This is a genomic window from Agrobacterium sp. MA01, from assembly GCF_009650195.1.
In the GTDB taxonomy this organism is placed as follows: Bacteria; Pseudomonadota; Alphaproteobacteria; order Rhizobiales; family Rhizobiaceae; genus Allorhizobium.
This window is the reverse complement of record NZ_CP045854.1, coordinates 287899-343808: the sequence shown is the minus strand read 5'-3', so window position 1 is coordinate 343808 and position 55910 is coordinate 287899. Positions and strand designations below refer to the sequence as shown.

Genomic DNA, 55910 nt, shown 5'->3' with positions numbered 1-55910 from the left:
GAAGACGAAGATGCGATCCAGCTCCTTCTGCGTCAGCAGGCGCAGGAAACGGATTTCGGCCGTGTTGTTGGCAAAGCTCTTCATCAGCACCGCACCCACCTTGTTGATCCGCGCATCCGGAATATCGAGATAGAACTCCTTGGGAAGATTGACCTGCGTGATCAGTCCGATCACCGCGCCGCTGAGCGATATGCGCAGGACGTCGCAACGCCGCGCTGCCATGTGGGACATGCCGTTCTCGGTGTATTCGAGGCGCCCGGCATTCATCGTATCCTCCATGCGATACCGGTTCTCCCGGTCATACATGAAGGATTCCTCCTTCTTCAGGAAATGAGATCCGCCGCTTGCTGCTCTCATCGTTTCTGCCCTCGTCTTTTTGTCAATTGTTATGGGCAAAAAGCTAACAGCGACAACTTAACAGTCGGTGTTGCCGCAAGGGCCATTCCTGACCACGAAAAAGCCCTGTTATCGGTAAGGATAACAGGGCTTTAAGCAGATTGGTCAAGTTATGGTCAGCGGCGGTAGGTCTGACCATCGGCGTCGAACAGATGGAGCTTGGTCTTGTCTGCGGAAAAGCGCAGCGTCTGCCCCTTTTTCACATCGACAATGCCGGGCAGTTTGACGACGATCGGCTCTTCTTCGACCGGCCCCTTGACATAGAGAAGCGTGACTTCGCCGAGTGCCTCGACGATGTCCACATTGCCCTCGAAGAGAAATTCCGCGCCGGTTGCGATCGCAAGATCTTCCGGTCGGACGCCAAAGCTTGCGGACTTGCCCTGTTCCGATGCGGCGATCGCCACATCAACGGTGACTTCCGAGCCATCCTTCAACTTGATCCGGGTCGCCTCGCCCGTGCCGATCACGGTCACCGGCATGATGTTCATAGCCGGCGAGCCGATGAAGCGGGCGACGAAGAGGTTGGCCGGACGCTCATAGAGTTCGAGCGGCGGGCCGACCTGTTCGATCTTGCCAGCCGAGAGCACCACGATCCGGTCCGCAAGCGTCATCGCCTCGACCTGATCGTGGGTCACGTAGATCATTGTGGTGTCCGCCATCTGCTCGTTGAGCTTGGCGATCTCGATGCGGGTCGCAACACGCAGGGCCGCATCGAGGTTGGACAACGGCTCGTCGAACAGGAAGACCTTGGGGTCGCGGCAGATGGCGCGACCGATGGCAACGCGCTGGCGCTGACCACCGGACAGCGCCTTCGGCAGGCGGTCGAGATAGGAATCAAGCTGAAGAATGTTCGCCGCGGAGCGAACGCGACGGTCGATCTCTTCCTTGCTTTCCCCGGCGATGCGCATGCCGAAGGCCATGTTGTCATAGACGGTCATATGCGGGTAGAGCGCATAGGACTGGAACACCATGGCAATGCCGCGCTTGGACGGCGGCACATCGTTGACGAGCTGGCCGTCGATATAGAGTTCACCGCCGGTGATGTCCTCAAGGCCCGCAATCATGCGCAGGAGCGTGGACTTGCCGCAGCCCGAGGGGCCGACAAAGACCACGAACTCGCCTTCCTTGATCTCCAGATCGATGCCGTGCAGGACCTTCACCTGCCCGTATGCCTTGCGGATGTCCTTGAGAACGAGACCCGTCATGCTTTCCTCCCCTGTCAGGCGTGGCGCGCGAAATAGGCGCCCCAAGCCGGCAACTCTACCTTGTTATCGTTGATTGCACTGTCAAAGCCGTGGCCTTCGAGCGCGATCCATTCGCCGGATGGCATGGCAATCGACGTTTGATCGGCGCTCATGTTGAAGATGCAAAGCAGCTTCTCATTGCCGAAGGCGCGGGTGTACACCAGCTGGTCATCGCCTGCCTCGTGGAAGGTGATGTCGCCCTTGGCAAAGGCCGGATACTGTCGGCGGAAGGCCAGGAAGCGACGATAGTGCTCGAGCACGGATTCCGGCTTGCCAAACTGCGTGTTGACCGCGCGCAGGTTATGTTCAACCGGGATGGGCAGCCAGGTCTTCTGCGCCGTCGAGAAGCCCGCCTGGGGCGCATGATCGTCCCAGACCATTGGCGTGCGGCAACCGTCGCGGCCCTTGAACTCCGGCCAGAACTGAATGCCATAGGGATCCTGCAGATCCTCGAAGGCGATTTCGGCTTCCGTGAGGCCGAGTTCTTCGCCCTGGTAGATGCAGACGGAGCCGCGCTGGGTCAAGAGCAGCGCCGAGGTCATCTTCGCATAGGCGTCGCGATCGAGAACGTTTGCTCCCCAGCGGGATACGTGGCGAACGACGTCATGGTTGGAGAAGGCCCAGCAGGCCCAGCCTTCAGGGGCTGCATTTGCGAATGCATTCTGCGTGTTGCGCACGACTTCCGGCGTCAGAGGTTCCGGCGCCAGGAATTCGAAGGCATAGCACATCTGCATCTTGTCATTGCCGGAGGTGTATTCGCCAACGATTTCCAGACCACGCTGGCTGTCGCCGACTTCGCCGACGGCGGCAATCGCCGGATACTCGTCGAGCAGCGCACGGAAGCGCTTCAGGAAGGCGATGTTCTCGGGGCGGTTCTTGTCGTAGATGTGTTCCTGGAAGTTGTAAGGGTTCACGGCCGGTGCGGTCGAGGCGTTGCGGCGCTCCGGTGCAAGCGGCGGATTGTCCCGCAGTTCCTTGTCGTGGAAGTAGAAATTGATCGTGTCGAGGCGGAAGCCGTCGACGCCGCGGTCGAGCCAGAAGCGTGTGGCCGCCAGGAGCGCATCCTGCACTTCCGGATTGTGCAGGTTCATGTCCGGCTGCGAGGTCAGGAAGTTGTGCATGTAATACTGCATGCGGGTTGGATCCCACTGCCAGGCGGACCCGCCGAAGATCGACAGCCAGTTGTTCGGCGGCGTGCCATCCGGCTTCGAATCTGCCCAGACATACCAGTCAGCCTTGGGATTGACGCGGCTCGAGCGGCTCTCGACAAACCAAGGGTGCTGGTCCGACGAGTGCGACATCACGAGGTCGATCATGACCTTGATGTTGAGGCGGTGGGCTTCGGCGATCAGGCCGTCGAAATCGGTCAGGGAGCCGAACATCGGATCGACGTCGACGTAGTTCGAGACGTCGTAGCCGAAGTCCTTCATCGGCGAGGCGAAGAAAGGTGAGATCCAGATCGCATCGGCGCCGAGATCGGCGATATGCGACAGACGGGCGGTGATGCCCTTCAGGTCGCCGATGCCGTCACCGTTGGAGTCCTGATAGGAGCGTGGGTAGATCTGATAGATCACCGCGCCGCGCCACCAGTCCTTGTCGGGCGTCATGACGGGATTTGCATCTGCACTCATTTAGATATTCCTGTTGGCTTGGTCTGAAACCCGGCGTCAGCCACCCTTCACCGATCCGGCAAGGAGGCCACGCACGAGGTAGCGTTGCATGAAGAAGAAGACGAGGAGCGGCACCGCGATCGACACGAAGGCGGCAGTCGCCAGGATTTCCCAGTTGCCGCCGCGCGTGCCCAGAAGCTCGACGATCTGGTTCGTCATCACGGTCGTCTCGCCGGTCGCATCGATCAGGAAGACCTTGGCGACGAGCAGGTCGTTCCAGGTCCAGAGGAACTGGAAGATGGCGAAGGAGGCGAGCGCCGGGAACGATAGGGGAAGGATGATGCGGGTGAAGATCTGGAAATCCGTCGCACCGTCCACCTTCGCGCATTCGATGATGTCGCGCGGGAGCCCCACCATGTAATTGCGCAGGAGGTAGATCGCGAGCGGCAGGCCGAAACCCGTATGGGCGAGCCAGACACCGAGATAGCCCTTGCCGATGCCGATCGACAAATGCAGACGCAGCAGCGGGATGAGCGCGAGCTGCAACGGAACGACCAGAAGTGCTACCACGGCCGCGATCAGAAGCGCGCGTCCGGGAAATTCCATCCAGGCAAGCGCATAGGCCGCAAAGGCTGCAATCACGATCGGGATGACGGTCGCGGGAATGGTGACCGTCAGCGTGTTGAAGAAGGCTTTTGCCATGGAGTCCGTGGTCGAGCCGGAAAAGAGGACCGTCTCGTAGTTGTCGAGCGTAAACTTCGGCGGCAGCTCGGCCGTCACGAAGATGCGATCACCGCGGCTTCCGGTCAGTTCGACATCACTTTCCAGACGATAGTCGCCATTGGCCTGGACGGTCACACGTGCATTGTCTCCCATTGGCGCGGTCGCACCGGGCTCGTATTCACTGATGGCACGCGAGGATGTTCCCCAGACCGAGATCTCTGCTTCGGCCGAAGCACCGCCTTCGCTGAGCAGATTGCCCTCGATGACCCAGAGATTGCCTTCCTGCTGCTGGGTGGACGGAGCTGCGGTTCTCAGCACGAGGTTCTGCTCCTGCGAGAACAGCGAGCTCCACCAGCCGCTGGTGGAAATCTGATCCGCAGTGCGGAATGACGAGATGAAAAGGCCCGCAGTCGGCAGCAGCCAAAGGATGACCAGTGCTACGACCGAGAGATGAACGGCCCAGACGAGACCGGATTTCTTGCCTGCAATCTTTGCCATGATCCCGCCTCCCCTCAGCGCATTTCTTTTCGAGCGTTGTAGACGTTCCAGACCAGGATCGGCAGGACCAGCAGCATGATCACCATGGCGCTTGCCGAACCGATGCCCCAGTCATTGGCCCGGAAGAGCTTGTCGAACATGTAGTTGGCAAGCACCTGCGTTTCCCACTGGCCGTTGGTCATCGCAAAGACGATGTCGAAGACCTTGAGAACGACGAGCGTGATGGTGGTCCAGACGACGACCACGGTTCCCATGATCTGCGGGATCTTGATCTTGAAGAAGATCTCAAAATCGTTCGCGCCATCGATGACGGCCGCCTCGATTGTCTCTTCCGGGATGCCGCGAATGGCCGCCGACAGGATGACCATCGCGAAGCCCGTCTGGATCCAGATCAGCACGACCATCAGGAAGAAGTTGTTCCAGAACGGAATCGTCAACCAGGTCTGCGGCTCGCCATAGGGATAGGCGAAGGTCATGACGATGTAGATGGAGACAAGCGCACGATAGCAGAGCCAGGCTCCGGCGAGCGTCAGCGCAACGCGAACGACGACACCGAATTTCGAGCTTCCGCCACGATGGCCGATTCCTCCGCCGAGGGGACGCAACAGCTGGTAAATGCCATAGGCGACGAAGGCAATGAACGCGAGGAGCAGCAGTGCCGGCAGGATACGCAGGGTCAGAACCGCCCCAAATCCGCCATCGAAAGACAGCCAGATGGCGTTGAGGATACCGATCTGCTCCTCACCCGCCGGTCGTGTGTCATACACCAGCTTGAAGATGACTGACGCACCGACGAAGGAGATCGCCATAGGCATGAAGATCAGCGATTTCGCGATGCTTCCCCAGGAAATGCGGTCGGTAAGCTGTGCGGCCAGAAGGCCGAAGGCTGTCGAGACTGCCGGCACCACAATCAGCCATAGCAGATTGTTGGTGATCGCCTCCCAGAACTTCGGTTCAGCAGCCATCCGCTCATAATTGGCCAAGCCGACAAAGGCTCCCCCTAAACTGCGGTCCGACACGGATAGCCAGAGCGTGGCGATGACGGGATAGACCAGATAGAAGCCGAGGGCGACAATGGCAGGAAACAGGAACAGCCAAGGGCGGATCATATTGGCGCGGTTAATATTGCGCCCTGCGTGCTCACCCTTGGCGGGGAACAGCACCCTGTCGACAAAAATATTCGACAGGTAGAAATAACCGACACATCCACCGACACCGATGATGATCGTGATCAGAGCCTGCAACGCTGGATTCATGATGGTCTCCCCCTCCGCATGCCTTCTGATTTTTGCGAGCGCCCGGGCGGTTTAGCCCGGACGCTCGTGAGGCAGTACTGCTCTATGGCAGCTTACTTGACGCCGTCCCAGGCTGTCTGGATCGACTTTGCAACATCTTCCGCGGACTTGCCACCGACATAATCGACCATGCCGGTCCAGAAGCTTCCTGCGCCGATGGCGCCCGGCATCAGGTCAGAACCATCAAAGCGGAACGTGGTCGCCTGCAGCAGGATGTCGTTCATCTTGCGGACGGTAGGATCCGTGAAGACTTCCGGGTTCACGCCCTTGTGCGGGGTGAGGAAGCCCTTCTGGGCCATCCAGACTTCATGGGCGATCGGCGACTTCAGGAACTCGATGAAAGCGCGAGCGGCCTTGCTGTCCTTTGTGATAGTGAAGGTCGTGCCAGCGCCAAGAACCGGGCTTCCGAGGTTCTTTTCGGCATAGGCCGGGAAGTAGAAGAAGTCTGCATCTTCACCCACCGACGTGCCTTCAGGGAAGAAGGACGGGATGAACGACGCCTGGCGGTGCATGTAGCACTGCGGCGGCGAGGCAAAGAGGCCCTTCGGGCTGTCGCGGAAGTCGGTCGAAGCGACGGCGCCGGCACCACCGACGACGAACTTGTCGTTCTTGGCGAACCAGCCGAACTCATTGATGGCATTGACGACGATCGGGTCGTCGAACTTCATCTCGTTGGAAACCCACTTGTCGTAGTCTTCCGGCGACGCCGTGCGCAGCATCATGTCCTCGACCCAGTCGGTGGCCGGCCAACCGGTGGCGGCACCCGAACCGAGACCGATGCACCACGGCGTACCACCGTCAGCGACGATCTTCTCGGTCAGAGCCTTGAGCTCTTCCATGGTCTGCGGGACTTCGTAACCGGCATCTTCGAAGTTTTCAGGCGAATACCAGACGAGCGACTTCAGGTCAGTCTTGAAGGGGAAGCCGTAGAAGGCCTTGTTGCCGTCCTGGCCAGCATAGGTGCCGAGATCGACCCAGGACTGGCCAGCGGCGTAGTTATCCTTAAGCCAGGATGCGTTTTCAGCGCCGAGATCGGTCAGGAAACCACGCTTCGCCATGTCGGACGCGAGGCCCGGCTGCGGGAAGATGGCGATGTTCGGGGCGGAGCCGGCTTCCAGATCGACGGCGATCTGCTGCTCGAAGCTGTCAGAGCCGGTGTAGCGGACATCCGCGCCGGTCGCGGCTGCGAAATAGGCCAGAACGCTTTCAACGAGGACCTGGTCCGGGCCCAGCCAGGGGCCAAAAATGGTGATCTGTTCGCCGTTGAGCTGGGTCTTCTTCAGCTCCTCGAAGCTTGCCCAATTGAACTTGGCATCTTCACCGGGAGCGAACTTCAATTCCTGTGCGCCGGCCGTGCCAGCAACGAGCGCGGCAGCAGCCACGGTCATCAAAAACAGTTTCTTCATGTGATTAACCTCCCATCACATCGGACGGCCAAACGTCCTTGGTCAGCGCATTATCCTCAAAGCGCTTTGGCCCCTATTTCATCCCATTGGGTTCCATATTGAGTCAAGCGCTTTTCTGGTTCTGCCGCATTTTGGCGCAACCCCTGGCACGGCCAGCAGCATCTGCATTGATTTAAAGCATTTTTCTCTTGTCGCCGACCGGGCGTCTGCGCCATAGTCGAAGCGCTTTGACCACCTGCGGAGGCAACTGGCGGTCTTGCACGGGAGAGGAATGCCAGCAGTGAATCTCAAAGAATTGTCGCAGATGCTCGGTCTGTCGCAGACGACGATAAGCCGTGCGCTCAACGGCTATCCGGAAGTGAACGCGGAGACGCGCAGGCGCGTGCTTCAGGCGGCAAAGGAGACTGGCTACCGTCCGAATCGGGCGGCCCAGCGTCTGGCGACCGGCAAGGCCGGATCCATTGGGCTGATCATGCCGATCTCGCCCGATCATAGCTCGGACATGCACTTCGCCGAATTCCAGAGCGGGCTCGCCGAAGCCTCGATCGTCCACGACTTCCATTTCGTCATCATGCCGTCACGGGCTGAAGAAGAGGAACAGGCCATCCGCTGGCTCGTCTCAAGCGGCAGTGTTGATGGTTACTATCTCGCCTATGTGCGCGAGAAAGATCCGCGGATCGCGATGGCGAAATCCTTGTCCCTGCCCTTCATCGTGCACGGTCGATCATCCGGTCTCGGTCTCGACTACCCCTTCCTCGATGTGGACAACGAAGGCGCCTTTTATGATGCGACACGCTTCCTGCTCCAGCTCGGGCATAAGCGTATTGCCCTGCTGAATGGACAGGCGGAGCTCGACTTCGCCTGTCGGCGTCGACTTGGAACGGAGAAGGCGCTTGCTGAGAAAGGGCTCCTGCTCGATCCCCGGCACACCCGGCACAGTTTCATGGGCGACGAGCAGGGCTATCGCGGCATGAAAGAGATCCTGGGCTTGCCCGATCGTCCGACTGCGGTTCTGTGTGCCAGTACCGTGCTTGCTCTCGGCGCCGTCCGGGCGATGAACGAATTCGGGCTGAAGCTCGGGACCGACATCTCGCTTATCGCCCATGACGACGAGTTGCCGCTGCTGAAACCGGAAAACTTCTCGACGCCCCTCACCACGACCCGCTCGTCGTTGCGCGCAGCAGGAAAGCGGGTCGGCGAGCGCCTGATTGCAATGATCAACCAGAGCGAACCAGCCTTGCCCGAGCAGGAATTGTGGAAGGTGGAACTGGTGGTGCGTGCCTCGACGGGACCGGCGCCGGCCTGAGCACGGCGCCCGGCGTAAGCCGTCAGAAGCGCGGCGCCGCCATGCCTGCCCGACGATGGGCTGCAATCACTGTGTTGGCCATCAGCATGGCAATCGTCATCGGCCCGACGCCGCCCGGAACCGGCGAGATCGCCTTGGCAACCGGCTTGCATTCGGCAAAGGCGACGTCGCCGACCAGCTTGAACTTGCCCTCGCCCTTCTCCGGAGCCGCAACACGATTGATGCCGACATCGATGACGGTCGCGCCGGGCTTCAACCAGTCAGCCTTGACCATCTCGGCGCGGCCGACGGCGGCGACCAGGATGTCGGCCTGGCGGGCGAGTTCCGGCAGGTCGCGGCTGCGAGAATGGCCGATAGTGACTGTGGCATTGGCATTCAGCAGAAGTTGCGCCATCGGCTTTCCGAAGAGGTTCGACCGGCCGATCACCAGTGCATTCAGGCCGGACAGGTCGTCACCATGGATCTGGCGGACAAGGATCATGGCACCGGCCGGGGTGCAGGAGAGCAGGCCCGTCTTCAAATCACCTGTCGCAAGCTTTCCGGCATTGACGATGTGCAGGCCGTCGACATCCTTTTCCGGCAGGATCGACTGGATCACCGGCTCGCTGTCGAGATGCTTGGGAAGCGGGAGCTGGACGAGGATGCCATCGATCTCGGGGTCGGCATTGAGCGAGGCGACCAGCGTCATCAGCTCGTCCTGAGATGTCTCCTCCGGCAAGGTGTGCTGGATCGAGTTGAAACCGCACTGCTTGGCCATTCGGCTCTTCGCGCCGACATAGGCGTGACTTGCCGGGTCGTTGCCGATGATGACCACAGCCAGACCGGGCTTGCGATGGCCGGATGTCTTGAGCGTCGTCGCTGCTGAGGTTACTGCTTCAATCACCGAAGCAGCGGCTGCCTTTCCATCGATTACCGTGGTCACTGTGCACAATCCCCGTCTAGAACTCGCAGCAAGCTAGCGCCAACATGCAGGCGCCGTTTGCCTGTCGCCGTCCTATGCTGTCAAAATGCGGCACATTGCAAGTGCAGGATTTCGCGGCCCTGGTGTCAGCCGGACATCGTTGCCGGCTGACTGAGCCGGTGACGCAGCACATAGGCGAGAAAGACGGGGATGCCGAGCACATAGCGTCGCCAGAGGCGCGAAGGCTCCCGCCAAAGACGAAACAGCCATTCGGACCTGAGTTGGCGGACCCAGTCAGGCGCACGGGGGACACGTCCCGAGACGAAGTCGAGCAGTGCGCCAACGCTGATCACGACCCGCGCATGATCGCCGGTCAGATGCCTGTCGACCCATTTTTCCTGCAGCGGCGTGCCCATGGCGACGAGCAGCAGATCGATGCGGGCCTGCTCAATGCGCTTGAGGATGAATGTCGGATCGGCACGGTCGAAATATCCATCGGAGATTTCGACGAATTCATGCCAGGGTGTGTGAAGGCGAAAGTTCTTGGCGGCATCCTGCAGCACCTCGGATGTTGCTCCGAGCAGCCCTACCCTGAGCGGCTTCGTGATGAAGGTCAGGGCTGCCGGGACGAAATCGGTCCCATTCAGGTTGGCCGAGAAGCGGTCTCCGTGCAGGAACTTCGCGGCGATATCGACACCGATGCCATCCGGCAGGACCAGACACCGACCGAGAACCTCGCGGTAATCGGGGTCCCGCATCATCACATTGGCATTGTTGGCATTGAGGAAGGCGATGTGTGTGAGGCCCGTGTCCTCGGTCAGCTTTTCCTCAAGAAGGGCGAGCGCTGGCTTCCAGCCCAGGTCGTGGACGGGCATGTCGAGGATCGGGCGTACGGGGACAATCGTTTGCGGAGCCGGGCCAACGACGTCGTCAGGCTCTCTCACTGCAGAAAATGACGAAGCTGGCATGGAAGGGGTCCCAAGGATCGATACCCAGAACCTATCAGTCACCGCTAAAATTCAGGTTAAGCTCCGCGCTACAATTCTCATGAGATGATCAACGCGGCGTTCACCATAAGGCCACGCGAATGGTCAATGCCCTGAGGATGCAGCCTTTTCTTCAACCTTTTCGCCTTCGACGACCGTGGTCTTCTCCATGGGCTTGGAACCACCGTCGGCAGCCTTGCGGGCGGCGTCCTTCGAGACGTAATCGAGCTGCTCAATCAGCACCTGAGCGATCATACCCTCACCGAGCCTTGCATTCATCTCGGTCTTGATCTGCTCACGAAACGAATTGACGTCGAAGGCGGAGACGTTGCCGATGTCGACCATCTTGTTGCCAACCAGCAGCGTGAACAGCTGGTCGGTCATCAATTCGGTCGTCGGCAGGTCCTGTCCTTTGAGCTTTTCCTTGTCCATCATGAAGGAGATGCGGGTCAGGAAATATCCGGTGACATCACCACCGCCGATGACCGGAATAGTGATGGACTCACCGCGAACGAGCTCGAGTGCGGGCGTCTTTGTTTCTTCCTCGCTCGGGCCGGCAGGGGCTGTCGCCAGATAGATCGAACCGTAGACGGCCCCCAGCGTGACGATGCAGACCCAAAGGCCGATTCCGAGTATCTTGCCCATCAGAACTCGCTGAACTGGAACTGTTCCTGAGAATAGGTGCCGTCACCGTCTGCGTCGCGAACCGCGTTCTTCAGGATGTCGGCAACCGCACGAACGGCCGCGAGATGCGCCTCGACGCGACGGGCGTTCAGAGCGAGCTTTTCCTTCAGAACATGGAGCTGCTCGACATAGTTGACCGCGAATTCGCGCGGGTCCGTGTCACGGAACAGCATGGTCAATTCGTAAAGGCAGCGGCTCTTGTGGGCGTTGGAAACCTTGAAGTCGAATTCCGGATCCTTGCCGATCCGCTCGTTCTCATTGTCGATGATACGCTCAAGCCGGCTCAGTACCGTCTTCACCCGATATTCGCTTGAAACAAATTCCATGAATTCTGCCCTGTCTTTCGAAAAATCGATCAATTCTTGTTATCGGTGTCGGCGCCGGCACCCAGGGTGCGGCGCTCCAGATCGGTCACCCAGCTCATGGCGAGCCCGCGATCTGTCTCGTCCGTGGCAGCATTGACGCTATCTTGTCCGCGCACGCGCTGGAGGGCCTGGTCATACATCTGCTCGGCGATGCCGACGCCGCCGGATTCAGACAGAACCGTGCCGAGTTGCTCGGCCATCATGCTCTTCCACATCTCGCCGGCATTGCCCTTGCCGTACACTTCCTCGCTCTCGTCCGGCAGCATGCTCTGGACGAAGTTGGTGAGATAAACGGCTTCAAAATCGCGGTAGATCTTCGGAGGCTTGCCGACATCCTCGGTCGGTTGCGCCGTCGCTTCGACGCGAGCGGCGTTGGCGCTGCGGTTCAGAATGTCGACAGTCGCGCCAAAACCTGCGCCCTTCTCAGCGAGACTGGTCGCCATGAAGTTCGCCCGGTTGGCTTTCAGTTGTTCCTGAGCAGCGGCAACTTGTGCCGGATCAGCAGCACGGACAACGTCCAGCACCAGATCGCTTGCAGGAGAAATGGCCACGATGACATCCTCGATTTCGGTTCGAGGCGACTATCACTCCTGAAGCTTGCTGGAGGCTGGTGTGGCAAATTTCAGGTCGATCAGATCATAGATGGCATCGTCATCGCGCTCGCGCTCTTCGTGGTCGCGCGCATCCTTCATGTTTTCTTCCAGCCGGTCGCCCTTGGCGCGCTCGCGCATCAGCTTCATCTCCTGAACCTGCTGCAGACCGTGCAACTGCTTGTCCGTGTTGGACAGGCGATCGAAGCGGTCCGCATAGTTCTGGGCGAAAAGCCGGTGCAAGGGATCGAGCGATCCGATGGCATCCATGACCGTGTCCATCGAACGAGCGTTTTCCTCGATGCGTTGTGCGGTGATGCCCAGATCGCTTTCGGCCATCCGCTCCATGTGACGCTGTACGGCGACCAGACGCTTGAGTTTGTCGGATTTCTTTTGCGGTCCCAAGGCAGCCTCGTCAGAAATTGAAGATCATCGGGAAATTCTGGCCGAACTGCATGACCATGGCAGCGATGGTGAAATAGACCAGGAGCAGTCCACCCATCAGCAGATAAGGGGTCGAGATGTAGAAGACGGGCACCTGGGGTGCGAGCTTGTTCACCAGACCGACGGCCACGTTGAACATCAGACCGAAGATCAGAAATGGGCTCGCCAAACGCAGCATCAGAAGGAAGGTCTGCGTCAGGGTGTCGGTCAGCGTGATCAGCATTTTCTGGCTGTCCGGCATGCCGCCGATCGGCATCACCGAATAGGAATCGAACAGCGCGCGAAACACCACATGGTGGAAATCCAACATGAAGAGCATGAGAAGGCCACCGAAAGAGATCAGATTGGTCATCTGGTTGTCAGGGGTGTCTTCGAGAACGTCTGACGCGCCCGGCGTGTTGAGGCCAATCGCCATCGAGATCGCCGAGCCTGCAAATTGCAATCCGAGCACATAGAAGCGCGGAACAAGGCCGTACATCATGCCAATCAGGAGTTCCGCGACAATGACGCCGATAAGAGAGGCCCCGCCCCCGGAGACCGTGGGGTACACGGTATCGAAGAGCAAAGGCGTCATGGCCAGCGAGATGGCAAAGGCAAGGAAGAACCGCACCGTCATCGAGATACGGGCCGAAGAAAAGCCCGGCAGGGTCATGATGCAGGCGCCGATGCGACAGAAAATCGCGATCAGTACCAGCACACTCCCCTGCGGGTCAGAAATCATGAAATGGAGCCCAGAATCTTGATCTCGATGCCCTTGGCGAGTTCCACATGTGAAAGGACCGGCAAGGTGGCAAAGAGTCGTTCGATGATCATGCGCACATAGGACCGTGTTTCGGGCGACGTGACAAGGACGAAGGGCAGGCCCCGGTCCATGAATTCACGGATAACCTGACTTGCCTGTTCGGAGAACTCTTCCAGGCTGCGCGGATCGATGTCGAATTCGACGATCTCGCCCTTGGCATCGCGCTTCAGCGCCTGGTGGAAGACGAGATCCCACTTGGAGCCGAGACGCAAGACGCGCAGGACACCGTTGTCGGTGAGGTCACCGCAGAGTTGCTGGGCCATGCGGACACGCACATGCTCGACGATCTGCTCCGTCTTGCGGACATGCGGCGCGAGTTCGGCGACCGCTTCGAGAATGAGATGCAGGTTGCGGATCGAGACGCGCTCGGCGAGCAGCAGCTTCAAGACCGCCTGCAGGCCCGAATATGACATGTGCGACGAGCAGATCTCATCGGCGAGCTTCTTGTACTCGGGATCCAGGCGATCGATCAGCACCTTGACGTCCTTGTAGGACAGGAGCTGTGGCAGGTTGTTGCGGATGACTTCCGAGACATGCGTCAGCACGACCGAGACATTGTCGATCGGGTGGAAGCCTTCGCGCTTGAGTTCTTCTGTGAAGGTTTCGAGGACCGAGACCGCCGGCATGCCGAAAGCCGGTTCGCGGATCTCGTCGCCCGGTACGTTCGGCTTGCGACCAGAGCCTGTCACGACCAGAACTTCGCCGACACGCAGGTTGTTCGACGCGACCGTCGTGCCGTGGATACGGATCTGATAGGCCTTTTCCGGGATCGCGATATCGTCGGTCACCTTGATTTCCGGCACGACAAAACCGTACTGGCTGGCGAATTTCTTGCGCATTTTGCCAACGCGGAAGGCGAGTTCCTGATGGGCTCCAAGCAGTCGGGTGGAGACAAGCTTGCCAAGGGCCAGTTCGATCTCGGAGGTCTTGAGAACAGACTTGACCGAATCCTTCTCGGCTTCCTTGTTCTGGATGACCTTCTTTTCTTCCTGCTCGCGCTTGACCTGATTTTCGGCCTCGAGGCGGCGCGGGATGAGCCAGGCGCCGAAGGCCATCAGACCACCCAGAACGGTAAAAGGGATCAGGGGAAGGCCGGGAACGAGCGCAAGTGCCCCCATCATTGCGGCCGCGACAGACAAGGCGCGCGGATAGCCGCTCAGCTGATTGACCACAGCCTCGTCGGTCGAGCCGGGTGTGCCGCCGCGCGAGACCAGAAGGCCGGCGGCCAGCGAAACGATCAGTGCTGGAACCTGGGAGACGATGCCGTCACCGACGGAGAGCTTGACGAAGACGTCTGCTGCTTCACCGAGCTCCATGTCATGGCGGAAGTAGCCAATGACAATCCCGCCGACAACGTTGATGGCGGTGATGATCAGACCGGCGATCGCGTCGCCGCGGACAAACTTCGAAGCACCATCCATCGCACCGAAGAACGAGCTTTCCTGCTCCAGTTCACGGCGTCTGTGCTGTGCTTCCTTTTCGTCGATGATACCGGCCGAAAGGTCGGCGTCGATCGACATCTGCTTGCCGGGGATTGCATCAAGGGTAAAGCGGGCGCCGACTTCCGCGATACGCGTGGCGCCTTTGGTGATGACGATGAAGTTGACGGTGATCAGGATCAGGAAGACGATCAGACCGATGACGAAGTCGCCGCCCATCACGAGGTTGGAGAAGCCGGCGATCACCCCGCCGGCGGCCCCGTGGCCCTCGTGACCATGGGTTAGAATGACGCGCGTCGTCGCGATGTTGAGCGACAGACGGATCATGGTGGCGATCAGCAGGATAGTCGGGAAGGACGAGAAGTCCAGAGGGCGCTGAATCCAGAGCGCGACCATCAGGATCAGGACGGAAAGCGCAATGGAGAATGCCAGGCCGACATCGATCAGAAAGGGCGGTATGGGCAGAAAGAGGATGCACAGGATCATCACGATCCCGAACGCGAAACCGATGTCACGCCCGCTGGGGCTGGCCTTCGGGATTACGAGTGCAGGTGGTTGCGCCATGTCCATTCCATCTCTTCATGAGAAGTCACCCGGAAGACCATGCTTCCGGCAGTCTGCCTTGAAGAGATAGACGGCGAAGCTTGCGCGAGGGTGTCAGACCGCTCCGCTAGAAGCCTGACTGGATCCGCGAGAAAACGAGGTTGCTGAAGAGATTGATCTGGGCTCCGACGAAAGGCGCCGAGATGCCGATCGTGATCATGATGGCAAGGATCTTCGGCACGAATGTCAGGGTCATTTCCTGGACCTGGGTCAGCGCCTGGATCAACGCGATGACGACACCGACGATCATGCCGGCGGCCACGGCCGGCCCGGAAGCGATGATGATTGTCCAGATTGCAGCCTGGAGAATGTCGAGAGCGTCTGCCTCATTCATGAGACGGTATCCTTTCGGAGTGGCGAATCACGCCTTCCACTCCGAAAGGCCTAGCATGTCACGTGCCGCTCGTCGTGGGCTTGGTCCCGACGCGGACGCCCACGGTGATGGGGATTTCCTTGCCCTCAGCGGTCGTTGCCACCATCGTGTCGCTATAGACGCGAACCGAGGCGATGACGCCGGTGGTCTTTTCATCGGCGCTGGTGATGGTCTTGCCGATGTAGGAGGAGGCGTTGCTCAGCGCGTTGCCGGTGATCAACGTCTCGAGGTTCGAGTTCGTCTGGATCGTCTGCTCGACCTGGGAGAAGGTGGCAAGCTGCGAGATCTGCTCCGTCGCATCCATAGGATTCGTCGGATCCTGGTTCTTCATCTGGGCGATCAGGAGCTTCAAGAAGCTATCGTAATCGATCGATGCCTTCTCGGCAGCCTTGCTCGCCGTGCTGCTGGTGGCAGACGATGTCGTCGTGGCCGCAGTGGTGGCAGCTACACCGTCTACCGCCATGGCGCAATCTCCTTGCGGATCTGCTCGATGGTCGCCGGCGTCATTTCCTGGTTGTTCAGGATGCGGTCCTCAATCGGATAGAGCTGACGGATCGCCTTCAAGGCATCGAAAGCGCGACCGGAGGAGACCATGCCATCGATGCGCTTCAGCTCAGCGAGGATCTCTTCGTTCTCGAAGCAGGACAGCAGCATGATGACCGACTTGCGGAACATCGCCAGCGACTGATCCTTGCCTTCCGGATTGATCAGCATCATCTGGGCGATGAAGTAGAGCTGACGCAGCGGCGTGGTCGCCTGCTCCGGCTGCAGAACGTGGTTCTCGAGCAGGAAAGTGACATCGTTCAGGAACTCGAGGGCAACCTTGCGGTCGACGCGCAGAACCGCTCCATTGATGAAAATACGTTCGCCCGACTTGAGCGAGATGCGCAAAGTGCTCTTCATTTAAGTCCATCCCTGATGATGGTTGTCACGTCGATGATGCCCTGGAAGTTCTCGGACTCACGCTTGCGGATCCGGTCACACTCTTTCAAAATCCAGATGGCGATGGAAATCAGATTGGCGCGTACTTCGTCGCCGAGCTGGTTCTCGGGGTTTTGCAGATCTTCGATCAGCCGGATCCAGACCCGGCGGGTATAAAACAGAGCTTCGATCGCCTCGCGGGAGTAGCCCTTCTTTTCACGGGCCGCGCTCAGAAGCTGGATGCAACGGTCAAGGGCCTGCCGTTCGCGCTCCTTGGCGTCAGCGACGCCATCTTCCATAATCTCGGCATATGAGAACTGGTACATTCAGTTGCCCTTCAGGTTCATTTCACCCTTTGCTCATCAAAGGTAGTTTACAAGACTCAAGCCCTGGATCCTCGATGTCAGCGTGTATGATGCTTCCACCATGGCAAGCAGAGAGTTAACGCGAGTCGACGCTTCGTACGCATCTACTTCAATTTTGCTCGACAGGCTGGTTTCGATAATATCCACCTGAACCTTGAGCGAGGCATCCGCCTTCTCAATTCGGTTCTCGGAAAGACCAAGTTCCGAGCGCGTCGAGTTGATGCCGGTGATGGCGCGGCCCGTGTAGTCGATCGCCTTGTTGATCGCGACCGTCACTGCGGCGGCCGGCGCACCGATCGTCATGAGTTCCTTGGTCACGATGGCAGAGAGCGCGAAGTAGCGGAAACCGTCTTCATTGGCCGAGGCCGATGTCTGGACAGTTTCAGACTGCGTGATGCGGCTGGTCATCGCCTGGTCGGTCGCGTTCGACCAATCGGTGTTCCAGTCGGCTCCGGTATACATCGGCTCCAGCGTGGAGGTGATGAAATCCTCCATGCTCGGGACTGCACCACTCGGGACGATCGTCGCGACGCTCGCCGTATCGGTCGGCGCGAAGCCGAAATAGGCGGTAAAGGCGTTGTCGAAAGCCGTCTTCGCCGGCGACGTGTCCGTGTACTCGCTGAACGGCTTCACATCGGTGTTGATGCCTGCGAACAGGAATTCACCATTGGCCGACTGGTTGGCCATGCTCGTCATCGTCGAGAGGGAGTTCGATACGGTCATCACGGTGGTGTTGATCGTGTCGCTGTTCGACGACCCGGAGATGGTGATCAGCGCGTTGTTCATCTCTTCGGCGGCGGTCGCGATCTGCTTCAGCGCTTCCTGGGAGGCGGACAGTCGCTGCGTCGCGATCGAGTTATTGCTGATCATCGAGTTCAGCCGCAGGCTTTCCCGGTTCAGGTCAACGACGGTCGAGGTCTTGCTGCCCAGTTCCGCACCGATGTCGGCGTAGAAGCCGGTGCTGACTTCCTGCTGTGACTTCAAGAGCTCATTTTGCGCCTGCCGAATGGTCAGTCGCATGGATGTCTGGGTGGAAAGATTGGAGACGCTAGCTGTCGACATTGGGATTACCTCACCATATCCATGACGGCCTTCAGCATCTCATCCACCGTTGAGACGAGCTTGGCTGCGGCCTTGTAGGACTGTTCGACATCGAGCAGCATCGAGAGTTCTTCGTCGAGACTGACCGCCGTCTTGGAGGAGTAGGTCTGGAACGTGCGCTCATAGAGTGCCTGCTTGTTCTCAAACGCCGTCGAGGCGTTCGAACGCAGCTCTTCGAGCCAGCCGATCGAGTTGCTGGCGAAGGACAAAACACTTGCATCCGTCTTCAGGTCCGCATCGGCGGAGAAGCTTCTGTTCGCGGCGAGTTCGTCGACATAGCTGTTGATCAGATCGGTAAAGCCCGAAGATCCATCGACATTCTGCACATAGGCGGCGCCATTGATGCCACCGTCACGGATCAGCATGGGATCGCCGCCGGCATCCGAGCGAACGGCCGGATTGACTTGAATGAGGGCAGCCAGGCCAGGCTCGACCGTTCCCGTCAAGGGAATTGTGCCGGTCGGCCAGGTGAACAGGCCCGGCAGTTCGCCGCCGCCGCCGGTGTCGACTTCCTGGAAGGCTTCGATCAGGCCACGCGCGATTTCATCGAGCTGGGTCTGGAAGGTCGGCGCAATGACGTCGCGGATCTGCACGAGCGAAGCAAGCGAACCCTGGCCATCGGTATTGCCGCCGATACCGGCGCGAACCGCCGTTCCGTCGATGTAGATGGCATTGCCGGAGACGGTCGAATCATAGGTAAAGGTACGCACGAAGCTGACTTCGCGCGGCTCCGTCTCGAACAGCGTCGTGCCGTCATAGGTGTACAGAACCATGTCGCTGTTATCGCGCATGTTCACGGATACGCCGACGATATTGGAGATCTCCTTGAGGAGCGTGTCGCGGCGATCGAGATAGTCGTCGGCATTGCCGCCGGTCGCCGTCTGACGCACGACCGTGTCGTTGACGATCTTGAACTCGGCGAGCAGCTTGTTCAGCGACTCGACCTGCTGAAACATCTGCGCATCGGTGTCTTCGCGCAGTTTCTGCGTCGACATCGTCGTATTGTTCAGCGAGTTGACGACGTCGATTGCATCCGTCACGACCGTGGAAGCGAGTGCGTATTCGCCCGGGGCGGCGGCGAAAGCCTGCAGGCTGCTTTGCAGGTTCGCGAGATAGTTGGATGGCGACAATTCCTTGTCATTGCCACCAAGCGCATTGGAAAGCGTGGTCAGGCCGTCCAGAAGTGTCGACTGCGCACTCTGCTGCCCCGTCGACGATGCCATCTGGCGCAGCAGAGCCATCTGCTGCGACCGTTCATTCTGCACCGTCGAGAAACCGTAGACGGTCTGCGTGACCACCGCATCACGGCGCACGTAGTTCTCGTTGCCGGTGTTGGCGATGTTCGTCGAGATTACGGACGTCTGCTGGGACGTATTCCGGAAAATCGAGTTGGCCGTATTCAGTGACGATGCAAGCGACATAGGACTAACCTACTCTTTCGATTATCTCTTCAGGTTGACCAGGACTTCCATCAATTCGGAGCCGGTCTGGAATACCTTGGAGTTTGCAGTGTAGTTGCGCTGAGACTCGATCATCGCGGTGAGCTCTTCAGCGACATCCACGTTGGAGTCTTCAAGTGCGCCCGACAGGATCGTGCCGAAGCCGCTGGAGCCGGCATAGCCAAGGATGACGACACCGGAGTCGTTCGACTGGGTGTACATGTTGCCGGCCACCGGATTGAGATTGTCCGGGCTCTGGACACTGGCGAGCGCGACGCGGAAGGTCGGCACCAAATCGCCGTTGTCGTAGGCAATCGAAACGATGCCCTTGTCGTCGATTTCGTAACCCTTGACCTTCGAGGCGGCGTTGCCGTCCACCTTGCCCAGCTGGACGGAGAAATCCGAGGCGAGCTGGGTCGTATCGCCAATGCTGATCAGGATACCGGTACCAGGGTCGCCGACTTCAGCGCCGTCTACAGTGTAGGGATCAAGCGGCAGCTCGGCTGGATCGGGAGTTACGAGTTTGCCGTCCGCGTCAAAAACCAACGTTTGGGGCGCAAGGACCTGAGTGCCGTTATCCCGTTCAACCGCAGAGACCTCCCACGTATTGTCAGCGATCTTCTCATAGGTGAAATCGATCAATCGGCTTGATCCCTGACTGTCAAAGACGGTCAGAGACGTCTTCTTGATGTCAGTGGCAACACCTACCTCGGCCGAGTTCGGCAGGTTCACGTTCAGCGTGCCTGTCAGTGATCTGACTGCCGAAATCCCCGAACCGGAGAGGTCCACTGGCTCCAAGCCATCGAAACCATTGACGACAATCGTCGGATCGACCTCAGAATCATAGGGATAACCCTGCAGCGTATAGCCGGCCGTGTTCTTCAGGGTTCCGTCGTCCTGCAGAACAAAGGAACCGGCACGCGTCATATAGGGGGTGCCGTCGTCGCCCTTGACGATGAAGAAGCCGTCGCCATTGATGGCGAGGTCCGTCGTCGACGTCGTGTAGCTGAAGGTACCCTGGCTCGAAATCGAGTAGCGCACGTCCGTTTCGACACCGCCGGAATTGTAGGCGCCGTTCGTGGTCGGCAAAATCATGGATGAAAATTGCACCGAGGCCTTTTTGTAGCCGACAGTGCTGGAATTGGCGATGTTGTCAGCGACGGTGCTCAGCCGGTTCGACTGGGCATTCATGCCGGAGACACCCGTTCGCATGGTTCCGTAAAGGCTCATGTCAAAATCCTCGTTTGCTAGTCGATTTGGAGAGTATGAGGTGGGCCTTGCGTGAAGCTGTCTGGCTTGAGCGCCCAGCTTTTTCCCTCGCGTCGAGGGAAAAAAATGCGGCCGCTCAAGGGCGGCCGCAGGTAGAGATCAGCTCCAGTCGATGCAGTAGCCGAGGAAGCGTTTGGAATCGACAGGATCGAAACCCAGCTTCTTGCGCAGCTTCTTGCGAAGCTTGGAAATGTGACTTTCAACGACGTTCTCTTCGACTTCCTCGTCGAAGATCCCGTAGATCGCGTTGAAGATCTGCGTCTTCGATACGCGTCGGCCGCGGTTTGCGACCAAATATTCCAGGATGCGGCGCTCGCGGCGCGGCAAGGGGAAGACGTCGCCGGCGATCTCGGGATCACGGCCGTCGGAGAAGACCTTGATCGGACCGATCTCGGTGAAATTGGTGATTGCCCGAAGACGCCGGCGGATAGCCGCAGCGCGCGCCAGGATTTCACGGGGATGCACGGGCTTACGTACGACGTCATCGACTCCGCAATCGAAGAGCGCCAAAGTAGCCTCCAGGGATGGATGATCGCTGACCGCGATCACCGGCGCCTGGGTCCGGTCACGAATTGCCCGCGGCAATTCGAGGGTCATCTCGCCCTGGCCGAGGACGAACGCCTCAACCGCTGCAATGTCGGAATCGGCCGCCGTATTGACCCATTCCCCGAACTCCCGGGGGTCGAACCCCGTCGAGGGAATCCCCTCGCGTCCAAATAGTGATGTGTATCCGTCTTTCACGAGCTCGCGCTCATCTACCACGACGATCATTCAGCCGCCTCCGAATCAGTGTGGTGTTTCGATGCACCATGGGTACGAATCGGGGGATTCATGAACAACTAGGAGAACTTAACCATAGTAATTAACGATTGATTAACCATTTGGTGCCGATTTGAACTAGATCTAGTATGTTTTTAACTATGCGGACACAATTTTCCGGTGGAAAAGTTAACGCAAGTTTCGCACAAGGTCTTGCATGAGCTCTCGTTACCGCAGTGTCGCCACAATTCGCAAATCGGCACAATCGTGGCTGTCAAACAATCATGGGTTGCTATTCACCGCAAAATTGTCGCGCATTGGGCGTCCAGTTTCCATAGCCCGTGGCAACCAGATTGGAGATCACACGGCACACGTAACGCTTCTGGGCGGGATCATTATTAGGTCCTGCATGATAGCGCGCAACCGCCATCGTCCAGGTTTCATGACGATTGTGAAGGTTGCTGAGGAAGCGAGCGGCATATTCCACGTTGCGCCTCGGGTCAAACATCGCCTCGACTGAGGTAAAGTGCTCCCCGTGGAAGTGCTGATTGATCTGCATGCAGCCGACATCGATCAACTTAGCGCCGCCCATTCTTGCACGCTCGAAGCCGTCGAGAGCAGCATCCAGATCGTCGAAGTAATAGGCTTTGCCCTCGACGTTCATGGCATAGGGGGCAAGACTGCCCTTGCGGCCAGTCTCTGTCAGGCCGACCGAATAGAGAATGCCTTCGGGAACGCCGTATTTGGCAGCGGCCGCGCTGATGGCGCCCTCACAGGCACCGCGACTTGCCTCTACCTCAGACGTAAAGCTGATCAGGGCGAGCGCCGCGACTGCCGGAAGCGGGAACATCCGTCGTATCAGCCACACGCTCATCCGCCATCCTCACGCTATTTCCTGGCGCGTCACCGCGCTGCTGTCGTTCACCGCCCTGATTTCCGGGCTGGAATGCCTGTTGGCCGGACTGCTGGTTCTGCGATCCATTCTGTCCTGCATCTGCGCTGCGATCCGCCGACGGGGTCTGCATGGTCACCTGGACCTGGTCGACGACCAGACCCTGGGCCCGGAGTGCCTTCAGGATGTCGCTCTGATCGTTTGAGAGCTGGCGGAAGGCCGCCGGGTTGTCGACGGTCAGCTGAACACTCAGCTCTTCGCCTGACAGGCGCAGGGTCGCGGTGACACTGCCGAGCTCAATCGGTGTCATCTGGAGCTTCAACGTATGCACGACCTTACCCTGGCTGGACTGGGCTGCGGCATTGGCGAGCTCTGAGCCGGGTGCCATGGCACCGAGCCACTCATTGTCGCCCAGCATCGCTGCAGTAATGGACGCGGCATTGGATGTGGAGACTGGAGCGATATAGCGGCGGCTATCGACGACCGTGACCGTTTCAACCACTTTCTGCTCGGTCTGCTCCGGAGAAGACGCCCCCTCCCCGCGCAGAACAAGTGGCTGCCCCTTGCCGTCTGCCCGGATGAAGCGGAAATCGCGGTCGCCGTCAGAGCTGTCGTCATCCGAAGCGGCGTTATCGGCGGCGTCATGGGCCTTGGCGTCAATAAGGTTCCCGGCGAGAACCTTCTGATCGTCCTTGTCCGACTTGTCGCCCTTGGCTGGCTCCTTGCCCTTCTCGGCGGGATCAATCTTGCCACCCGCCAGAAGCTGAAGCACATCGGCGAGGTCCGCCACCGGAGTTTCGGACGGGGACGCCTCGCCTGCAGCCTGCTCGGTCGCCACTGGTTCGCCTTCACCGGTTTCCTTGCGATCCCGAACGGCCGCCATCGCCTTCGCCAGTTGCGCCTTCAGTTCCGGATCGAGGCCTTCGATCTCGACCTGAGGCTCCTTATCGCCCTGAGCATTTGCTTTGGTCTTGGCCTGCGCCTTGGCGAGAGCCCGGATCAGATCCCCCGTCGAGACGTCATCCGGAAGTGCATCGAGTTCCGCCAGCAAAGCATCATCGATGAAGGATCGTTCACTCGCCCGCGCCATCTTTGCATCTGGCTGATTTACCTCTGCCTCCGAGGCTTCCGTCTCGTCGCGTGTGCGATCCTGCTTCGACGCACCTGCCTCCTGCTCGCCGGATTTGGAGAGCACCTTGGAGAAGCTGCCGTCGTCCGCCGCCTTGTCTGCGCGGCCCGAGCCGCTTGCAGCCGCCGGGCCATCCGTCGCGGGCATTCTGGGGGCGGAAAGTGCGTCCATCATGTTACGGGCCTTCTTTCTGGAGAAGATCGTCGATTGCGTCGAGCTTAGAGCGTCCGGAATCGACGAAGCTACGCAATTCCGGGTCGATTTCGGTTTGCTCGGCAGGAAGTGTCGCGGCTGCGTCGGCGACTGGCTGCGTTGCGTCAGCCTGCGTAACTGAGGCCGGCTCCGGCTGGGCAAACGGATCCTGCAGGTCCGGATCAGCCGATGCGGATTGTGCCGGATCGTCGATGCTCACAGCTTCCGCCGAAGGCGTCTGGGAACGCTGAATGGGTTCGGGTTTGCGCAGGACTTCTTTAGCGATGGTTTCAGCCGCCTGCCTCAAGGCGCGATCCCTGGGCGACAACATGTCTTCCGGGACCTGCATCAAGGCCGCCATCGCGTCGGTGACATTCTCAGTGGGGACACGCACGAGGCTGCCATAGAGTTTCGCCAGAGCGTCGGCACCTTCCTCGGTGCCGGAAAGCAGCTTTGCCTGCTCGGCCGCCATGGTCGCCAGTTGGTTGTGGCCGGCAATGGCCGCCTCACGGGCAATCCGTAGGTAGACCTCACGGCGCCGATCCGCGTCCATGTAGCCGAGTGTGGCTTCGATGTCGGTGGGCTTCAGCACCTCGTAATGCTCCACGACGAAACGGACGAACAGATCAGCGAACTGGCTGGCATAGGGAGAATAGAGGAAGCGACGCGCATAGCCATTGGCGTAAAGCGAGGCCTTGTCGACGATCTTGGCATCGACCGCGACCGCAAGCGACCGTCGCAGGGCCGCTTCCTCGACGATGGTGCCGGGCGCCGTAAGGCGGGCCCAATCGTAGAACTTGAGCGCAGCGGCCGGATCGCGCGTCAGGGTCACATTCCCGGCGACCAGCGCCAGATAAGGGCCGATCTTGTCATTCTTGTATTCGACGGCCATGTCGCCGAGGGTCTTGCCGATGAGAGTACCCTTGCCGCTCAGATACTTGCGCAAGGCATCACTGACCCGGTTGTCGAAGTTGCCCTCGATGTCGCGGGCGACCAGGAATTCCAGGGTTGCCGGATTTCCTCCGCTCATCGCGTAAATCAGTGCTGCATCGACGTTGCGAGGATCCTGGAAAATCTTCGGGTCGGCCGTGCGCAAACGCTCGTCGATCGTGTTGAGCACGAACCGCTGCATGTCGGCTGCAGAATGGTCGCCGCGCACCACAGTATCCTGGACGAATTGCAGCGATCGCAGCATTCGATACGGCTCGATCGCCTCGTCCGTCGACTGCGCATGGCCGAACGATCCGACCGAAAAGACGGTCAGACCGGACAGCAGCAGGCGGAGGGTGAGACGGCGGATGAGCATGGTCAGCCCTGCTCCGCTTCGATCAGGATCTCGATGCGACGGTTGGCGTCTGCGAGCGGATCCTCCGGCACCTGCAGGCGCCGATCGGCAAAGCCCGAGACCTGCTCGACACGATCCTCGTCAAGACCGCCGCGGACCAGCATGAAATAGGCGCTGTGGGCGCGGGCCATGGAAAGCCGCCAGTTGTCATTTTCCGTGCCGCGGAACGGGCGGGCGTCCGTATGGCCACGGATCACGATGCGGCCCGGCTTTTCCTGCAGGATCTGACCGAGTTTCTCCATGGCGACCACCAGTTCCCGGCGTGGCACGGCCGAGCCGAGATTGAACATGGCGGCATCGCTCTGATCGCTGATCGTGACCAGCAAGCCACCTTCCGTCGGCGTGACAATGAGCCCCTCGGCCAGCTTGCCGGCTGCTCCGCCAATGGCATTTGCGATTTCCGCCTTGAGGGTGTCCGCCGCCGCAAGCTGAGCCTCGAGCTCAGCCTCGGCGGTTTCCGGCTTCTCAGCAACTCCCTCGAGCGGCTGTTCGGTCTGGCCGATCTCCGACGCGTCTGCGTCGGCCGGCTTGTCAGCGGCCATCGCTTCTGATGGCGTGGCTGCCGGATCCGGTTTCTGACCGGGCACTACAAGGGCGATCTGCTGTTCAGGCTCGGTCGAAGGTTCAGACGTGTCAGTGTCTGATGGCGGGGCGGTCTGTGCCTGCTCGGCCGGCGTCTGCGCGTCGGTCGGATCGCCCGGCGGACCGTTGGCAGTCTGAACCTGCTGCGTCCAGAAATCCGGATCGAAGGGATCGCGATAGGCCTCACCGCCCTGAGCGCCGGTAGACGGGCCAGAGTCGGCTGCGCCGCCTTCGCCCTTGGCGCTCACATTGGCCTGTTGCCCGACTTCCTGGGCGATTTCAGCCAGAACCGAATAGGGGTTTTCGAAGAAGTCGGCCTCCGAATAATTGGCTTCGTCGCCCGAGGAGGCCGTCTGGTCGTCACCGGTCGCGGCGGCGGAACCTACCTTGTCCTGATCTTCATCGACCTGGGAGCGTTCCTTCTTCTCTTGGCCCTCGCTGGTTTCGACCGGCTTCTCGAGCCCCTTTTCGGTGGGCTTTTCGTCGGCAAGCTGGATAGGATTGAAGTAACTGGCCACCGTGGCCTTGGTCTCTTCATTGGCAGCATTGACCAGCCACATGACGAGGAAGAAGGCCATCATCGCGGTCATGAAGTCGGCAAAGGCGATCTTCCAAGCTCCGCCATGCGCGCCATCGTGGTCACCCTTGCGGCGCTTGACGATGATGATCTGGCTCTTGCCGTGGTGGTGGTTCTCGTCGCTCATGCCAGCACTTTCTTCAGGCTCGCCGTAAAGGCCGAGATGCGGGTGACGAGCGCGGCATCGCCGAATTCAGCCGAGAGATCGAGGTCCGGATCCTCGACATGGCGCAGGAAACTTGTCTGCTCCGGCATTTCCGACTGCAGCTTTTCAAACAGGAGACGAGGCCCCTTGACCTCAATCGTGCCTGCCTCGCCCGCATTTATGGCTGCCTTCAAGAGTTCAGCCAGGTCTTTCACAGCCTTCTCGGCAAGGGCCTCGCCAATCGCCGGAGCGAGCGCAATCGCCGCCTGTTCGCTCACGGCCATCGAGAGCCTCTCGATCACGTCCGGCAGCTTCGTCGCGAGCAGGTCTGCAAATTCATCACGCAGTTTCTGGTCACGCTCGGCCAGCGCCTGCGCGTGGGCTATCTCGATTGCCTGCCGGTCCACCTCGAAACGCTCCGCAGCTGCCTTTTCACCGGCTTCATGACCCTCGGCATAGGCCTCGCGCTTGATGGCCTCGACGTCGACTGCCTCGGGTTCGGGAAGCGCCGGGAAGTCCATGTCGAAGGCGTCCACCGACGGCATATCGAAAGCCGGCGCCGGCGGCGCAGGCGGCGCGACCGTTGTCGAAAAGTCCTTGAGATAACGGGCCAAAGGCATGCTCATGGGCAATCGCCTCCATCGGCGACAGATTGGACACGGCTGAAGTGCAATTCCAGGAGAAGAAGATCAAACATCAGCATGTCCGTACGCGTTCTCTCATCTTCAAGGATCGTTCAAAGCTCATTCGGCACGGCTTGGCTTCTGATGCCACGTGCGCTTCCTGAAGCTAGGGGTTCAAACTTGCGCGAAGATGAATGAGGCTGGTGGCGACCTGCTTCAAAACGGCACGGAACCGCTGGATACCAGTATATCCAGCGGTTCAAGGCTTATCGCTGGAAGAGCGTCAGGAGCTTTTCTGCGCTGCTATTGGCGATCGAGAGTGCCTGGATGCCAAGCTGCTGCTGGGTCTGCAACGCCTTCAGACGCGTCGATTCCTCGTTCATGTCGGCATCGACCAGACGGCCAATGCCCTTGTCGATCACGTCCATGAGGTTCGAGACGAAGGTGTCCTGCATCTCGATACGGCTGGTGATGGCGCCGAGGGTGGCGGCGGCATCGGTCAGCTGCTGGATGACGTTGTCGACGACGGCAATCATGTCGTCGAGCGCTTCCTTGGACGTGTTGGTGTTTATCGCGATCTCGTCGCCACCGGTCGGCGCCCCCATGTCGAGGAGGTAATATTCGCGTGCACCGGTACCGGTGTTGCGCAGCACGTCGGCGTCGATTGACTTGGTGAGGAAGCCGCGAGACGCATCCTGGATATCGATCAGCACGGATTCGGCGGTGTCAAAGTCGAGGGTCGTGACCTGAACGCTGCCGTCGGCTCCGCGGACGAAGGAGGAAACGACCTGCTTGGTACCCAACTCCAGCGCATTGGTGTTGTAAAGCCAGTTTTCACCCGAGAAGGATGCGGACTGGGCAGAAGAAATCAGCTGGTTCTTCAGCTGCGTCATTTCTTCGTTGATCTTGTTCTTGTCGACGCCGGGCTCGCTCGCGGCAACCAGCTTTGCCTTGATCGTGGACATCACGTCGACGACATTGTCGAGCGCCGTGTAAGCGGTATCAACGGTTGCCGCACCGAGGCCAAGTGCGTCGGAAACTGTCGAGAGCGCAGCATTGTCGGAACGCATCGTCGTGGCGATTGACCAATAGCCGGCATTGTCGGCCGCCGTTTCGACCCGGTAACCCGACGATACGCGCCGCTGGGTCATCTCGAGATTGTTGTCGATCGAACGAAGTGTCTGCAGCGCCGCCATGGCGGCCGCATTGGTCATAATACTGGTCATGCTTGGTGCCCCTAAGCGTGTCGGACTGCGCATCCGGCGACTTGCCGGCACGACGGGAGGGCATCATGCAAAACGCGCGAACGCGCGATCCCCGTCACTGTTAACAAATCGTTAACAGCGGCAGTTAACAAACAGACCAAGGACATGGCAAGGCACAGGCTTGTCTTTTGTAGTTCAAACGAAATTGCCAAAAGTTTCGCGCAAGGCTCAAACGAAAATCCGCGCCTCTTACGAGGCGCGGATTCACACCGAGAACATCCGACACTGTCAGGGCGGGACGAAGTCGCCCCTAGCCAGAGCGCCGCTTACTGACGGAAGAGAGTCAGGATGCTTTCGGAAGAGGTGTTGGCGATCGAGAGCGACTGGATGGCGAGCTGCTGCTGGGTCTGCAGCGCCTTAAGGCGGGTCGATTCTTCGTTCATGTCGGCATCGACGAGACGACCGACACCACTGTCAATCGAGTCGGTCAGAGCCGCAACGAAGTCCTCCTGCATGCCGATGCGCATGGAGATCGAGCCCAAGGCTGCTGCGGCACTGGTCATCTGCTGCAGACCGTATTCGACAAGCGAGAGGGCTTCCTGCATGCCGGCAGTGGTCAGGCCGGTGATGTCGAGCTGATCGATGGAAACGCCCGCGATTTCAGCCGCGGCTGCACCGACCACGCCGTCATTGTCCCAGTCGACAAAGGCGTCGAAGGTATCGGATACGCTGCCAATGATACCGGAGTTGTAGTCGATCAGGCCGGTCGCGTCGCCACCGAACAGAACTGTCATGCCGTCCGCTGTCGTTGCATCGAGAGAGTAGAGAGTGGTCGACACGGAAACATTGCCGCTGGAGTCGCGAATGAAGCCTGACACAACCGTCACGTCGACGGGTGCCGTGACCGTATCGGGGCCGGTTGCGACCCAGTTCTGGCCGCTGAAGCTCGCCGATTCGGAGATCGAGCGAAGCTGCTCCTGCAGCTGGTCGATTTCTTCCTGGATCTTCGACTTATCGACGCCTTCTTCCGTGGCGGCGACGACCTTTGCCTTGATTTCCTTCATCACCTCGATGGAGCTTTCCATCGCGGCATAGGCCGTATCGATCTTGGCGGCGCCGAGACCAAGTGCGTCCTGGACGGCGGAGAGCGCCATGTTGTCCGAGCGCATCGTCGTTGCGATCGACCAATAGGCGGCGTTGTCGGAAGCTCCGCCGACACGCAGACCGGAGGATACACGCGCCTGGGTATCCTGCATCTTCGAGTCGATGGAACGGAGAGTCTGGAGTGCAGCCATCGCTGCGTTGTTCGTCAAAATGCTGGTCACGGTCGTGTCCCTTAAATGGCTAGATTTGGGGACATCCCGGTCTTTCCGGGAACGATGAAGCGGCCTAATGCCCTTAACCAGTTCTTCGTCTTGGTTAACTCATCGTTACATGAGCCCATGTAACGACCGTATGGTTAACGCATGGTTAAAGAGATCTGATAAAATCGTTAAAATGCAAAAAGCCGCCCCGGAGGGCGGCTTCTATTTTCAGACTCTTCGGTCTTAACGGAAGAGCGAAAGGATAACTTCCGAAGAAGAGTTGGCGATCGAGAGCGACTGAACGGCCAGCTGCTGCTGGGTCTGCAGTGCCTTGAGGCGGGTCGATTCTTCGTTCATGTCGGCGTCGACGAGACGACCGACGCCCGAGTCGAGCGAGTCAGACAGCTTGTTGACGAAGTCTTCCTGCAGATCGATGCGCATCGAGATCGAACCAAGGTCAGCGCCGGCGCTTGTCATGTAGGCCAGAGCTGCATCGACGAGCGTCAGGGCTTCTGCCATGGCAGCGCCGTCAAAACCGTTGATGTCCAGCGTGTAGACAGACATACCACCTACGGCGGTCGCTGCGGCGTCGGTACCGGCGGCGGTCGGGTCGAAGTCGGTGGTCGTGAAGTCGGCTGCATTCGTGCCAAGGATACCACTGGTTGTATCAACTGCACCAGTCGCGTCGCCGCCGAACAGAAGGGTCATGCTACCAGCCGTTTCGGCGTCGAGCGTGTAGGACGTGGTCTTTACGGCAACGTTGTTGGCGGCATCACGGACGAAGCCGGATACAACGGTCACCTGGGCAGCGGTCGTCGAAGTGTCAGTGCCACCAGCGATCCAGTTTTCGCCGGAGAAAGAGGCCGAGTCGGCGATCGACTTCAGCTGGCCCTGAAGCTGCGTGATTTCTTCCTGGACCTTGGCCTTGTCGACACCTTCTTCGGTCGCGGTGACCAGCTTGGCCTTGATTTCCTTCACGACATCGATGGCCGATTCCATACCGGCATAAGCGGTGTCGATCTTGGAGGCGCCGAGGCCGAGGGCGTCAGACACGGCGGAGAGCGCCATATTGTCGGACTTCATGGTGGTGGCGATCGACCAATAGGCGGCGTTGTCGGAAGCTTCGCCGACGCGCTGACCAGACGAAACGCGGGCCTGAGTGTCTTCCATGCTGCTGCCGATGGAGCGCAAGGTCTGGAGTGCCGACATGGCGGCGATATTGGTAAGAATGCTCGTCATGGTAGTGTTGCCCCTTGAATGGCTGACTAAGAAGGGACATTCCGGTCTCACCGGTAACGGCGCACAGCATCATGCCTGCTAACTGGCTGATTTTTAATAGTTAGCTCGCCGTTTCGATAGTCTTAGATAAAACCATCAAGGTTAATGAAGACCTAAACGAAACGATGTGACGGCAGATTTTTGATTTTTTTTGCAACCTTCGCGCGTACGCGCGCGTAGCAGATGATGATTAATAAAACGCAAAGGCCGCGTTCGTTTGCGAACGCGGCCTTCGTGTAGCTTCCGTTCCGGTTCAGCCTCCGGAGGGTTAAGCCTTCCCTTCGCACGCCTCTGGTCAGCCACCAAGGCATATCGGCGTCGGGATAGTCTAGCCGGCCCTTACGGGCCGGCCTGATCTTGCGATTAACGGAAGAGCGACAGGATGTTCTGCGAGTCGTTGTTCGCGATCGAGAGAGCCTGGATCGCCAGCTGCTGCTGGGTCTGCAGGGCCTTCAGGCGGGTCGACTCTTCGTTCATGTCGGCGTCGACGAGACGGCCAACGCCCTTCTCGATGGCGTCAGACAGCTTGCCTGCGAATTCGGTCTGAAGGTCAATGCGCTTCGAGACCGAGCCGAGTTCAGCGCCAGCGCTCGTCATTTTCTCAAGAGCAGCGTCGACAGATGCGAGAGCCACGTCAAGATCGTCGTTCTCGACGTCGAGGTCGGTGATCTTGATCGACTGCACCGCCGCAGCCGCGCCGCTGACCGTAACGTTGTCGGTGCTCGTCAGGATCGATTCCTGAGCGTCATCGACTTCACCCTGCGCGTCAAAACGGTAGAGCAGGTTGTTCTGATCCAGGGTGTAGGTCGTGGTCTTAACACCGACATTGCCCGATGCATCGCGGATGAAGCCCGACACGACCGTCTTGTCGCCAGCAGTTTCAACCGCCAGCCAGTTTTCGCCGTTGAAGGACGAGCTCTTGGCGATCGACACCAGCTGTTCCTTCAGCTGCGTGATCTCTTCCTGAACCTTGGCCTTGTCAACGCCTTCTTCGGTGGCGGCGACAACCTTGGTCTTGATTTCCTTCATAACGTCGATGGCGGATTCCATACCGGCATATGCGGTATCAACCTTTGCAGCACCAACGCCGAGAGCGTCGGTAACTGCGCCGAGCGCCATGTTGTCAGAGCGCATGCCCGTCGAGATCGACCAGTAGGCAGCGTTGTCGGAGGCCTTGGAAACCTTCATGCCGGTCGAGATGGAGTTCTGCGTGGCTTCCATATTGGAAGCAATGGAGCGCAGGGTGGAGAGCGCGGACATCGCGCTGGAGTTGGTCAGAATGCTGGCCATAGGATTTGTCCCTTAAAAACGAGATACAAGAGGGGACATACCGGACTAAAAGACTTACCGGTCACGGACGTTCGGCATCATGCCTTTTGGTATTTTTCGTTGCTACCAGACCCGTCGTGCGAGGTCCAAACTCGCAGCCAATCCTTGCCAACTTCTTTACAATTGAAGGCAGCTCAAGGGACGCTGATGACGTGGTAAACCGCCCGTAAGGGAGCGTGGTGAATCAACCGTAAGCGGGGATGGTTAACTTAAACGAACGACCGGACGAGACTGCCGACGAGCAGGTTCCAGCCGTCGATCAAGACGAAGAACAGGATCTTGAACGGCAGCGAGATCGAGGTGGGTGGCAGCATCATCATACCCATGGCCATGGTGATGGTTGCCACCACCATGTCGATGACGAGGAAGGGCAGGATGATCAGGAAGCCGATCTCGAAGCCGCGTCGGATTTCCGACAGCATGAAAGCCGGGATGAGGACACGGTAGTCGATCTGGCCGTCCACTATGGTTGCCTGGCCGCGCTCATTGGCAATATCGACGAAAAGCGCGAGATCCCTGTCGCGCGTGTTTGCGGTCATAAAGGCGCGAAACGGCTCGGCAATGAGGGCGACCGCCTCAGCTTCGGTGATCTGATTGTTGATGAGCGGCTGAACGCCTTCACGCCAGGAGCGGTCCATGGTCGGCGCCATGACATAGAAGGTCATGAACAGCGCCATGCTGGTGAGGATCATGTTCGACGGCGTGGTGGCAAGCCCCATGCCGGAGCGAAGAATGGAGAAGGCGATCAGGAAACGCGGGAAACTCGTGACCATGATCAGAATGCCGGGCGCGATCGACAGCACCGTCAGCAGCCCGAAGGTACGAATGATCCACGCCGCCACCGACCCATCGATCGGGGTGTTGAAGATATCCGTCGGCAACTGCTGGGCCACAGCCAGTTGCGGCGCCATCATCATGACAGCGACGAGGAGTAGAAACCGAATCATTCGATCACGAGCGTTCTGAACATCACCTTGGATACGCGGCCTTCCGAGCGCAGGTCAACTCGCTCCTGAAGGTCATCCTTGAGATATTGAAAGCCGCGCGGGCCCTCGACCTGTTGCAGTGATACGGTGCGAAGATAGGCCATGATGTCCTGGTGCACCGCTTCGGCGATCTGGACATCCGGCGGGCCGTTGAACATCAGGGCCACTTCGAGACGGATCCAGTTTTCCGACGGGTATGCGAGGTTTGTCGTGATCGGCTCAAGCGCCACGACACCATTGGCCTCGGTGGAGATCGGAGGAAGTCCCTCCTCGTCTTTCTTGGCCTCACCACCCTTTTCACCGGCCGCCGCTTCAGCGGCCTTGGCTGCGTCTTCGGCCTGCTTCACTTGGGGGGCGAGCATGTTGCCGATCACCCAGCCGCCACCGCCACCGACGGCGGTGAGGACCACGAGCGGGATGACGAGTGCCATCAGCCCGGACTTCTTCTTGGCTTGGCCTTCCTGACCTTCTTCCATGTCTCTTGCCTCCCCCGCGTCAGAACGGCGAGTAGATGTCGACGACCTGCTGGCCGATTGGCGGCTGCTGGACCTCGGTCAGACGGCCGCGACCACCATAGGAGATGCGGGCCTCTGCGATCCGGTCATAAGAGATCTCGTTGTCCGCGTTGACATCCTGCGGCCGGACGATACCGGCGACGTTCAGGATGCGAAGCTCGTGGTTCACGCGCACTTCCTGCGAACCGCTGATCAGCAGGTTGCCGTTTTCGAGCACACCCGTGACGACCGCGGCGACGAGCAGGTTCAAGCGCTCCGAGCGTTCCGTGGAGCCTTTGCCGGACGAACTGGTCGTGGAATCAGTCGACAGATCTCCGGTGGTCCCCGTCGCCGTAGAGAAGCCGAGGAAGTTGGAAATCTCAGCTCCCCAAGACAGGCCCGTATTGTTGTCACGACTGCGATCGGTCTCGTTATTGAACGACGCGCGGTCATTGATCTCAATGTTGACGGTGAGGATGTCGCCGACGTTCAGCGCACGCGCATCCTTGAATAGCGCGGACTGGCTGTCGCTCCACAGGGAATAGCCGCTTGCGGTCTGGGCCTGCTGCTTCGGGTACATCGCCATCTGCGGGGTCTGGCTGTAGCGCAGTCCGGACCCGATCGGGCTCATCGACGGTGCATTGCCGATCTCCTTGATGGTCTGGCTCTGGCAGCCGGCCAGGAGGAGAACGGCCAGCAGTGCCGGGAAACGCTTCATCATGATGGGTCCTTCGATGTATTGGGGTTGCCGGCGCTCGACATGATCGAAGCGACCTGGGCAGCCTTGGCCGGGCTCATCTCTGTCAGGATGAGACTCGACTGGCGCGGCGGCAGTTTCATGATGATGGCGGCCGCCAGCATGACGTTGGTTTCCTCAAGTTGAGGAGCTGCCGCATCCGGCGCCATTTTCCGGTAGATTTCGACGAGCTGCCCTTCGGCCTGCCTCATGAATTCGTTGCGACGGGTCAGCCAGTCCTCGTATTCCGCGCGGCGCTCTTCGAGGATGGCGATGCGGCTGTCCACGTCGGCCTGCAGCTTGTCGAGTTCCTGCTTCTGCAGGAGGTAACGCTGGTCGCGTGCTGCATCGGCGATGCCGGTGCAGAACTGGCGGATTTCGGCTTCTGTCGCACTTCCAAGCGGCTGTTGCTGGCCGACCGCGTTCTGGGCGAAGGCCGGCAAGGTGGCGATGGCCACGACCATAGCCACGTTGCGCAGCGACTTGGCAGAGGGGCGAAGACAATCGAGATGGATCATTGCAGCACGAGCTCCGCTTGCAGCGCACCGGCGGACTTGATGCCCTGCAGGATGGCAATGACGCCGTCCGGCTTGATGCCAATGCTGTTGAGGCCGCTGACGAGGGTTCTGAGATCAGGTCCATCGACGATTGCGATCTGATCGCCTTCCTGCCGGATCGAGATATCTGTCTGCGGCTGGACAGCCGTCTCACCGCGCGAGAACGCCTCTGGCTGAATGATCTGCGGGGTTTCCTGCACCTGAACGGTCAGCGTTCCATAGCTCACGGCAACGCGCGAGACACGGACATCGGCGCCGATGACGATGGTACCGGTACGCTCGTTGATGACGACACGGGCCGGCGAATCCGTTGCGACGACCAGGTTTTCGATATCGGCCATCAGGCGGGCGAGGTCGGCCGTGCGGGGTTTCTGGACAACCACTTCCTGGCTGTCGCGTGCCTCGGCGATCGGCGCGCCGTAGTTGGCAGCCGCATAGGCGTTGATCGTATCAGCGATACGAAGCGACGTGGTGAAGTCGGCGTTGCGGAGCTGCAGCACGAGATTGACGCTATCCTTGAACTTGGACGGCAGTTCGCGCTCGATGATGGCACCCGTCGGCACGCGGCCGGAGGTGGTAATGCCTTGCTGCACGGCTGCAGCATCGCCCTGGGCATTGAAGCCCGATACGACGACAGACCCCTGCGCAACGGCGTAGATCTGACCGTCAGCGCCGGTCAGCGACGTCATGACCAGCGTGCCACCGCGCAGAGACGTTGCGTCACCCAGCGAGCTCACGGTCACGTCGATGCGGCTTCCGGGGCTTGCGAAAGGCGGCAGATTGGCGGTGACCATGACGGCCGCGACGTTCTTGGCGTTCGACTGCCCGCCCTGCGTTGAAATGCCAAGGTTCTGGAGCATCGCGCGCATCGACTGGTCGGTAAACGGCGAAGAACGCAGGCTGTCGCCGGTTCCCTGCAGACCGACCACGAGGCCATAACCGATGAGCTGGTTGTCTCGTCCGGACTGGAGCGAGGCGATGTCCTTGATGCGCGAATTGGCGCTCATGGCCGGCTCGAGGGGAGCCAAGACCAGCGCCAGCGCGCAGAGCGCAATCCGCATGGGAGCAATCAATCTCATTTTGCCATCACCTGTACCGTGCCATCCGCCATGACCGTGCCAGACACGATCGAGCCGGAATCGATATTGCGCACCTTCACGACCTCGCCGACCGAGGCGTCGGTCAGCGGCGTACCGCTGGCGCTGATCAGCATGGTGCCGATCGAGAAGGTCAGACGAACGCTGCTTCCGCGCTTGACCGCAAACGCTTCGCGGAGGCCATGGACCGGAATGGTCCGACCGGGGAGCAAGGTGCGCTTGGCCACCATGCCGACCACTTCTTCCCTGGTGCGGGCATAGCCTCCGGCCAGATTCGGATTGGTTACGGGAACCACATCGACCTGCTCGGATGCAATGGTTTCGCCTGGATAGATCACCTGTTTGGGGATCACGGCCGTGTTCTGCGCCAGGGCAGTGCCGGCGCCGAGAGCCATGGCGGCGACGGCGACAGCCATCGCGCGCAAGGCATGTCCGAATTTCCGGCGAAACCTCATGTTTGCCTCCAGTTGTCTTACTTGAGGTTCTTGCTGACGATCTGAGCCATCTCGTCGGCAGTGGTGATGACCTTGGAATTCATCTCGTAGGCGCGCTGGGCCGAGATCATGTCCGTGATCTCCTTCACCGAGTCGACGTTCGAAGCTTCCAGGTAGGACTGCTTGATGTAGCCGAAGCCCGGATCTTCCGGCGCACCCACGATTGCGGCACCCGAGGCTGCGGTTTCGGCGAACAGGTTGTCACCGAGCGGCTTCAGACCGGCTTCGTTGACGAAGTTGGCGATGGTCAGCTGTCCGAGGTCGGTGTAGTCGGCATCGTTGCCGATGCGGGCCTGAACCTGGCCTGTCCGGCTGATCACCACTTCGCTGGCATCCTGCGGGATCGTGATCTGCGGCGTGACGAGGTAACCGTCGATCGTGACCAGCTGGCCCTCGGCATTCATGTTGAATGCACCGGAGCGGCTGTAGAGCGTTGCACCGTCAGGGCTTTCGATCTGGAACCAGCCGCGGCCGATGAGCGCGAGGTCCAATTCGTTACCGGTCTGCGTCAGCTGACCCTGGGTATGAATATTGCGGACGGCTGCCGTCTGCACGCCAAGACCGATGTTGGCACCTTCCGGCACGATCGCCTGGTTTGCGCGGTTCGGTACGCCCTGGGCCCGCTCCGTCTGGTAGAGAAGGTCGGAAAACTCAGCACGTGCGCGCTTGAAGCCCGTCGTGTTGATGTTGGCGATGTTGTTGGCGATGACCTCAAGATTGGTCTGCTGGGCATCCATACCCGTGGCTGCGATGGCGAGCGCTCTCATAGTTCGGTACCCCTGTCAGATCTGCATCTTGGTGATTTCGAGATAGGCGTTGACGATCTTGTCGCGGAACGCGATCGCCGTCTGGAGCGATTGCTCGGCCTGCATGACGGCATCGACCACTTCGCGGGTCGTCGCCTTGCCCAGGATCCCATCGAAGGAGACCTGTTCAGCCTGCTTCAGGTTGTTGGCTGCGCCCGACGCAACATTGCTCAGCGCTGCCATGAAGGTCTCGCCGGTCATGGTGCCAGGCGTCGTACCCTCGGTGGTCAGGCCCTTGGACGAAAACGAGCTGGACAGTGAATCCAGGCCGCCGATGCCCAATGCGCTGGTCTTAGTGATAGATTCGATCATTGCGAGGCCCTCAGGAGCGCGATTGTCTGAGAGAGCATTTCACGAGTCTGCTTGATGGTTTGCAGATTCGCTTCATACGTGCGGTTGGATTCACGCATGTCAGCCATCTCGATCAGAATGTTGACGTTCGGCATCTTGACGATGCCGCGCTCGTCAGCCGCCGGGTTACCCGGATCGTATTCCGCAATGAAATCAATCTGATCCACGCCGAGCTTCTTGACCTCGACGGTCTGTGCACCCGTCACGCGATCCAGCTCGGCACCAAAGGTAATCGTCTTGCGGCGATAGGGATCAGCGCCAGGCGTATCGCCCGTGGTGCGCGCATTGGCGATGTTTTCCGACACAATGCGAAGGCGGGTCGACTGGGCTTCCAGCCCGCTTCCCGCAACCCGCAAGGTTGCCATCAATGGATCAGTCATCAGCGTTTCACCGTCATTAGCATCATGCGATGGAAGGAGGAGACCAACGAGGTATTCAGCTCGTGGTTGCGTTTGTTTTCACCGGTCTTTCTCAGTTCGTCCGAGAGCGCGACCGTGTTGCCCGATTCCTGAATGCCGATCTCGTTATTGAGATCTTCGTCCTCGACGGCGATGTTGCGATCGCTGAAGTCGTTGGCAGCCATGTGGCCCGGCTGGGTGACGGCCATGCCCTGCACGGTGCTCGTCCGGTCCAGGACCGCACTGAAGGGCGTGATATCCTTGGCCAGAAATTTCGGGGTATTGGCGTTGGCGATGTTGGTCGCCACGACCTGCTGCCGCACCGAAAGCCATTCCGACTGTCGGGATGCCAGCTCGAACAACTGGATGGGATTCATGGGCGTTACTCCGTCTTTTACTGATCGGAGCCTAGGCCCTTAATCTTGCGTGGGACTTGCCCGCCCCGCGCCTTTTCAATTGTTTCGAACAACTTCGCCGGCCGAGGTTACAATGACCCATTTTCCGTCACGCTGCTCAAGCGTGGCGACACGGCTGTTGTCGGGCAGGATCGAACCCACCCGCACGAGAAACATGCCGGACTTGTCTTCGATCAGCGCACGACCATTGGCGACATGCAAAAGACGGAAGCCGCTTTTTCCTGGAAATGGCTGCGCGCTCGGCACATCTAGCGCTTCCGGCTGTTCCCGCCCCAAGGTCGGGACGGTCGCGGTGACGATCTGGTCAACCGCCTCCACCTCGCCCTCGCCCCCGCTATTATCTTCATCATCATCGTTGTCCACGAGAGCAAGCGGCGATACGCTGAAGACGTTGCGTCCCGGGCCCTCGGGCAGATCACGCGTAGGCCCCCACTCGGCAAGTCGGACGCCGAATTTTCCTTCATTGAAGAAAACGTACCAGGGAAACAGCGCAGCACTGCATGCCAGCGCAATGCCGGTCAAGGCCAGAACACGGTCGACGGTCGGAATACGGCGCTTCGCCAAGACCGGTCGCAGCGGAGCCACGGGCTCGTCAGCATCGAAATCGGTCATGGTCACCCCCTTTGTCTCATGCCTTGCCCGCCGGCAGCCGCCTTGAGAGCGTTTGCCAGATCGGCGTAGGCATCAAGTGCCGGTTTCTCGCCCGGCGTCTGCTTCAGAATGTCGTAGATGACCGGCACCTGCTTGATCGCCATGTCCAGATCGGGGTCGGAACCATTGCGGTAGCCGCCGATCAGGCGCAGGTCTCGGGTTTCCTCAAAGCGATGAATGAGCGCCTTGAGGCGCGACACCAGCTTCTCCTGCTCGGGCGTCCAGGCCTTGCGGGCCAGACGGGAGATCGATGTCAAAGGATTGATCGGCGGATAACGTCCCTCGTCGGCAAGGGCGCGATCAAGCACGATGTGACCGTCGAGGATACCGCGTGTCGAGTCGGCAATCGGGTCGTTGTGGTTGTCGCCGTCGACGAGGATCGAGATGATCGCGGTGATGGTTCCCGCCCCTTCCGCGCCCGGACCGGCACGCTCAAGAAGGCGTGGCAATTCCGTGAAGACCGAGGCCGGATAACCGCGGGCAATCGGTGGCTCGCCGGCGGCCGTGGCCACCTCGCGGATTGCATGGGCAAAACGCGTGACACTGTCGACGATAAAGAGAACGTTCTGGCCCTTGTCGCGGAAGTGCTCGGCAATGGTGATCGCCGTCAGCGGCGCCATCTTTCTGAGCATCGGGCTCTCGTCGCTGGTCGCGACCACAGCGATCGATTTCGCCATGTTGTCGCCGAGCGTGTCCTCGATGAATTCGCGCACTTCGCGACCACGTTCGCCGACCAGGGCGATGACGACCTTATCGAAGGCATCGGCGCGGGCGAGCATGGACAGAAGCGTCGACTTGCCGACGCCGGACCCGGCGAAGATGCCAAGACGCTGGCCGAGGCAAAGCGGCGAGAAAATGTCGATTGCACGAACACCGGTCTTGAAACCGGTCTCGACACGCTGCCGTGTCATGGAAGGTGGTGCCGTCGTCGAGATTGGACGACGCTCGGGTCCAGGCGCCAGTGCCGGGCCGTTGTCGATGGGATCGCCCAGCGCGTTGATGGTGCGGCCACACCAGCTGTCGTCGGGTGCGATGCGGAAGGCACCCTTGCGGATCACGACATCGTGGATGCCGATGGGTTCGCCGGGTTCGATCGGGCAGACGTAACAGACATCCGGCTCTACACGCACGACCTCGCCGAGATGCACGCCCGTCGACGAACGGTGCGCGACGAATTCACCGAGGCGGACATGGCGCGAGAGGCCGGTTACCGTGTAGTGCCCGGCTGCGATGGTGCGAACATGGCCGCCCTGCGTGACGGAATTGCTCGGCCGGGAATAACGCTGCGCCAACGCCGCCAGTTGCCCGAGCTTGGGTGACAGCGGAAATTCGTCTGGTGTCGGCGCGCTCATGATTATCCGCTTTCAGGCTTAGTTGCCGCCGCCGAGGACCTTGATCGCCTCGCTCATGGTATTCTCGCTCGAACTGATAAGAGCGCTGATGGCTTCGAAAGCGCGATTGACCTGGATGAGCTGGGTCATTTCGCCGATGCCGTTGACGTTGGAGTTTTCGACATAGCCCTGAAGAATCGAGATTTCCGGGTTGTCGACGACCGGCTGCGGGTTGTCGACGGTGGTCACGCCGCTGTTCTCATATCGAAGGAAGCCGTTGCGCACGTCCGCAGTGAAGATGCCGAGCGTGGCGACGACACGACCGTCCTGTATGATCTGACCACTGGCCCCGACTTCCGGCGGACCGCCGGCGCGGTTGAGCTGGATCGGCGCGCCACCGGCATCGAGAACCGGGTAGCCACGGGTCGAAACCAGCTCGCCAGTGTCAGTCATGGTGAAACGGCCATCGCGTGTCAGCACCTGGCCGACCGGTGTGTCGATTGAAAACCAGGCGTCACCCTTGATCGCGAAGTCCAGCACATTGCCGGTCTCGCGCAGTTCGCCGCTCTTGGTCGACAGATAGTCGTTGCCCTGGCTCACGAATGCGATTTTCGCATTAAGCTCATTGCCGGTTCGGCTCAGCATCTCGTCGAATTTCACATCCGTCGAGCGAAAGCCCACCGTGTTCACATTGGCCATGTTGTCGGCGATGGTGGTGAGACGACGCTCAAGGGCCATCTGCGACGACAGGGACACATAGATACCGGATTGCACCGCTTTGCCTCCGCAAGTGAATAATATCAGTAAATCATTATTTAACGCAGGATAGCCTACGCTCCATTCCACTCTTCTTGCGGCAAAAGGCTTGCGCGAAACTGTCGAGACGGAACCAGGCCTTAAGAAGCGGGGACACCCAAAAGGAAACCCTGATTCAGCCTCACGCAAGGCAGGTGCCTTATCGCTCAAAGTGAATAGTAACGTTCGGGTACGGGCAAAATGAACATTATCATCGGATTCGTGATCACTCTGGGCTGCGTGCTCGGCGGCTACATGGCCATGGGTGGCAAGCTCGCCGTGCTCAACCAGCCGTTCGAGCTGCTCATCATCGGAGGCGCGGGCGTCGGCGGCTTCATCATGGCTAACTCCATGAAGGTCATAAAGGATACCGGAAAGGCTGTTGGCGAAGCCATAAAGTACAAGGTACCCAAGGAACGCGACTATCTGGACGTGCTGGGTGTTCTCTATTCTCTGATGCGTGACCTTCGCACGAAGTCGCGCAACGAGATCGAAGCCCATATCGACAACCCGGAAGAATCCTCGATCTTCACGGCAGCACCGAACCTGCTGAAGAACAAGGAGCTGACCTCCTTCATCTGCGACTATGTCCGCCTGATCATCATCGGCAATGCCCGCAGCCACGAGATCGAAGCGCTGATGGACGAAGAGATCGAGACGATCCTCTACGACAAGATGAAACCCTATTATTCGCTGAACACGGTCGGTGACGCCTTCCCGGCCATCGGTATCATCGCGGCCGTGCTCGGGATCATCAAGACCATGGGCTACATCAACGAATCGCCAGAGGTGATCGGCGGCCTGGTTGGCGCCGCACTGGTCGGCACCATGCTCGGTATCTTCCTGTCCTACTGCCTCGTCAGCCCGCTGATCGCACAGATAAAGGTCGTCCGCACCAAGCAGCATCGCCTTTACATCATCGTGAAGCAGACACTACTCGCCTACATGAACGGCTCGGTGCCGCAGGTAGCACTCGAATACGGCCGCAAGACAATTTCCTCGCACGAGCGTCCGTCGATCGACGCCGTCGAGCAGGAAATGATGAACCCGGGTGGCGGCGGTGAAAGCAAGGCAGCTTGATCATGACCGAGACCATCCCTGAGACAGCACCCAGCATGGACCGCGCGCTTCTCGCCAAACTGACCGGCGGGCTGGGCGATTCGAAAACCCTGCAGCGCCTGTGCAGCGACTTCGGGCAGCTCTATGTCGAGTTCCTGCCGGACGTCTTCCACAGCGAGACCGGGCTCACCATGCAGGTTCACTACAACGGCCACGAAAGCGGCCTGATGACGGACCTGGTTGCCGATCTCGGCGACAATGTCTCGCTTGCCGACGGGCAATTGCGCAACTGGTCACCGAACTTCGTGCTGGCATGCGGCAACAGCTTCGTCATCACGCTGATGGAAAATCTTCTCGGTGCCCTGCCGGAGACGATCCAGGAGCCGATCGAGCGCCCTCTGTCGCAGATCGAACTCGATCTGGCCGTCATGGTTTTCGACAAGATCGCAAACGTTCTGCGCTCGGGCGTCAACGCGCCCGGCGGGTTCGAGCCGCTGCTCGAAAAGGCTCACAATGCCGAAGATCGTCAGAAGCTGGAAGAAGACCATGTTGACGAATACGCGGTGACAGTGAAGCTCGGCATCACGCTTGGCACGGTCACCTCGGAATTCTACCTGATGATTCCGCAGAAGGCGCTCCTCAAGACTGTCGTCACGATGCCGAAGTCGAAGAACCAGGCCAGCAAGTCGAAGAAGGAATGGCAGGAACAGATCGCCGAGCAGGTTCGTCGCTCCCAGGTCACCCTGGAAGCCCGGGTCCGACTCGATTCGCTGACGCTCGCCACCGTTTCGCGCCTCGTCGCCGGCGACGTCATTCCCTTCCACGACAAGGGCGACGTAATGGTGGATGTCAGCGCCAACGGCAAGAATCTCTACCGCTGCGAGTTCGGCCGCGCAGGCGATCGATACACCGTGCGAGTAAAGGACAATGTGAGCAGCGAAGATGAGATTCTAAAGCATTTGATGAGCTAGCAATTTACCGGGGCTCGCCGCACGGCAGCTTGAGGCAAGTTTCAAGAGGAATAATCAACCCATGGCAACGAAGAAGACACCACCGAAGGATGACGACGCGCTGGCGATGCCGGGCGCGAGCGACACCGATTTCGATCAGGCCGTCGATGACCTGCGCGGCGTCCTCAAGGCTGACGCGGACGGCGGTCTCGGGGACTTCGGTTCGGACCTTGGTCTCAAGGACGACCCGCTCGCAGCGTTTGAGTCGGATTTCGGCGGCGGCGCTGCAGCTGGCCCAAGCGATGACTTCGGACTTGGCGATTTCGGCGGCTCCAGCGATCTCGGCGGTGGCAGCGATTTTGGCGGCTCAAGCGATTTCGGTGGTGGCAGCGATTTCGGCGGCGGCGCCGACTTCGGCGGCTCCAGCGGCTCGCAGCAGGAACCGGGCAGCGGCCTCACCGCCAATCTCGACCTGATCATGGACATCCCGATCGAGGTCCAGATCGTGCTCGGCTCCAGCCGGATGCAGGTATCCGGACTGATGAACCTGGAAGAAGGCGCCATTATCGCGCTGGACAAGAAGATCGGCGAACCTGTCGAGATCATGGTGAATGGTCGTCGCATTGCGCGCGGCGAGATCACCGTTCTCGAGAACGACGATACACGATTTGGTGTCAAGCTGATTGAAGTGATGGCGACCAAGACATCCTGACCCATGACGGGCCAGAGAGGACAAGACCATGATGGACTTCGACGATTTTGGCGGCCCCTTAACCGGAAAACCGCTTTCCCAGGCCGATAAGGCAGCCGCCGTGCTGCTGGCCATGGGAAAGGGCGTTGCCGGCAAGCTGCTCAAATACTTCACGCAGGCGGAGCTGCAGACGATCATCGCATCGGCACAGACCCTGCGCACCATTCCGCCGGATGAACTGACCGAGCTCGTCAACGAGTTCGAAGACCTGTTCACCGAAGGTGCGGGCCTCATGGACAATGCCAAGGCCATCGAGAGCATTCTCGAAGAAGGCCTGACGCCCGAGGAAGTCGACGGACTTCTCGGACGTCGTACCGCGTTCCAGGCCTATGAAGCCTCCATCTGGGACCGTCTTCAGGACGCCGATCCTGATTTCATCGCACGCTTCCTGATGCGCGAGCATCCCCAGACTGTCGCCTACATTCTCTCGATGCTGCCCTCGTCCTTCGGCGCCAAGGTGCTCCTGAAGCTGCCCGAAAGCCGTCGCGCAGACATCATGAACCGCACGGTGAACCTGAAGAATGTCAGCCCGAAGGCGGCCCAGATCATCGAGAACCGCGTTCACGACCTGATCGCCGAAATCGAAGCCGAGAAGAACTCGACAGGTTCGGCCAAGGTGGCGGAACTGATGAACGAACTGGAAAAGACCGAAGTCGATACATTGCTCACCTCGCTGGAATCGATCAGCAAGGAATCGGTCAACAAGGTTCGCCCGAAGATCTTCCTGTTCGAAGATCTGCTCGTCATGCCGCAGCGCAGCCGCGTGCTCCTGCTGAACGACATCTCCGGCGATATCCTGACCATGGCGCTGCGTGGTGCCAGCGCGGAGATCAAGGAATGCGTGCTGGCCTCGATCAGCCCTCGCTCCCGCCGCATGATCGAATCAGACCTGCAGGCCGGAACCGCCGGAATCAACCCGCGGGAGATCGCGATCGCACGCCGTGCAGTGGCGCAGGAAGCGATCCGCCTCGCCAATGCCGGTCAGATTCAGCTGAAAGATACCGAAGGCGGCGATACGCAGGCGGCCTGAGCGGTCACCTCTGTTGAAAACCCGATCCTTTTGATCACCCGCCGATTGAACCCCAATCGGCGGGTGTCTACGTTCAAGGCACCGGCACCTTTCCGGTGGCCGTGGGCGCCAAGCGCAGACGGCTCAATCGACCGGGGCATCATCGAACCCGCCCGGTGCAGCCTCCGAGGATGGCAGCGGCCATGGCCGAAGATGACGACAAAGACAGCAAAACCGAAGACCCGACCGAGAAAAAGCTTCGGGACGCGATGGAGAAGGGAAACGTGCCGAGCTCACGCGAAGCACCGCTCTTTGCGACTGCACTCGGCTTCTATCTCTTCGCGGTGTTCTTCATGCCCGGGGCGGTCACGCGCCTGGCACAATCGCTGAAGGACATCTTCGAGCGCCCCGACCAATGGTATCTCGGCACGGCCGTCGACGTCGTCTCTCTCTTCACCCATCTCGCTTGGGAGATCGGCGCCTTCCTCGCTCCCATGCTGATCATGCTGATCTTGCTCGGGGTTACGGCCAATGTCGCGCAGAACATGCCCTACTTCGTTCTGGAGCGAATCAGGCCCCAGGTGAACCGGATCTCGCTCTTCGCCGGCTGGAAACGGATCTTCAGCGCCCAGGGCATGGTCGAATTCGCCAAATCGATCTTCAAGATCGTCGTGCTTTCGGCGATCATGGTGTTTGCGCTGCGCAACGATTACTTCGCCGTCATCGACACGATGTTCTCCGACCCTCAGGTCATTTTCGTCAAGATGTCGGAGATCCTGAACAAGATGATGATCATCGTCGTCATGGCGACGGCACTGCTGGCAACAGTCGATATCTTCTGGACGCGGTATCACTGGTACGAACAGCTGCGCATGACCAAACAAGAGGTGAAGGAAGAGTACAAGCAGGCTCAGGGTGACCCAATCGTCAAGGCCCGCCAGCGCTCCATTGCTCGAGATCGGGCCCGCAAACGCATGATTGCCAGCGTTCCCCGTGCGACGTTGGTGATCACCAATCCGACTCACTACGCGGTGGCCTTGCGATATGTGCGCGAGGAAAACGAGGCACCGATGGTCGTTGCCAAGGGGCAGGATCTGGTGGCGCTGAAAATCCGCGAAATCGCTCGCGAAAACGACATCCCCATTTTTGAGGATCCCCCGCTCGCCCGCTCCATGTTTGCGCAAGTCTCGGTGGATAGCGTCATTCCGTCAGTATTTTACAAGGCAGTCGCAGAGCTCGTGCACCGGGTCTATGCGTCCAAGGCCCCCAAGAGACGGATACGCTAGGCCCGATGAAGAAGTGCTCCTATACCAACCAGCGTGAACGCATCGTTGCGGAGGCTATCAGCCCCGTCGCGAGTGAATTGCGCCTTCTCGACGCTGCCGACCTCATTTCACTCCTACGTTTTGAACTTTACGGAAATCTCTCGGACCTCGTTTCGTCCGCAGCCGAACTCTATTTCCATCCTGGTACCGTCGTCTTCGGCGCCGGGGGCGATTATCGGCTCGAATGGGGTGGTCCGCCGGAAGTCGTGCTCGATCTTGAGATCAAGCCGCGTGGAATTACTATCTACTCGCAGCTGACGCTGACCAACGAGCATGCCGGCCTCGATATCAAGCATATCGCGTTTCACGACACCTCCGGAGATCCGGACGGCAATACGCGTATGCTGGAAGAACGCCTGGAAGAAGCGCGCTTCGTCAAGGGACAGGCGTCCCCGCTCTACGGATGAGACCGGTTCAGGTGATGTAGCCGAGGCGGATCGCCTTGGCGATCGCCTGGATGCGGTTGACCGAATCAAGCTTGATGGTTGCCGATCCCAGATAGGCGTTGACGGTATGCACCGACAGGCCGAGACGTTCTGCGATCTCTTCGCTGATGCGTCCATCTCCTGCAAGCTGCAGGCAGGCGATCTCACGTTCACTCAAGGTTTCGGATGGTGCCGCCCGGCGTTCATCAAGCGACAGGATATCGGTCATCACCTTGTAGCAGCGGCTATGCACCGCAAGGATCAGCTCGCCAGGCAGATCGGCTCCGCCAATCGTCGGAAAGACAACATAGCCGTTCCCGACAGCACCGAGACGCACTGGAAAAGCGATACCGGAATAGGGTAGCAGGCGCTCTTGCAACTGGACGGCAAAGGGCGTGAAGTCGGATGCATCCAGGAAGCTCGTCTTCTCTTCTGCGCTCCAGAGCAGAGGCAGGGTCGAAGTCTCAATATGCGCCAGAAGTGCATCCCCATAGGCCCCGATGAAAGCTTCCCGGCCGCTGCTGAGGCCGCTGCTCCAGTTCTCGAATTCCGGATCGAGGCGTCGCTTGTGCGGCAGGCTGGCGCCGGCCACGCGAAACGCTGCAAAGCCGCGTGCATTCAGAGATCGCTGCAGCGACACGAGCTTCGGGAAGATGTCCGAACGGGAAGTGACGGGGCGCTGGCCTGACCAAGTCGCATCTTCAAGGATGTTTCCGCCTGGTCTGGTGGTCGTGGCCATTCCTGCTCCCTCAAACGAGATTGTTGCGCACCGCATAGGCGATGGCTTCCGAGCGTGTCTTCGTCGCAGTCTTGCGCATCACGCTCGTGATGTAGTTGTTGATCGTATTGCGCGAGATGCCGAGAATCGTGGCGATCTCGTCGCTGGTCTTGCCCTCGGCAATCCAGAACAGGCACTCCAGTTCACGATCGGTCAAATCGAAGTCGCGATCGCTCTTGTGCCCCTTGTTCGCAGACAGGCTCAGCGCATAAGCGGCAAGCAGGCCGACTTCCCGCAAGCGCTCGGGCGACAGCACATAGTCCTGCGGGAAGAGCAGAAGCAGTGCAAGACGGGTTCGTCCGACATTGAGGGTCACCGTGCAATACTGGCGGCTGGTGCCGTCAGGGACATGCGCATCGTCGGGGAGAATGGCATATTTAGGCTGCAGCACCGAAAGGCACTTCTCGAGCTCGGTCGACTGGGAATAGCTCGCGGCCAGTTCGCTCTCGAGGCGGCGGACCAGATCGAACGGCCAATCGGCGGCCACGACGAAGTCGAGCCCTTCTTCCTGGACGAGATCGTAGCGCGCGAGCAAGTGATGCGAGGCGCCGACATAATCACACAGAACGCGAAGGCAATGGCCCATGTCGCCCGAGAGCGCCGGGGTCGCCAGCCTTCGGATCAACACGTCCTTCGACGATGAGCCTTTCTGCAGAGGCTCTGCCGGAGAAGCGGCACGAGACCGCCCCTCATTGCCCTCTGTTGTCAGCTCGGCATCCATTCAATGTGCCCCTTTGAAGTGACAGCCTAGCATTGTCGCAGTCTTCGCCACGTCCGAGTGCAGGCGACTCACATACGGCCCAATCTCCGACTACCGAATCATGTTCACTGTAAAATATAAAGTGGCAAAGGTCACAAGCATTTGCGGTATTGCGAGACGGGTCCAAGCATGCCCGGCGATGACCTTTGGCGCAACCCCGTATCGATATGGGACTACAATGCAAAACCGCGCCCGGAGGGCGCGGTCGGTACTGGCTTGTTCTTCAAAATCAGGCGGCGTTGTCCACAGCCCATTTGCGAAGGATCTTGGCGGCGCGCTCTTCCGAGATTTCCACCATGCGCGAAAGGCGCCGCTCCGGACCTTCCTTGACCCGGCGGTTGAAGCCGCCATTCGGGTCGTCGTCCATCGTAAGAAGGTCGTCGGTCGAGTCGAAGCCGAAGTCGGATCCGAAACCATCCATAAGACCGCCCCCTGACCCGCCACCAAGGGCAGGCGAGAAGTCGGGGAGCTCGAGACCGGCAGCCTGCTCGCCAATTCCGCCGGCGAGTGCCGTATCGGCACCACCGCCACCCGCGGTGCGGATCATCGGACGGATGCCCATCCAGACAATGAGGAAAGCGACGGCGACGAAGGCCAAGGAGTTGATGATGCCGCCGATGTTGCGGCTCAGGATTTCCATGAAGCCGGGGCCCGTCGCGGATTCTTCGAGCAACTGGTTTTCCAGGAATTCCATGGCCGTCAGTGTGACGACGTCACCGCGATTGGTGTCGAGGCCAGCTGCAGACGTCACGATCTTCTGCATCTCAGCGAGATAGGCGTCGATCTTGGCCTGGTCGACGGGCTCTCCCACCATCATGGCAATGCGACCACGGTTGACGACGACGGCGACGGAGAGCTTCTCGACGGTGTAGCTGTTCTTGACCGTCGCGACGGTCTTGCTGTTGATCTCGTAGTTGGTCTGCTCTTCTTTCTTGTCCTGCTCGTCGGACGATTCAGGGCCACCGCCGCCGGCATCGGGCGCGGCCTGAGGAATGTTCTGTTCGACCGTGGCTGCCGTATCCGACTGGCGCTGCAGGGATTTCTGCGCTTCCTTGGTGACGCGAACAGAGCGCTCGACGCGCGATTCCGGATCGTAGATCGTTTCCTGGATCTGCTGGCTGTCGGTGTTGATCTGGGCCGTGACGCTGGAGCGGAAGTTGTCCATTCCGAGGAAAGGCGCCAAGGCCTTGTCGATATTGGTTTCGATTTCGCGCTGAACGGACTGAACAACGCCCAGCGAGCGGGAGGCTTCGCCACCCGTTTCGTCGCCTGCTGCAAGCAGCTGGCCGGTGGAATCCAGAATCGTCACGTCCTCGACGTCCAGACCCGGGACGGACGAGGCGACCAACTGGCGGATCGATGCTGCTGCCTTGCGGCCGGCATCCGTCGAGGCGCGAATCATGACGGACGCCGTCGGCTTCTGTTCGCCGCGACGGAAGTTGCCGATGTCCGGCATGACGATGTGGACGCGGGCTGCGGCAATGCCTGCGATCTGCTGGATGGTGCGTGCGACTTCACCTTCCAGCGCGCGGACACGCGTGACTTCCTGCATGAACGAGGTCAGACCCAGCGAGCCGACATTGTCGAAGAGCTCGTAGCCGGCATTGGCGCTGTTGGGCAGTCCACGCTCGGCGAGCAGGAGGCGCGCCTTTCCGGTCATGCCGGCACGCACACTGATGCTCTGGCCATCGGCACCGGTCTCGAAATCGATGCCCGATTCGGCAAGAGCGATGCTGATCTGGTTCATGTCGACCGGCTCGAGGCCGACATAGAGCGTCTCGTAGGAGGGTTTGTTGACGTAAAGAGCGCCTGCAATGATGATCGCGAAGGAAACGACAGCAACCCCAGCCATGGCCAGGATCTTCGTCTGGCCCATCGCCGCGAAATTTTTAGGTATCTGAAGTAATTGATTTAACAGATTCATTCTGTCTCGCACCATCTACAAGGAGGGTCTGGGCGCTTTTGCCCTTGGCGCGACAATAGAAATCGAAACTTGTGCGAACGTTTCGCGGGACGGGAAAGCCGAATTCATTTCGGCATCCGGCAGATTCAGGATCTGCGGCCCGTACGTACAGAGAGAGTTCTGAAGGTAGGTTAAAAGAAGTCGAAGTCGCCTGCAGCCTTGACCAGCGGTTGCGAATGGCCATGACGAAGGCCTGCCCCCAGCGCCTTCTGCATGTCGGCCAGCTTCACGAGGCTCAAGGCCGTCGTCATGTCGATCATCCAGTCCGACGGGATCGTCCCGGTGATTGTGTCGACGAATTCGGCCAGTCCGCGCGCCTTTTGAACGGCAAGGTCAATGCCTTGCAGAACCTTGAGGCTGTCCGGATGCTCCAGTACCTTCGGGCCGCCGAGTTCGAGCAGGTGCGGTTCCACACGCTCGATCAGATAAGCCACGTCATGCAGCTCGCTGACGATGCGCATGAGGATTTCCGGAAGCTCTTCCCGTGTATCCTGATTTCCCGCCAAGTGTTCGTTTTGCATCCGATGTCCAGTACTAGAAGAACTCGATTGAGGTTTCCACCGGCTTCGAAACAGGAACCGGACGCTGCTCCAGCGCCACCGTCTTCTGCGTTTCTGCGCCCGTGAGCGGATACTGTCTTGCCCGGCCGCTGACCGGCCAGAATTCCAGCTTGCGGCCGTGGTCTCCGCCCGTGGAGGACCCGACGACCTTGATGCCTTCGTCGCGCAGGAATTGCTGGGCAAATGCTGCGTTCTGTTCGCCGACATTCGAGAACGTCGCGATCGTCTTGGCGCCACCGAAAACCTTGGCTTCCAAGCGATCCCTGCGAGCGCCCTGCTTCAGAAGGCCGTTGATCAACAGCTCCATGAGGTGAACGCCGTAGCGGGTTGCGTCGCCGCCACCAGCACCGGGCACTGCCGAACCCGGAAGCAGGAAGTGGTTCATGCCACCTACTCCTGCAATCGGATCCCGAATACAGGCAGCAACACACGAACCGAGGATCGTCGACAGGACCACATTCGGATCCTTGCTGACCTTCCACTCCCCTTGAATAATGTGGACGCGCTTTGCTGCACCGTCTTCAGTCATTTCAGCGCTCCGAATACAGCTTCGATGGCCGCCTTCATCTTCTCGATCGTGAACGGTTTCGCCAGGACGTTGTTCGCACCCAGCTGTGCAGCCTTCTGGACTAGCGCACGGTCGCCCTGCGCGGTCAGGATGATGAAGGCCGCCTTCTTGGTGTTGGGATTGGTACGTACCGCCTGAAGCAAGCCCAAGCCGTCCATCTTCGGCATGTTGAAGTCCGAGATGACCAAGTGATGGGGCTGCTGCTCCATGATCTTCATGCCCTGCTCGCCGTCACCGGCGGCAGTGATCTGCTTGAAGCCCAGCTGGGTCAGCGCGTCGCTGAGCAGCAGGCGACTTGTGACCTGATCGTCGACGATCAGAACTTTGATTTTTTCGGCTAGGGACATTATTCGATACCTTCTTTTCGGGCAGCAGTGAGTTTGAGGATTTCCTCGCCAATGGAGGTGAGAGGCAGTTGATGCTCGACAGCGCCCAGCTCATAGGCGACTCGTGGCATCCCGTAGACCACACAGGTCTTTTCGTTCTGGCCGATGGTGCGAGCACCGGCGTGACGCATCTTCAGAAGACCGGAGGCGCCATCGCGCCCCATGCCCGTCAGGATCACTCCGACGGCGTTGCGGCCGGCAAGCTCGGCAACTGAGTCGAAGAGAACATCGACAGAAGGCCGGTGTCCGTTGACCGGCGCGCGATCCACCAGTCGGCAGCAGGGCGCCGATGCATTCGAGACCTGCATGTGACGCTCGCCGCCCGGGGCAAGGTAGATCTTGCCGATCTCGAGCCGTGCGCCATCCGTGGCCTCCTCCACCACGGGGGCGCAAAGACGGTTCAAACGCTCGGCGAAGCTCTTCGTGAACGTTGGAGGCATGTGCTGCGTAATCACCGTCGGCGGGCAATTGCGCGGGAATTTCTGCAGGACGGCGATCAGCGCTTCGACGCCGCCGGTGGACGAGCCGATGGCCACGATCTTGCGGCCGACGCGGAAGTCTGCAGCAGGCGCAGTCGCGACCGGCTGGATCTGCGGTGCCGAATGATGCCGGTGCTGAGAACGCGCCGCCGCCTTGACTTTCTCGGCAAGCTCGCCGAACGGACGAGGCTCTCCTGCCTGGGGCTTCGCCACACAGTCGAAGGCGCCGATTTCGAGTGCCGCCAGAGTGGCTTCCGCGCCGCGATGCGTCATGGTCGAAACCATGATTACCGGCATGGGCCGCAGCTTCATGATCTTTTCCAGGAACTCAAGGCCGTTCATGTTCGGCATCTCGATGTCGAGGGTCAGGACATCGGGATTGAGTTGCTTGATCGCTGCGCGAGCTTCCATGGCATCGCCGGCCTGACCGATGACGCTGACATCCGGATCCTGGTTGAGGACGGCCGTGATCAGTCCACGCATCGTAGGGCTGTCATCGACGACGAGAACGCGTGCAGGTGCCGCCATTACTTTCGCCCTCCGTTCTTGCCGATGTAGCGATAGGTGGTGATACCGATATTGTCGAAATCGTTCTTCGAGTCACCCGAGACACGCTCGGAGTGGCCGATATACAAGTGTCCGCCGATCGGCAGCAGATCGGCAAATCGGGTCCAGATGCGCATCTGTGTCGGCTCGTCGAAGTAGATCACGACGTTGCGGCAGAAGATGACGTCGAACTTGCCCTTGAAGGGCCACTGGGCCATCAGGTTCAGCTCGTTATAGGTGATCAGACGCTTCAGGCGATCGTCGACCTGGAACTTGCGGCGTCCGCCGATCTCGACTTCCTTGAACCACTGCTTGCGGATGGCAGGCGACACGGTTTCGAGCGCCTGCTCGTCATAGGCACCCTGTCGGGCGATGGCGAGGATCTTCGGATCGATATCGGTGGCAAGGATCTTGAAGTCGTAGTCCAGAACGTTCGGAAAGGCCTGGAATACGGTCAAGGCAATCGAATAGGGCTCCTGGCCGTCCGAGCTTGCGGCTGACCAGATGCGCACGCGTCCGCCGGACTTCGCACGCTGAATGAGCCCCGGCAGTACCTCGTCACGAAGATGCTCGAAGTGATGGTTCTCGCGGAAGAAGCGCGTGAAGTTGGTCGTCAGGTGCGAGAGCATTTCGCGGCGCTCGGCCGATCCCTCCGGCGAGGCGACGAGCTGGCAATAGGCGCGGAAACCGGACAGGCCAAGATTGCGGATATGCTTGGACAGTCGCGAGTAGACGAGCGAAGCCTTGCTGTCGTTCAGCGCGATGCCCGCATCCGAGTAGATCATGGCAGCAATCTCGTTCAGGTCCCGTCGGGTCAGCGGGTATTCACCGCTGGCCAGAACTTCGTCGTCCGATTGACGGGATGTACTCATTGCAAAGGTCATGCAGCCTCGCTTTCGGCGGCTTCGTTGAAAAGTGCACCAAGCTCGACCATGCAGATCATCCGCTTGTCGATGGCGAGAATGCCACGGGCATATTGTTTTTCGAGGTCGGAGGAGACCTCCGGCGTCGGCTGAATGTCCGCATCGCTCACCGTGAGGATGTCGGAGACGGCATCCACCAGGAGACCCACGACCCGAGACTTGACCTGGGCCACGATGATGACGTGGCGGGCGGTCGGCTCGGCGGGCTTCATGCCCAGACGCAGGGACAGGTCCATGATCGGCAGGACGGCACCACGCAAGTTGATGACGCCCATAACGTAGTGCGGGGAATGCGGCAGCGGGGTTGCCGGGGTCCATCCCCGGATCTCGCGTACCGACATGATGTTTACGCAGAACTCCTGATCGCCAATACGGAAGGCGATGAGCTCCCGATCTCCCTGGACCAAGTTTTTGACCGCATACGACATACTATTACCCTGCGACGGCTAACGACATTTCCTGCTTGAGGGACTGACCACGCGAAGCGGCGACAACGGCGTCCACATCAAGGATCAGTGCGACGCGTCCATCACCGAGGATGGTTGCGGCAGCAATGCCCGGAACGTGGGTGTAGTTGGCTTCCAGCGACTTGATAACGACCTGACGCTGCCCCTGGATGGCATCGACCATCAGAGCGCGCTGGCCACCGCCTTCGGATTCCACCAGAAGGGCGACGCCTTCGATCGGGTTTGCCTGAGACGATCGGAAGTTGAGGATTCGACCCACATCGACCAGCGGGCAGAAGGAGTTGCGGATCGAAATCAGGCGCTGGTTTGCGCCGAACGAATGGACGTGCTGGGCCTCCGGCTGCAGCGTCTCGACGATGGCCGTGAGCGGGACGACGAGGGTCTGGCCGGCAACCGTGACGACCATGCCGTCGAGGACGGCGAGGGTCAGCGGTAGGCTCATGGTGAAGGTCGAGCCCTGCCCCGGACGCGAGGTGATCGAGATACGACCGCCAAGTGCCTGGATGGAGCGCTTGACCACGTCCATGCCGACGCCGCGACCGGAAATGTCCGAGATCTTGTCCGCCGTGGAAAAGCCCGGCATGAAGATCAGGTTGTCGATTTCCTCGTCCGTCAGGTTGGCATCGGCCGCGATCAGATCGTTGTCGATGGCCTTCTGGCGCACGCGTTCGCGATTGATGCCGGCGCCGTCGTCGACGAGTTCGATGACGATGCGGCCCGAACGATGCTTCGCGGTGAGCCTGACAGTGCCTTCCGGGTTCTTGCCGGCGGCGGCACGCTTCTCGGGGCTTTCGATACCGTGGTCGACAGCGTTACGGATCATGTGCGTCAGCGGCTCGGCCAGCTTGTCGATGACCGTTTTGTCGACTTCGGTGTTTTCACCTTCCGTGACGAGGCGGATCGACTTTCCGACCATGTCGGCCACTTCGCGAACAATACGCGACATGCGCTGGAAGACCGGCTTCACAGGCTGCGCGCGGATTGCCATGACCGAGTCCTGGATCTCGCGGGTAAGCTGCTGCAGCTCCTCGAGGCCCATGTTTACGGCCGACGTACCGGTCGCATCGTTTTCGATGACGCTCTGGGAGAGCATCGCCTGGTTGATGACGAGTTCGCCGACGAGGTTGATGAGGCGGTCAACGCGATCGAGGTCAACGCGGATGGTCTGGCCGGCGGCGTTATTGGCCTGAGCGGCGGCTGCGGCTGCGGCCGCTGCGGCGGCAGCCGGAGATTCCTTCTTCTCAGGCTTGGCAGCGCCGGCGGCCATTTTCATGACGCTGGACGCGGTCTCTGCGGCTTCGACAGCAGCGACTACGGTTTCATCAGCGGCATCTTCCGGCCCCTCATCCAGGGCAGAGAGATCGAAGGGAACCGGGACCATCGGCAATTCTTCGGTCGCCGCTGCGGTCTCGGTCTCGCGCAACTTGATCTCGAGATCGCAATCCCATTCTGCGAATTCGAAGACCTGACGGATGCCTTCTTCACCCTTCTCGGCCTTGATCTGGATTGTCCAGTGGAAGTAAGCGGCTTCGGGGTCGAGTTCATCGAGAGCCGGGAGGTCGTCCATGTTACAGTTGATGCTCATCTCGCCAAGGCGAGAGAGATCACGCAGCAACAGGGCGGCTTCATTGCCCTTGGAGTAAAGCTCGCGGCGCGGCTTGAAGCTGACGTCGAAGGTCGAGGGGACGATGGTCTCCTCCTCTTCGCCCTCGAAACCGTCGAAGGTAAA

The 55910-nt window shown here is 59.8% G+C and carries 61 protein-coding genes (2 of these 61 only partly in view); 7 read left to right on the top strand and 54 right to left on the bottom strand.

What is annotated here, in order from left to right; translation table 11 throughout:
- The 6 genes from GH983_RS01610 to GH983_RS01585 form a co-directional block, all read right to left on the bottom strand.
- Nucleotides 1-357, bottom strand: partial view of a hypothetical protein gene (locus GH983_RS01610; protein WP_054150821.1) — the 5' portion only. It extends 51 nt beyond the left edge of the window; only the first 357 of its 408 coding nucleotides appear in the window; the start codon lies at nucleotides 355-357; the stop codon falls past the left edge of the window.
- Between the two features lie 155 nt (nucleotides 358-512).
- The gene (locus GH983_RS01605; protein ID WP_069042251.1) at nucleotides 513-1601 is read right to left on the bottom strand and encodes an ABC transporter ATP-binding protein; all 1089 of its coding nucleotides are present in this window, start codon (nucleotides 1599-1601) and stop codon (nucleotides 513-515) included.
- Between the two features lie 14 nt (nucleotides 1602-1615).
- Complete coding sequence (locus GH983_RS01600; RefSeq protein ID WP_153761422.1) at nucleotides 1616-3271, bottom strand: alpha-glucosidase; 1656 nt, start codon at nucleotides 3269-3271, stop codon at nucleotides 1616-1618.
- A 36-nt stretch (nucleotides 3272-3307) separates the two neighbouring features.
- Complete coding sequence (locus GH983_RS01595) at nucleotides 3308-4471, bottom strand: carbohydrate ABC transporter permease (RefSeq protein ID WP_069042253.1); 1164 nt, start codon at nucleotides 4469-4471, stop codon at nucleotides 3308-3310.
- Nucleotides 4472-4485: 14 nt separating this feature from the next.
- Nucleotides 4486-5727: a carbohydrate ABC transporter permease gene (locus GH983_RS01590; protein ID WP_069042254.1), complete on the bottom strand. Its 1242-nt coding sequence runs from the start codon at nucleotides 5725-5727 to the stop codon at nucleotides 4486-4488.
- Nucleotides 5728-5819: 92 nt separating this feature from the next.
- Nucleotides 5820-7172 (bottom strand): ABC transporter substrate-binding protein, encoded by a 1353-nt coding sequence (locus GH983_RS01585; protein WP_054150826.1) that lies wholly within the window; start codon nucleotides 7170-7172, stop codon nucleotides 5820-5822.
- 280 nt (nucleotides 7173-7452) lie between these two features.
- Here GH983_RS01585 and GH983_RS01580 point away from each other — a divergent pair, with 280 nt between their 5' ends.
- On the top strand, nucleotides 7453-8478 hold the full coding sequence (locus tag GH983_RS01580; RefSeq protein ID WP_069042255.1) for a LacI family DNA-binding transcriptional regulator: 1026 nt from the start codon (nucleotides 7453-7455) through the stop codon (nucleotides 8476-8478).
- A gap of 22 nt (nucleotides 8479-8500) precedes the next feature.
- Here GH983_RS01580 and folD read toward each other — a convergent pair whose 3' ends face one another.
- The 38 genes from folD to flgF form a co-directional block, all read right to left on the bottom strand.
- On the bottom strand, nucleotides 8501-9400 hold the full coding sequence (folD, locus tag GH983_RS01575; protein ID WP_153761421.1) for a bifunctional methylenetetrahydrofolate dehydrogenase/methenyltetrahydrofolate cyclohydrolase FolD: 900 nt from the start codon (nucleotides 9398-9400) through the stop codon (nucleotides 8501-8503).
- Between the two features lie 125 nt (nucleotides 9401-9525).
- On the bottom strand, nucleotides 9526-10347 hold the full coding sequence (locus GH983_RS01570; RefSeq protein ID WP_150127450.1) for a WecB/TagA/CpsF family glycosyltransferase: 822 nt from the start codon (nucleotides 10345-10347) through the stop codon (nucleotides 9526-9528).
- A 123-nt stretch (nucleotides 10348-10470) separates the two neighbouring features.
- Nucleotides 10471-11010, bottom strand: coding sequence for a flagellar basal body-associated FliL family protein (locus tag GH983_RS01565; RefSeq protein ID WP_153761420.1), 540 nt, complete (start codon nucleotides 11008-11010; stop codon nucleotides 10471-10473).
- Entirely contained in the window at nucleotides 11010-11375 is a 366-nt protein-coding gene (locus tag GH983_RS01560) for a hypothetical protein (RefSeq protein ID WP_054150928.1), read from the bottom strand. Before GH983_RS01560 ends, GH983_RS01565 begins: the two co-directional genes overlap by 1 nt.
- Before the next feature lie 29 nt (nucleotides 11376-11404).
- Nucleotides 11405-11965 (bottom strand): rod-binding protein, encoded by a 561-nt coding sequence (locus GH983_RS01555; RefSeq protein ID WP_153761419.1) that lies wholly within the window; start codon nucleotides 11963-11965, stop codon nucleotides 11405-11407.
- Between the two features lie 33 nt (nucleotides 11966-11998).
- Nucleotides 11999-12352 carry a hypothetical protein gene (locus GH983_RS01550; RefSeq protein ID WP_052018175.1) on the bottom strand — a complete coding sequence of 118 codons (354 nt, stop codon included), beginning with the start codon at nucleotides 12350-12352 and terminating at the stop codon, nucleotides 11999-12001.
- 67 nt (nucleotides 12353-12419) lie between these two features.
- The gene (locus GH983_RS01545; protein WP_054150831.1) at nucleotides 12420-13169 is read right to left on the bottom strand and encodes a flagellar biosynthetic protein FliR; all 750 of its coding nucleotides are present in this window, start codon (nucleotides 13167-13169) and stop codon (nucleotides 12420-12422) included.
- Nucleotides 13166-15253, bottom strand: coding sequence for a flagellar biosynthesis protein FlhA (gene flhA, locus GH983_RS01540; RefSeq protein ID WP_054150929.1), 2088 nt, complete (start codon nucleotides 15251-15253; stop codon nucleotides 13166-13168). Before flhA ends, GH983_RS01545 begins: the two co-directional genes overlap by 4 nt.
- A 106-nt stretch (nucleotides 15254-15359) precedes the next feature.
- On the bottom strand, nucleotides 15360-15626 hold the full coding sequence (locus GH983_RS01535) for a flagellar biosynthetic protein FliQ (RefSeq protein ID WP_054150832.1): 267 nt from the start codon (nucleotides 15624-15626) through the stop codon (nucleotides 15360-15362).
- Nucleotides 15627-15684: 58 nt separating this feature from the next.
- A complete protein-coding gene (gene flgD / locus GH983_RS01530) occupies nucleotides 15685-16128 on the bottom strand; it encodes a flagellar hook assembly protein FlgD (protein ID WP_069042258.1) in 444 nt (147 codons plus the stop codon).
- Nucleotides 16119-16568, bottom strand: a complete 450-nt coding sequence (gene flbT / locus GH983_RS01525) for a flagellar biosynthesis repressor FlbT (protein ID WP_054150834.1) — start codon at nucleotides 16566-16568, stop codon at nucleotides 16119-16121. Before flbT ends, flgD begins: the two co-directional genes overlap by 10 nt.
- Entirely contained in the window at nucleotides 16565-16912 is a 348-nt protein-coding gene (gene flaF / locus GH983_RS01520) for a flagellar biosynthesis regulator FlaF (RefSeq protein ID WP_006726381.1), read from the bottom strand. Before flaF ends, flbT begins: the two co-directional genes overlap by 4 nt.
- Before the next feature lie 36 nt (nucleotides 16913-16948).
- Complete coding sequence (locus GH983_RS01515; protein WP_069042259.1) at nucleotides 16949-18013, bottom strand: flagellar hook-associated family protein; 1065 nt, start codon at nucleotides 18011-18013, stop codon at nucleotides 16949-16951.
- A 5-nt stretch (nucleotides 18014-18018) separates the two neighbouring features.
- Complete coding sequence (gene flgK / locus GH983_RS01510; protein WP_054150836.1) at nucleotides 18019-19473, bottom strand: flagellar hook-associated protein FlgK; 1455 nt, start codon at nucleotides 19471-19473, stop codon at nucleotides 18019-18021.
- A 21-nt stretch (nucleotides 19474-19494) separates the two neighbouring features.
- Nucleotides 19495-20721, bottom strand: a complete 1227-nt coding sequence (locus GH983_RS01505) for a flagellar hook protein FlgE (RefSeq protein ID WP_054150837.1) — start codon at nucleotides 20719-20721, stop codon at nucleotides 19495-19497.
- A gap of 138 nt (nucleotides 20722-20859) precedes the next feature.
- Nucleotides 20860-21531, bottom strand: coding sequence for a transcriptional activator Rem (gene rem, locus GH983_RS01500; protein WP_054150838.1), 672 nt, complete (start codon nucleotides 21529-21531; stop codon nucleotides 20860-20862).
- Nucleotides 21532-21811: 280 nt separating this feature from the next.
- A complete protein-coding gene (locus tag GH983_RS01495) occupies nucleotides 21812-22369 on the bottom strand; it encodes a transglycosylase SLT domain-containing protein (protein WP_153761418.1) in 558 nt (185 codons plus the stop codon).
- A complete protein-coding gene (locus tag GH983_RS01490; protein WP_153761417.1) occupies nucleotides 22317-23714 on the bottom strand; it encodes a flagellar hook-length control protein FliK in 1398 nt (465 codons plus the stop codon). The genes GH983_RS01495 and GH983_RS01490 overlap by 53 nt, the downstream gene beginning before the upstream one ends.
- Nucleotide 23715: 1 nt before the next feature.
- A complete protein-coding gene (gene motC, locus GH983_RS01485; protein WP_153761416.1) occupies nucleotides 23716-25038 on the bottom strand; it encodes a chemotaxis protein MotC in 1323 nt (440 codons plus the stop codon).
- A gap of 2 nt (nucleotides 25039-25040) precedes the next feature.
- A complete protein-coding gene (locus tag GH983_RS01480; RefSeq protein ID WP_054150842.1) occupies nucleotides 25041-26363 on the bottom strand; it encodes a MotB family protein in 1323 nt (440 codons plus the stop codon).
- Nucleotides 26360-27007 carry a GTPase gene (locus GH983_RS01475; RefSeq protein ID WP_069042263.1) on the bottom strand — a complete coding sequence of 216 codons (648 nt, stop codon included), beginning with the start codon at nucleotides 27005-27007 and terminating at the stop codon, nucleotides 26360-26362. The genes GH983_RS01480 and GH983_RS01475 overlap by 4 nt, the downstream gene beginning before the upstream one ends.
- 263 nt (nucleotides 27008-27270) lie before the next feature.
- Nucleotides 27271-28230, bottom strand: a complete 960-nt coding sequence (locus GH983_RS01470; RefSeq protein WP_054150844.1) for a flagellin — start codon at nucleotides 28228-28230, stop codon at nucleotides 27271-27273.
- A gap of 305 nt (nucleotides 28231-28535) precedes the next feature.
- Nucleotides 28536-29534, bottom strand: coding sequence for a flagellin (locus GH983_RS01465; RefSeq protein ID WP_054150845.1), 999 nt, complete (start codon nucleotides 29532-29534; stop codon nucleotides 28536-28538).
- A 222-nt stretch (nucleotides 29535-29756) separates the two neighbouring features.
- Entirely contained in the window at nucleotides 29757-30752 is a 996-nt protein-coding gene (locus tag GH983_RS01460; RefSeq protein WP_069042264.1) for a flagellin, read from the bottom strand.
- Between the two features lie 402 nt (nucleotides 30753-31154).
- Complete coding sequence (locus GH983_RS01455; protein WP_153761415.1) at nucleotides 31155-32081, bottom strand: flagellin; 927 nt, start codon at nucleotides 32079-32081, stop codon at nucleotides 31155-31157.
- Between the two features lie 248 nt (nucleotides 32082-32329).
- Nucleotides 32330-33067: a flagellar type III secretion system pore protein FliP gene (gene fliP, locus GH983_RS01450; RefSeq protein ID WP_153761414.1), complete on the bottom strand. Its 738-nt coding sequence runs from the start codon at nucleotides 33065-33067 to the stop codon at nucleotides 32330-32332.
- On the bottom strand, nucleotides 33064-33582 hold the full coding sequence (locus GH983_RS01445; protein ID WP_069042267.1) for a flagellar basal body-associated FliL family protein: 519 nt from the start codon (nucleotides 33580-33582) through the stop codon (nucleotides 33064-33066). Before GH983_RS01445 ends, fliP begins: the two co-directional genes overlap by 4 nt.
- 19 nt (nucleotides 33583-33601) lie before the next feature.
- Nucleotides 33602-34321 (bottom strand): flagellar basal body L-ring protein FlgH, encoded by a 720-nt coding sequence (gene flgH / locus GH983_RS01440; RefSeq protein ID WP_069042268.1) that lies wholly within the window; start codon nucleotides 34319-34321, stop codon nucleotides 33602-33604.
- The gene (locus tag GH983_RS01435) at nucleotides 34318-34854 is read right to left on the bottom strand and encodes a MotE family protein (protein WP_069042269.1); all 537 of its coding nucleotides are present in this window, start codon (nucleotides 34852-34854) and stop codon (nucleotides 34318-34320) included. The genes flgH and GH983_RS01435 overlap by 4 nt, the downstream gene beginning before the upstream one ends.
- The gene (locus tag GH983_RS01430; RefSeq protein ID WP_371418506.1) at nucleotides 34851-35954 is read right to left on the bottom strand and encodes a flagellar basal body P-ring protein FlgI; all 1104 of its coding nucleotides are present in this window, start codon (nucleotides 35952-35954) and stop codon (nucleotides 34851-34853) included. Before GH983_RS01430 ends, GH983_RS01435 begins: the two co-directional genes overlap by 4 nt.
- A gap of 14 nt (nucleotides 35955-35968) precedes the next feature.
- A complete protein-coding gene (gene flgA, locus GH983_RS01425) occupies nucleotides 35969-36445 on the bottom strand; it encodes a flagellar basal body P-ring formation chaperone FlgA (RefSeq protein WP_069042271.1) in 477 nt (158 codons plus the stop codon).
- Between the two features lie 17 nt (nucleotides 36446-36462).
- On the bottom strand, nucleotides 36463-37251 hold the full coding sequence (flgG, locus tag GH983_RS01420; protein ID WP_006726361.1) for a flagellar basal-body rod protein FlgG: 789 nt from the start codon (nucleotides 37249-37251) through the stop codon (nucleotides 36463-36465).
- Between the two features lie 15 nt (nucleotides 37252-37266).
- On the bottom strand, nucleotides 37267-37602 hold the full coding sequence (locus GH983_RS01415) for a flagellar hook-basal body complex protein FliE (protein ID WP_054150854.1): 336 nt from the start codon (nucleotides 37600-37602) through the stop codon (nucleotides 37267-37269).
- Nucleotides 37599-38021 (bottom strand): flagellar basal body rod protein FlgC, encoded by a 423-nt coding sequence (flgC, locus tag GH983_RS01410; RefSeq protein WP_153761413.1) that lies wholly within the window; start codon nucleotides 38019-38021, stop codon nucleotides 37599-37601. The genes GH983_RS01415 and flgC overlap by 4 nt, the downstream gene beginning before the upstream one ends.
- Nucleotides 38021-38416, bottom strand: coding sequence for a flagellar basal body rod protein FlgB (flgB, locus tag GH983_RS01405; protein ID WP_054150856.1), 396 nt, complete (start codon nucleotides 38414-38416; stop codon nucleotides 38021-38023). Before flgB ends, flgC begins: the two co-directional genes overlap by 1 nt.
- 75 nt (nucleotides 38417-38491) lie before the next feature.
- On the bottom strand, nucleotides 38492-39067 hold the full coding sequence (locus GH983_RS01400) for a flagellar protein (protein ID WP_153761412.1): 576 nt from the start codon (nucleotides 39065-39067) through the stop codon (nucleotides 38492-38494).
- 2 nt (nucleotides 39068-39069) lie between these two features.
- The gene (gene fliI / locus GH983_RS01395) at nucleotides 39070-40458 is read right to left on the bottom strand and encodes a flagellar protein export ATPase FliI (protein ID WP_153761411.1); all 1389 of its coding nucleotides are present in this window, start codon (nucleotides 40456-40458) and stop codon (nucleotides 39070-39072) included.
- 18 nt (nucleotides 40459-40476) lie between these two features.
- Nucleotides 40477-41211, bottom strand: a complete 735-nt coding sequence (gene flgF / locus GH983_RS01390; RefSeq protein ID WP_054150859.1) for a flagellar basal-body rod protein FlgF — start codon at nucleotides 41209-41211, stop codon at nucleotides 40477-40479.
- A 222-nt stretch (nucleotides 41212-41433) separates the two neighbouring features.
- On the opposite strand from flgF, the gene motA reads away from it, so the two are divergent.
- From motA to GH983_RS01360, 6 genes are all read left to right on the top strand, one after another.
- Nucleotides 41434-42312, top strand: a complete 879-nt coding sequence (gene motA / locus GH983_RS01385; protein ID WP_054150860.1) for a flagellar motor stator protein MotA — start codon at nucleotides 41434-41436, stop codon at nucleotides 42310-42312.
- Between the two features lie 2 nt (nucleotides 42313-42314).
- Nucleotides 42315-43262, top strand: a complete 948-nt coding sequence (locus tag GH983_RS01380; protein ID WP_054150861.1) for a FliM/FliN family flagellar motor switch protein — start codon at nucleotides 42315-42317, stop codon at nucleotides 43260-43262.
- 61 nt (nucleotides 43263-43323) lie between these two features.
- Nucleotides 43324-43953, top strand: coding sequence for a flagellar motor switch protein FliN (gene fliN, locus GH983_RS01375; protein ID WP_054150862.1), 630 nt, complete (start codon nucleotides 43324-43326; stop codon nucleotides 43951-43953).
- A 28-nt stretch (nucleotides 43954-43981) separates the two neighbouring features.
- Nucleotides 43982-45022 carry a flagellar motor switch protein FliG gene (fliG, locus tag GH983_RS01370; protein WP_006726285.1) on the top strand — a complete coding sequence of 347 codons (1041 nt, stop codon included), beginning with the start codon at nucleotides 43982-43984 and terminating at the stop codon, nucleotides 45020-45022.
- A gap of 182 nt (nucleotides 45023-45204) precedes the next feature.
- Nucleotides 45205-46287: a flagellar biosynthesis protein FlhB gene (gene flhB, locus GH983_RS01365; protein WP_054150863.1), complete on the top strand. Its 1083-nt coding sequence runs from the start codon at nucleotides 45205-45207 to the stop codon at nucleotides 46285-46287.
- Nucleotides 46288-46292: 5 nt separating this feature from the next.
- On the top strand, nucleotides 46293-46733 hold the full coding sequence (locus GH983_RS01360) for a hypothetical protein (RefSeq protein ID WP_054150864.1): 441 nt from the start codon (nucleotides 46293-46295) through the stop codon (nucleotides 46731-46733).
- A 7-nt stretch (nucleotides 46734-46740) separates the two neighbouring features.
- On the opposite strand, the gene visR is transcribed toward GH983_RS01360, so the two are convergent.
- The 10 genes from visR to GH983_RS01310 form a co-directional block, all read right to left on the bottom strand.
- Nucleotides 46741-47490, bottom strand: coding sequence for a transcriptional regulator VisR (gene visR, locus GH983_RS01355; protein ID WP_054150865.1), 750 nt, complete (start codon nucleotides 47488-47490; stop codon nucleotides 46741-46743).
- 10 nt (nucleotides 47491-47500) lie between these two features.
- Complete coding sequence (gene visN / locus GH983_RS01350) at nucleotides 47501-48250, bottom strand: transcriptional regulator VisN (RefSeq protein WP_153761410.1); 750 nt, start codon at nucleotides 48248-48250, stop codon at nucleotides 47501-47503.
- Nucleotides 48251-48518: 268 nt separating this feature from the next.
- Nucleotides 48519-50213: a flagellar basal-body MS-ring/collar protein FliF gene (gene fliF / locus GH983_RS01345; RefSeq protein ID WP_054150867.1), complete on the bottom strand. Its 1695-nt coding sequence runs from the start codon at nucleotides 50211-50213 to the stop codon at nucleotides 48519-48521.
- Between the two features lie 170 nt (nucleotides 50214-50383).
- A complete protein-coding gene (locus tag GH983_RS01340; protein ID WP_006726291.1) occupies nucleotides 50384-50773 on the bottom strand; it encodes a hypothetical protein in 390 nt (129 codons plus the stop codon).
- A 13-nt stretch (nucleotides 50774-50786) separates the two neighbouring features.
- Complete coding sequence (cheD, locus tag GH983_RS01335; protein WP_054150868.1) at nucleotides 50787-51341, bottom strand: chemoreceptor glutamine deamidase CheD; 555 nt, start codon at nucleotides 51339-51341, stop codon at nucleotides 50787-50789.
- Entirely contained in the window at nucleotides 51338-51727 is a 390-nt protein-coding gene (locus GH983_RS01330) for a response regulator (protein ID WP_006726293.1), read from the bottom strand. Before GH983_RS01330 ends, cheD begins: the two co-directional genes overlap by 4 nt.
- Nucleotides 51727-52773, bottom strand: a complete 1047-nt coding sequence (cheB, locus tag GH983_RS01325; RefSeq protein WP_153761409.1) for a protein-glutamate O-methylesterase CheB — start codon at nucleotides 52771-52773, stop codon at nucleotides 51727-51729. The genes GH983_RS01330 and cheB overlap by 1 nt, the downstream gene beginning before the upstream one ends.
- A complete protein-coding gene (cheR, locus tag GH983_RS01320; RefSeq protein WP_054150870.1) occupies nucleotides 52773-53675 on the bottom strand; it encodes a protein-glutamate O-methyltransferase CheR in 903 nt (300 codons plus the stop codon). Before cheR ends, cheB begins: the two co-directional genes overlap by 1 nt.
- Nucleotides 53672-54142, bottom strand: a complete 471-nt coding sequence (locus tag GH983_RS01315) for a chemotaxis protein CheW (protein WP_069042277.1) — start codon at nucleotides 54140-54142, stop codon at nucleotides 53672-53674. The genes cheR and GH983_RS01315 overlap by 4 nt, the downstream gene beginning before the upstream one ends.
- A gap of 4 nt (nucleotides 54143-54146) precedes the next feature.
- Nucleotides 54147-55910, bottom strand: partial view of a chemotaxis protein CheA gene (locus GH983_RS01310; protein ID WP_069042278.1) — the 3' portion only. 504 nt of this gene lie beyond the right edge of the window; 1764 of the gene's 2268 nt are visible here — the last part of the coding sequence; its start codon lies off the right edge, out of view; it ends in the stop codon at nucleotides 54147-54149.

Excerpts from the sequence above, each read along its gene's own strand:
- flgC (WP_153761413.1), bottom strand. The coding sequence starts at position 38,021 with ATGACTGATCCATTGATGGCAACCTTGCGGGTTGCGGGAAGCGGGCTG.
- rem (WP_054150838.1), bottom strand. The coding sequence starts at position 21,531 with ATGATCGTCGTGGTAGATGAGCGCGAGCTCGTGAAAGACGGATACACA.
- GH983_RS01435 (WP_069042269.1), bottom strand. The coding sequence starts at position 34,854 with ATGATCCATCTCGATTGTCTTCGCCCCTCTGCCAAGTCGCTGCGCAAC.
- GH983_RS01600 (WP_153761422.1), bottom strand. The coding sequence starts at position 3,271 with ATGAGTGCAGATGCAAATCCCGTCATGACGCCCGACAAGGACTGGTGG.
- fliN (WP_054150862.1), top strand. The coding sequence starts at position 43,324 with ATGGCAACGAAGAAGACACCACCGAAGGATGACGACGCGCTGGCGATG.
- GH983_RS01535 (WP_054150832.1), bottom strand. The coding sequence starts at position 15,626 with ATGAATGAGGCAGACGCTCTCGACATTCTCCAGGCTGCAATCTGGACA.
- GH983_RS01360 (WP_054150864.1), top strand. The coding sequence starts at position 46,293 with ATGAAGAAGTGCTCCTATACCAACCAGCGTGAACGCATCGTTGCGGAG.
- GH983_RS01565 (WP_153761420.1), bottom strand. The coding sequence starts at position 11,010 with ATGGGCAAGATACTCGGAATCGGCCTTTGGGTCTGCATCGTCACGCTG.
- GH983_RS01550 (WP_052018175.1), bottom strand. The coding sequence starts at position 12,352 with ATGGAGCGGATGGCCGAAAGCGATCTGGGCATCACCGCACAACGCATC.
- visR (WP_054150865.1), bottom strand. The coding sequence starts at position 47,490 with ATGGCCACGACCACCAGACCAGGCGGAAACATCCTTGAAGATGCGACT.
- GH983_RS01560 (WP_054150928.1), bottom strand. The coding sequence starts at position 11,375 with ATGGAATTTGTTTCAAGCGAATATCGGGTGAAGACGGTACTGAGCCGG.
- visN (WP_153761410.1), bottom strand. The coding sequence starts at position 48,250 with ATGGATGCCGAGCTGACAACAGAGGGCAATGAGGGGCGGTCTCGTGCC.
- GH983_RS01545 (WP_054150831.1), bottom strand. The coding sequence starts at position 13,169 with ATGATTTCTGACCCGCAGGGGAGTGTGCTGGTACTGATCGCGATTTTC.
- flgB (WP_054150856.1), bottom strand. The coding sequence starts at position 38,416 with ATGAATCCCATCCAGTTGTTCGAGCTGGCATCCCGACAGTCGGAATGG.
- GH983_RS01340 (WP_006726291.1), bottom strand. The coding sequence starts at position 50,773 with ATGCAAAACGAACACTTGGCGGGAAATCAGGATACACGGGAAGAGCTT.
- GH983_RS01430 (WP_371418506.1), bottom strand. The coding sequence starts at position 35,954 with ATGCGGATTGCGCTCTGCGCGCTGGCGCTGGTCTTGGCTCCCCTCGAG.
- fliP (WP_153761414.1), bottom strand. The coding sequence starts at position 33,067 with ATGATTCGGTTTCTACTCCTCGTCGCTGTCATGATGATGGCGCCGCAA.
- motC (WP_153761416.1), bottom strand. The coding sequence starts at position 25,038 with ATGCTCATCCGCCGTCTCACCCTCCGCCTGCTGCTGTCCGGTCTGACC.
- GH983_RS01480 (WP_054150842.1), bottom strand. The coding sequence starts at position 26,363 with ATGAGCGACGAGAACCACCACCACGGCAAGAGCCAGATCATCATCGTC.
- fliG (WP_006726285.1), top strand. The coding sequence starts at position 43,982 with ATGATGGACTTCGACGATTTTGGCGGCCCCTTAACCGGAAAACCGCTT.
- GH983_RS01445 (WP_069042267.1), bottom strand. The coding sequence starts at position 33,582 with ATGGAAGAAGGTCAGGAAGGCCAAGCCAAGAAGAAGTCCGGGCTGATG.
- GH983_RS01570 (WP_150127450.1), bottom strand. The coding sequence starts at position 10,347 with ATGCCAGCTTCGTCATTTTCTGCAGTGAGAGAGCCTGACGACGTCGTT.
- GH983_RS01400 (WP_153761412.1), bottom strand. The coding sequence starts at position 39,067 with ATGACCGATTTCGATGCTGACGAGCCCGTGGCTCCGCTGCGACCGGTC.
- GH983_RS01605 (WP_069042251.1), bottom strand. The coding sequence starts at position 1,601 with ATGACGGGTCTCGTTCTCAAGGACATCCGCAAGGCATACGGGCAGGTG.
- fliF (WP_054150867.1), bottom strand. The coding sequence starts at position 50,213 with ATGAATCTGTTAAATCAATTACTTCAGATACCTAAAAATTTCGCGGCG.
- GH983_RS01495 (WP_153761418.1), bottom strand. The coding sequence starts at position 22,369 with ATGTTCCCGCTTCCGGCAGTCGCGGCGCTCGCCCTGATCAGCTTTACG.
- GH983_RS01470 (WP_054150844.1), bottom strand. The coding sequence starts at position 28,230 with ATGACCAGTATTATGACCAATGCGGCCGCCATGGCGGCGCTGCAGACA.
- flaF (WP_006726381.1), bottom strand. The coding sequence starts at position 16,912 with ATGTACCAGTTCTCATATGCCGAGATTATGGAAGATGGCGTCGCTGAC.
- flhA (WP_054150929.1), bottom strand. The coding sequence starts at position 15,253 with ATGGCGCAACCACCTGCACTCGTAATCCCGAAGGCCAGCCCCAGCGGG.
- GH983_RS01460 (WP_069042264.1), bottom strand. The coding sequence starts at position 30,752 with ATGACGAGCATTCTTACCAATATCGCCGCCATGTCGGCACTCCAGACC.
- GH983_RS01455 (WP_153761415.1), bottom strand. The coding sequence starts at position 32,081 with ATGGCCAGCATTCTGACCAACTCCAGCGCGATGTCCGCGCTCTCCACC.
- GH983_RS01330 (WP_006726293.1), bottom strand. The coding sequence starts at position 51,727 with ATGTCCCTAGCCGAAAAAATCAAAGTTCTGATCGTCGACGATCAGGTC.
- cheR (WP_054150870.1), bottom strand. The coding sequence starts at position 53,675 with ATGACCTTTGCAATGAGTACATCCCGTCAATCGGACGACGAAGTTCTG.
- flgA (WP_069042271.1), bottom strand. The coding sequence starts at position 36,445 with ATGAGGTTTCGCCGGAAATTCGGACATGCCTTGCGCGCGATGGCTGTC.
- GH983_RS01475 (WP_069042263.1), bottom strand. The coding sequence starts at position 27,007 with ATGAGCATGCCTTTGGCCCGTTATCTCAAGGACTTTTCGACAACGGTC.
- flbT (WP_054150834.1), bottom strand. The coding sequence starts at position 16,568 with ATGAAGAGCACTTTGCGCATCTCGCTCAAGTCGGGCGAACGTATTTTC.
- flgK (WP_054150836.1), bottom strand. The coding sequence starts at position 19,473 with ATGTCGCTTGCATCGTCACTGAATACGGCCAACTCGATTTTCCGGAAT.
- cheB (WP_153761409.1), bottom strand. The coding sequence starts at position 52,773 with ATGGCGGCACCTGCACGCGTTCTCGTCGTCGATGACAGCCCTACGATG.
- GH983_RS01585 (WP_054150826.1), bottom strand. The coding sequence starts at position 7,172 with ATGAAGAAACTGTTTTTGATGACCGTGGCTGCTGCCGCGCTCGTTGCT.
- GH983_RS01380 (WP_054150861.1), top strand. The coding sequence starts at position 42,315 with ATGACCGAGACCATCCCTGAGACAGCACCCAGCATGGACCGCGCGCTT.
- GH983_RS01315 (WP_069042277.1), bottom strand. The coding sequence starts at position 54,142 with ATGTCGTATGCGGTCAAAAACTTGGTCCAGGGAGATCGGGAGCTCATC.
- GH983_RS01415 (WP_054150854.1), bottom strand. The coding sequence starts at position 37,602 with ATGATCGAATCTATCACTAAGACCAGCGCATTGGGCATCGGCGGCCTG.
- cheD (WP_054150868.1), bottom strand. The coding sequence starts at position 51,341 with ATGACTGAAGACGGTGCAGCAAAGCGCGTCCACATTATTCAAGGGGAG.
- GH983_RS01505 (WP_054150837.1), bottom strand. The coding sequence starts at position 20,721 with ATGAGCCTTTACGGAACCATGCGAACGGGTGTCTCCGGCATGAATGCC.
- GH983_RS01595 (WP_069042253.1), bottom strand. The coding sequence starts at position 4,471 with ATGGCAAAGATTGCAGGCAAGAAATCCGGTCTCGTCTGGGCCGTTCAT.
- flgH (WP_069042268.1), bottom strand. The coding sequence starts at position 34,321 with ATGATGAAGCGTTTCCCGGCACTGCTGGCCGTTCTCCTCCTGGCCGGC.
- fliI (WP_153761411.1), bottom strand. The coding sequence starts at position 40,458 with ATGAGCGCGCCGACACCAGACGAATTTCCGCTGTCACCCAAGCTCGGG.
- GH983_RS01590 (WP_069042254.1), bottom strand. The coding sequence starts at position 5,727 with ATGAATCCAGCGTTGCAGGCTCTGATCACGATCATCATCGGTGTCGGT.
- motA (WP_054150860.1), top strand. The coding sequence starts at position 41,434 with ATGAACATTATCATCGGATTCGTGATCACTCTGGGCTGCGTGCTCGGC.
- flhB (WP_054150863.1), top strand. The coding sequence starts at position 45,205 with ATGGCCGAAGATGACGACAAAGACAGCAAAACCGAAGACCCGACCGAG.
- flgG (WP_006726361.1), bottom strand. The coding sequence starts at position 37,251 with ATGAGAGCGCTCGCCATCGCAGCCACGGGTATGGATGCCCAGCAGACC.
- GH983_RS01515 (WP_069042259.1), bottom strand. The coding sequence starts at position 18,013 with ATGTCGACAGCTAGCGTCTCCAATCTTTCCACCCAGACATCCATGCGA.
- GH983_RS01490 (WP_153761417.1), bottom strand. The coding sequence starts at position 23,714 with ATGATGGACGCACTTTCCGCCCCCAGAATGCCCGCGACGGATGGCCCG.
- flgD (WP_069042258.1), bottom strand. The coding sequence starts at position 16,128 with ATGGCGGTAGACGGTGTAGCTGCCACCACTGCGGCCACGACGACATCG.